Origin of the sequence: Moraxella cuniculi DSM 21768 (assembly GCF_900156515.1) — a bacterium.
GTDB lineage: Bacteria > Pseudomonadota > Gammaproteobacteria > Pseudomonadales > Moraxellaceae > Moraxella > Moraxella cuniculi.
The window spans coordinates 57,672-114,273 of the sequence record NZ_FTNU01000001.1; the positions used below are offsets into that span (position 1 = coordinate 57,672).

At 44.7% G+C, this 56,602-nt stretch carries 60 protein-coding genes (2 of these 60 only partly in view); 35 read left to right on the forward strand and 25 right to left on the reverse strand.

Annotated elements, in window-relative coordinates:
- On the forward strand, positions 1-292 hold the 3' end of the coding sequence (gene ftsH / locus BW928_RS00260) for an ATP-dependent zinc metalloprotease FtsH (protein WP_076554178.1). Its footprint begins 1,595 nt before the window's first position; 292 of the gene's 1,887 nt are visible here — the last part of the coding sequence; its start codon lies off the left edge, out of view; its stop codon occupies positions 290-292.
- Between the two features lie 147 nt (positions 293-439).
- Here ftsH and BW928_RS00265 read toward each other — a convergent pair whose 3' ends face one another.
- The gene (locus BW928_RS00265) at positions 440-1,060 is read right to left on the reverse strand and encodes a M15 family metallopeptidase (protein WP_076554179.1); all 621 of its coding nucleotides are present in this window, start codon (positions 1,058-1,060) and stop codon (positions 440-442) included.
- Complete coding sequence (locus BW928_RS11560; RefSeq protein WP_158078419.1) at positions 1,018-1,212, reverse strand: hypothetical protein; 195 nt, start codon at positions 1,210-1,212, stop codon at positions 1,018-1,020. The genes BW928_RS00265 and BW928_RS11560 overlap by 43 nt, the downstream gene beginning before the upstream one ends.
- Before the next feature lie 183 nt (positions 1,213-1,395).
- On the opposite strand from BW928_RS11560, the gene BW928_RS00270 reads away from it, so the two are divergent.
- Complete coding sequence (locus tag BW928_RS00270) at positions 1,396-2,166, forward strand: lysophospholipid acyltransferase family protein (RefSeq protein WP_076554181.1); 771 nt, start codon at positions 1,396-1,398, stop codon at positions 2,164-2,166.
- Positions 2,167-2,505: 339 nt separating this feature from the next.
- Here BW928_RS00270 and BW928_RS00275 read toward each other — a convergent pair whose 3' ends face one another.
- The 3 genes from BW928_RS00275 to BW928_RS00285 all read right to left on the reverse strand — a co-directional run bounded on the left by BW928_RS00275 (position 2,506) and on the right by BW928_RS00285 (position 5,998).
- A complete protein-coding gene (locus tag BW928_RS00275; RefSeq protein WP_076554184.1) occupies positions 2,506-4,869 on the reverse strand; it encodes a penicillin-binding protein 1A in 2,364 nt (787 codons plus the stop codon).
- A 457-nt stretch (positions 4,870-5,326) separates the two neighbouring features.
- The gene (locus tag BW928_RS00280; RefSeq protein ID WP_076554187.1) at positions 5,327-5,770 is read right to left on the reverse strand and encodes a TM2 domain-containing protein; all 444 of its coding nucleotides are present in this window, start codon (positions 5,768-5,770) and stop codon (positions 5,327-5,329) included.
- Between the two features lie 9 nt (positions 5,771-5,779).
- Positions 5,780-5,998, reverse strand: a complete 219-nt coding sequence (locus BW928_RS00285; protein ID WP_076554189.1) for an EexN family lipoprotein — start codon at positions 5,996-5,998, stop codon at positions 5,780-5,782.
- Between the two features lie 98 nt (positions 5,999-6,096).
- Between BW928_RS00285 and BW928_RS00290 the strand changes: the two genes are divergently transcribed.
- From BW928_RS00290 to BW928_RS00305, 3 genes are all read left to right on the forward strand, one after another.
- Positions 6,097-6,348 (forward strand): helix-turn-helix domain-containing protein, encoded by a 252-nt coding sequence (locus tag BW928_RS00290; RefSeq protein ID WP_076554191.1) that lies wholly within the window; start codon positions 6,097-6,099, stop codon positions 6,346-6,348.
- A 58-nt stretch (positions 6,349-6,406) separates the two neighbouring features.
- Entirely contained in the window at positions 6,407-8,341 is a 1,935-nt protein-coding gene (htpG, locus tag BW928_RS00295; protein ID WP_076554193.1) for a molecular chaperone HtpG, read from the forward strand.
- Between the two features lie 205 nt (positions 8,342-8,546).
- The gene (locus BW928_RS00305; RefSeq protein ID WP_076554197.1) at positions 8,547-8,924 is read left to right on the forward strand and encodes a hypothetical protein; all 378 of its coding nucleotides are present in this window, start codon (positions 8,547-8,549) and stop codon (positions 8,922-8,924) included.
- 6 nt (positions 8,925-8,930) lie between these two features.
- Here the strand turns inward: BW928_RS00305 and BW928_RS12025 are convergent, their stop codons facing one another.
- Positions 8,931-9,062, reverse strand: coding sequence for a hypothetical protein (locus BW928_RS12025; protein WP_259741463.1), 132 nt, complete (start codon positions 9,060-9,062; stop codon positions 8,931-8,933).
- On the opposite strand from BW928_RS12025, the gene BW928_RS00310 reads away from it, so the two are divergent.
- Positions 9,061-10,500 (forward strand): C13 family peptidase, encoded by a 1,440-nt coding sequence (locus BW928_RS00310; RefSeq protein WP_078309901.1) that lies wholly within the window; start codon positions 9,061-9,063, stop codon positions 10,498-10,500. The two genes, BW928_RS12025 and BW928_RS00310, sit on opposite strands and share 2 nt — an antisense overlap.
- Before the next feature lie 219 nt (positions 10,501-10,719).
- Positions 10,720-11,055: a hypothetical protein gene (locus tag BW928_RS00320; RefSeq protein ID WP_076554203.1), complete on the forward strand. Its 336-nt coding sequence runs from the start codon at positions 10,720-10,722 to the stop codon at positions 11,053-11,055.
- 9 nt (positions 11,056-11,064) lie between these two features.
- Here BW928_RS00320 and BW928_RS00325 read toward each other — a convergent pair whose 3' ends face one another.
- Entirely contained in the window at positions 11,065-11,274 is a 210-nt protein-coding gene (locus tag BW928_RS00325) for a hypothetical protein (RefSeq protein WP_076554205.1), read from the reverse strand.
- Positions 11,275-11,320: 46 nt separating this feature from the next.
- Between BW928_RS00325 and gdhA the strand changes: the two genes are divergently transcribed.
- Entirely contained in the window at positions 11,321-12,661 is a 1,341-nt protein-coding gene (gdhA, locus tag BW928_RS00330) for an NADP-specific glutamate dehydrogenase (protein ID WP_076554207.1), read from the forward strand.
- 53 nt (positions 12,662-12,714) lie between these two features.
- Here the strand turns inward: gdhA and BW928_RS00335 are convergent, their stop codons facing one another.
- From BW928_RS00335 to BW928_RS00350, 4 genes are all read right to left on the reverse strand, one after another.
- Positions 12,715-13,494, reverse strand: a complete 780-nt coding sequence (locus BW928_RS00335; protein ID WP_078309854.1) for a sulfite exporter TauE/SafE family protein — start codon at positions 13,492-13,494, stop codon at positions 12,715-12,717.
- Entirely contained in the window at positions 13,491-13,667 is a 177-nt protein-coding gene (ccoS, locus tag BW928_RS00340; protein ID WP_076554209.1) for a cbb3-type cytochrome oxidase assembly protein CcoS, read from the reverse strand. Before ccoS ends, BW928_RS00335 begins: the two co-directional genes overlap by 4 nt.
- A gap of 126 nt (positions 13,668-13,793) precedes the next feature.
- Positions 13,794-15,281 carry a protein adenylyltransferase SelO family protein gene (locus BW928_RS00345; RefSeq protein WP_076554211.1) on the reverse strand — a complete coding sequence of 496 codons (1,488 nt, stop codon included), beginning with the start codon at positions 15,279-15,281 and terminating at the stop codon, positions 13,794-13,796.
- Positions 15,282-15,492: 211 nt separating this feature from the next.
- The gene (locus BW928_RS00350; RefSeq protein ID WP_076554213.1) at positions 15,493-16,674 is read right to left on the reverse strand and encodes an acyl-CoA desaturase; all 1,182 of its coding nucleotides are present in this window, start codon (positions 16,672-16,674) and stop codon (positions 15,493-15,495) included.
- A 449-nt stretch (positions 16,675-17,123) separates the two neighbouring features.
- Here BW928_RS00350 and BW928_RS00355 point away from each other — a divergent pair, with 449 nt between their 5' ends.
- On the forward strand, positions 17,124-17,849 hold the full coding sequence (locus BW928_RS00355; RefSeq protein ID WP_076554215.1) for a TetR/AcrR family transcriptional regulator: 726 nt from the start codon (positions 17,124-17,126) through the stop codon (positions 17,847-17,849).
- A gap of 54 nt (positions 17,850-17,903) precedes the next feature.
- On the opposite strand, the gene BW928_RS00360 is transcribed toward BW928_RS00355, so the two are convergent.
- The 3 genes from BW928_RS00360 to BW928_RS00370 form a co-directional block, all read right to left on the reverse strand.
- Complete coding sequence (locus BW928_RS00360; protein WP_076554217.1) at positions 17,904-19,289, reverse strand: APC family permease; 1,386 nt, start codon at positions 19,287-19,289, stop codon at positions 17,904-17,906.
- A gap of 278 nt (positions 19,290-19,567) precedes the next feature.
- Positions 19,568-20,344, reverse strand: a complete 777-nt coding sequence (locus tag BW928_RS00365) for a pteridine reductase (protein WP_076554219.1) — start codon at positions 20,342-20,344, stop codon at positions 19,568-19,570.
- Positions 20,341-21,534: a tRNA nucleotidyltransferase/poly(A) polymerase-related protein gene (locus tag BW928_RS00370; protein WP_076554221.1), complete on the reverse strand. Its 1,194-nt coding sequence runs from the start codon at positions 21,532-21,534 to the stop codon at positions 20,341-20,343. The genes BW928_RS00365 and BW928_RS00370 overlap by 4 nt, the downstream gene beginning before the upstream one ends.
- Before the next feature lie 181 nt (positions 21,535-21,715).
- On the opposite strand from BW928_RS00370, the gene BW928_RS00375 reads away from it, so the two are divergent.
- On the forward strand, positions 21,716-23,227 hold the full coding sequence (locus BW928_RS00375; RefSeq protein ID WP_076554223.1) for a helicase HerA-like domain-containing protein: 1,512 nt from the start codon (positions 21,716-21,718) through the stop codon (positions 23,225-23,227).
- Positions 23,228-23,271: 44 nt separating this feature from the next.
- On the opposite strand, the gene BW928_RS00380 is transcribed toward BW928_RS00375, so the two are convergent.
- A complete protein-coding gene (locus BW928_RS00380; RefSeq protein ID WP_076554225.1) occupies positions 23,272-23,940 on the reverse strand; it encodes a TerD family protein in 669 nt (222 codons plus the stop codon).
- A gap of 262 nt (positions 23,941-24,202) precedes the next feature.
- Positions 24,203-25,597 (reverse strand): D-2-hydroxyglutarate dehydrogenase, encoded by a 1,395-nt coding sequence (locus BW928_RS00385; protein WP_076554227.1) that lies wholly within the window; start codon positions 25,595-25,597, stop codon positions 24,203-24,205.
- 258 nt (positions 25,598-25,855) lie between these two features.
- On the opposite strand from BW928_RS00385, the gene trhP reads away from it, so the two are divergent.
- The 4 genes from trhP to BW928_RS00415 are packed head-to-tail and all read left to right on the forward strand — an operon-like array spanning position 25,856 to position 30,135.
- Complete coding sequence (gene trhP, locus BW928_RS00395; protein ID WP_076554231.1) at positions 25,856-27,292, forward strand: prephenate-dependent tRNA uridine(34) hydroxylase TrhP; 1,437 nt, start codon at positions 25,856-25,858, stop codon at positions 27,290-27,292.
- Positions 27,292-29,025: a DpnII family type II restriction endonuclease gene (locus tag BW928_RS12030; RefSeq protein WP_078309856.1), complete on the forward strand. Its 1,734-nt coding sequence runs from the start codon at positions 27,292-27,294 to the stop codon at positions 29,023-29,025. Before trhP ends, BW928_RS12030 begins: the two co-directional genes overlap by 1 nt.
- Entirely contained in the window at positions 29,015-29,851 is an 837-nt protein-coding gene (locus tag BW928_RS00410; RefSeq protein ID WP_227516513.1) for a DNA-methyltransferase, read from the forward strand. Before BW928_RS12030 ends, BW928_RS00410 begins: the two co-directional genes overlap by 11 nt.
- Before the next feature lie 26 nt (positions 29,852-29,877).
- The gene (locus tag BW928_RS00415) at positions 29,878-30,135 is read left to right on the forward strand and encodes a YfhL family 4Fe-4S dicluster ferredoxin (protein WP_076554233.1); all 258 of its coding nucleotides are present in this window, start codon (positions 29,878-29,880) and stop codon (positions 30,133-30,135) included.
- A 29-nt stretch (positions 30,136-30,164) separates the two neighbouring features.
- Here BW928_RS00415 and BW928_RS00420 read toward each other — a convergent pair whose 3' ends face one another.
- Genes BW928_RS00420 through yihA form a run of 3 tightly spaced genes read right to left on the reverse strand, consistent with a single transcriptional unit; the run spans position 30,165 to position 32,129 of the window.
- Positions 30,165-30,611 (reverse strand): GatB/YqeY domain-containing protein, encoded by a 447-nt coding sequence (locus tag BW928_RS00420; RefSeq protein ID WP_078309859.1) that lies wholly within the window; start codon positions 30,609-30,611, stop codon positions 30,165-30,167.
- The gene (gene rsmI, locus BW928_RS00425) at positions 30,608-31,468 is read right to left on the reverse strand and encodes a 16S rRNA (cytidine(1402)-2'-O)-methyltransferase (protein WP_076554237.1); all 861 of its coding nucleotides are present in this window, start codon (positions 31,466-31,468) and stop codon (positions 30,608-30,610) included. Before rsmI ends, BW928_RS00420 begins: the two co-directional genes overlap by 4 nt.
- A gap of 1 nt (position 31,469) precedes the next feature.
- On the reverse strand, positions 31,470-32,129 hold the full coding sequence (yihA, locus tag BW928_RS00430) for a ribosome biogenesis GTP-binding protein YihA/YsxC (protein ID WP_076554239.1): 660 nt from the start codon (positions 32,127-32,129) through the stop codon (positions 31,470-31,472).
- 386 nt (positions 32,130-32,515) lie between these two features.
- Between yihA and BW928_RS00435 the strand changes: the two genes are divergently transcribed.
- The 3 genes from BW928_RS00435 to BW928_RS00445 all read left to right on the forward strand — a co-directional run bounded on the left by BW928_RS00435 (position 32,516) and on the right by BW928_RS00445 (position 34,753).
- Positions 32,516-33,211: a c-type cytochrome gene (locus BW928_RS00435; RefSeq protein ID WP_076554241.1), complete on the forward strand. Its 696-nt coding sequence runs from the start codon at positions 32,516-32,518 to the stop codon at positions 33,209-33,211.
- Between the two features lie 130 nt (positions 33,212-33,341).
- Positions 33,342-34,424, forward strand: a complete 1,083-nt coding sequence (locus BW928_RS00440; protein WP_076554247.1) for a hypothetical protein — start codon at positions 33,342-33,344, stop codon at positions 34,422-34,424.
- Positions 34,424-34,753, forward strand: coding sequence for an RnfH family protein (locus BW928_RS00445; protein ID WP_076554249.1), 330 nt, complete (start codon positions 34,424-34,426; stop codon positions 34,751-34,753). Before BW928_RS00440 ends, BW928_RS00445 begins: the two co-directional genes overlap by 1 nt.
- 190 nt (positions 34,754-34,943) lie before the next feature.
- Here the strand turns inward: BW928_RS00445 and prmC are convergent, their stop codons facing one another.
- Together prmC and BW928_RS00455 are read right to left on the reverse strand one after the other, a co-directional pair.
- A complete protein-coding gene (gene prmC / locus BW928_RS00450; protein ID WP_076554251.1) occupies positions 34,944-36,212 on the reverse strand; it encodes a peptide chain release factor N(5)-glutamine methyltransferase in 1,269 nt (422 codons plus the stop codon).
- A 24-nt stretch (positions 36,213-36,236) separates the two neighbouring features.
- Entirely contained in the window at positions 36,237-36,668 is a 432-nt protein-coding gene (locus tag BW928_RS00455) for an MliC family protein (protein ID WP_076554253.1), read from the reverse strand.
- 208 nt (positions 36,669-36,876) lie between these two features.
- Between BW928_RS00455 and BW928_RS00460 the strand changes: the two genes are divergently transcribed.
- Complete coding sequence (locus BW928_RS00460) at positions 36,877-37,929, forward strand: NAD(P)H-dependent flavin oxidoreductase (RefSeq protein WP_076554481.1); 1,053 nt, start codon at positions 36,877-36,879, stop codon at positions 37,927-37,929.
- A gap of 305 nt (positions 37,930-38,234) precedes the next feature.
- On the opposite strand, the gene BW928_RS11565 is transcribed toward BW928_RS00460, so the two are convergent.
- Both BW928_RS11565 and nhaA read right to left on the reverse strand, forming a co-directional pair.
- Entirely contained in the window at positions 38,235-38,378 is a 144-nt protein-coding gene (locus BW928_RS11565) for a hypothetical protein (RefSeq protein ID WP_158078421.1), read from the reverse strand.
- 33 nt (positions 38,379-38,411) lie between these two features.
- Positions 38,412-39,629, reverse strand: coding sequence for a Na+/H+ antiporter NhaA (gene nhaA, locus BW928_RS00465; protein ID WP_076554255.1), 1,218 nt, complete (start codon positions 39,627-39,629; stop codon positions 38,412-38,414).
- A gap of 404 nt (positions 39,630-40,033) precedes the next feature.
- Between nhaA and BW928_RS12035 the strand changes: the two genes are divergently transcribed.
- The 9 genes from BW928_RS12035 to BW928_RS00495 all read left to right on the forward strand — a co-directional run bounded on the left by BW928_RS12035 (position 40,034) and on the right by BW928_RS00495 (position 44,260).
- Positions 40,034-40,381: an oxidoreductase gene (locus BW928_RS12035; RefSeq protein WP_200800811.1), complete on the forward strand. Its 348-nt coding sequence runs from the start codon at positions 40,034-40,036 to the stop codon at positions 40,379-40,381.
- Between the two features lie 56 nt (positions 40,382-40,437).
- Positions 40,438-40,884, forward strand: coding sequence for an oxidoreductase (locus tag BW928_RS12040; protein WP_200800812.1), 447 nt, complete (start codon positions 40,438-40,440; stop codon positions 40,882-40,884).
- Positions 40,859-41,179: a beta/alpha barrel domain-containing protein gene (locus BW928_RS12045; RefSeq protein WP_200800813.1), complete on the forward strand. Its 321-nt coding sequence runs from the start codon at positions 40,859-40,861 to the stop codon at positions 41,177-41,179. The genes BW928_RS12040 and BW928_RS12045 overlap by 26 nt, the downstream gene beginning before the upstream one ends.
- Positions 41,180-41,194: 15 nt before the next feature.
- Positions 41,195-41,485 carry a hypothetical protein gene (locus BW928_RS12050; protein WP_200800814.1) on the forward strand — a complete coding sequence of 97 codons (291 nt, stop codon included), beginning with the start codon at positions 41,195-41,197 and terminating at the stop codon, positions 41,483-41,485.
- Positions 41,482-42,048 (forward strand): alpha/beta hydrolase family protein, encoded by a 567-nt coding sequence (locus tag BW928_RS00480; protein WP_200800815.1) that lies wholly within the window; start codon positions 41,482-41,484, stop codon positions 42,046-42,048. The genes BW928_RS12050 and BW928_RS00480 overlap by 4 nt, the downstream gene beginning before the upstream one ends.
- A gap of 68 nt (positions 42,049-42,116) precedes the next feature.
- Positions 42,117-42,467: a phenylpyruvate tautomerase MIF-related protein gene (locus tag BW928_RS00485; protein ID WP_076554257.1), complete on the forward strand. Its 351-nt coding sequence runs from the start codon at positions 42,117-42,119 to the stop codon at positions 42,465-42,467.
- A gap of 10 nt (positions 42,468-42,477) precedes the next feature.
- Entirely contained in the window at positions 42,478-42,636 is a 159-nt protein-coding gene (locus BW928_RS11805; RefSeq protein WP_200800816.1) for a hypothetical protein, read from the forward strand.
- Complete coding sequence (locus BW928_RS00490; RefSeq protein WP_200800817.1) at positions 42,621-43,346, forward strand: DsbA family protein; 726 nt, start codon at positions 42,621-42,623, stop codon at positions 43,344-43,346. The genes BW928_RS11805 and BW928_RS00490 overlap by 16 nt, the downstream gene beginning before the upstream one ends.
- An 11-nt stretch (positions 43,347-43,357) precedes the next feature.
- Positions 43,358-44,260 (forward strand): LysR family transcriptional regulator, encoded by a 903-nt coding sequence (locus tag BW928_RS00495; RefSeq protein WP_076554482.1) that lies wholly within the window; start codon positions 43,358-43,360, stop codon positions 44,258-44,260.
- 247 nt (positions 44,261-44,507) lie between these two features.
- Here BW928_RS00495 and BW928_RS00505 read toward each other — a convergent pair whose 3' ends face one another.
- Complete coding sequence (locus tag BW928_RS00505) at positions 44,508-45,788, reverse strand: dicarboxylate/amino acid:cation symporter (RefSeq protein ID WP_076554263.1); 1,281 nt, start codon at positions 45,786-45,788, stop codon at positions 44,508-44,510.
- A gap of 321 nt (positions 45,789-46,109) precedes the next feature.
- Between BW928_RS00505 and BW928_RS00510 the strand changes: the two genes are divergently transcribed.
- The 7 genes from BW928_RS00510 (at position 46,110) to BW928_RS00540 (ending at position 54,537) form a co-directional block, all read left to right on the forward strand.
- Positions 46,110-46,859, forward strand: coding sequence for a TSUP family transporter (locus BW928_RS00510; protein ID WP_076554264.1), 750 nt, complete (start codon positions 46,110-46,112; stop codon positions 46,857-46,859).
- A gap of 300 nt (positions 46,860-47,159) precedes the next feature.
- On the forward strand, positions 47,160-48,407 hold the full coding sequence (gene coaBC / locus BW928_RS00515) for a bifunctional phosphopantothenoylcysteine decarboxylase/phosphopantothenate--cysteine ligase CoaBC (protein ID WP_076554266.1): 1,248 nt from the start codon (positions 47,160-47,162) through the stop codon (positions 48,405-48,407).
- 11 nt (positions 48,408-48,418) lie between these two features.
- Positions 48,419-49,495, forward strand: coding sequence for a metallophosphoesterase (locus tag BW928_RS00520; RefSeq protein ID WP_076554268.1), 1,077 nt, complete (start codon positions 48,419-48,421; stop codon positions 49,493-49,495).
- Between the two features lie 149 nt (positions 49,496-49,644).
- Positions 49,645-51,333 (forward strand): AMP-binding protein, encoded by a 1,689-nt coding sequence (locus BW928_RS00525; RefSeq protein ID WP_076554270.1) that lies wholly within the window; start codon positions 49,645-49,647, stop codon positions 51,331-51,333.
- A gap of 196 nt (positions 51,334-51,529) precedes the next feature.
- Entirely contained in the window at positions 51,530-53,233 is a 1,704-nt protein-coding gene (locus BW928_RS00530) for an AMP-binding protein (protein WP_076554272.1), read from the forward strand.
- Between the two features lie 130 nt (positions 53,234-53,363).
- Complete coding sequence (rph, locus tag BW928_RS00535; RefSeq protein ID WP_076554274.1) at positions 53,364-54,080, forward strand: ribonuclease PH; 717 nt, start codon at positions 53,364-53,366, stop codon at positions 54,078-54,080.
- A 1-nt stretch (position 54,081) separates the two neighbouring features.
- On the forward strand, positions 54,082-54,537 hold the full coding sequence (locus BW928_RS00540) for a hypothetical protein (RefSeq protein WP_076554276.1): 456 nt from the start codon (positions 54,082-54,084) through the stop codon (positions 54,535-54,537).
- A gap of 6 nt (positions 54,538-54,543) precedes the next feature.
- Here the strand turns inward: BW928_RS00540 and BW928_RS00545 are convergent, their stop codons facing one another.
- Positions 54,544-55,206: a hypothetical protein gene (locus BW928_RS00545; RefSeq protein ID WP_143821434.1), complete on the reverse strand. Its 663-nt coding sequence runs from the start codon at positions 55,204-55,206 to the stop codon at positions 54,544-54,546.
- Between the two features lie 410 nt (positions 55,207-55,616).
- Here BW928_RS00545 and BW928_RS00550 point away from each other — a divergent pair, with 410 nt between their 5' ends.
- Positions 55,617-56,602: the 5' portion of a TolC family protein gene (locus BW928_RS00550; RefSeq protein ID WP_078309862.1), read on the forward strand. 703 nt of this gene lie beyond the right edge of the window; only the first 986 of its 1,689 coding nucleotides appear in the window; it begins with the start codon at positions 55,617-55,619; its stop codon lies off the right edge, out of view.

Genomic DNA, 56,602 nt, shown 5'->3' on the forward strand with positions numbered 1-56,602 from the left:
TGGTGGCAGCACTCGCACGATTTCTGAAGCAACACAACAAAAGGTTGATGATGAGATTCGTAGCATTTTGGAGGCACAATACCAAGTGGCTTATCGCTTGATTGATGACAATCATGACAAAATGCACGCCATGGTGGACGCACTCATGAAATGGGAAACCATTGACAGAGAGCAATTTTTGCAAATCATGGCAGGCGAAGAACCTCGTGAACCCAAAGAATATCAGCACGAGGTGCCAACGGTGAATATTGTCAAAAATGATGAACTGCCACCGCCATTGCCAAGTGCCTAATTGATGTACAAAAAACAGCATTTAAAATAAATGCTGTTTTTTTATTGATGGTTATTAGCGAGCATTAATATGAACGCAAGTGGCATTGGTAAATAACAGTGTGCCTGCGAGCAAAGTTTTGATTTTCATAAGAAATTCTTAGGAAAATTAACGGCACTCTTTGATTAAAAGTTCAGGGCGGTATTCAAAATGTGGGCTGTCATAACTTGCCCATTTGCCACCCCAAATAAAACCATGTTTTTCAAAAATTTTCACCACTTGATTTAATTTGGGATCCTGTAGGAGTGCCTTGGGATAAAGGCAGGGTTTATCTTCACTGGTGCAGCCGTCCCAACGCCAGTATTTATGTAGGTGTTTGGGCAGGTGAAAATCAACGGCCACGCCAAAACTATGGCTGCTCAGACGATTGGTGCCAGCAATCATTCGCCAATTAAGCGTACCAAGTGACTTGGCAACATAAGCAGACAGGGCTTTGTCTTTGGCAATCTCATCACCAACTTTTTGTAGTTGGATACTGGCATTATTGCGTTTATTAAACTGCAAAGTTTTGCCCGATGGTCGCCATTGTACGGTTGTCATGTTCGCCTGTACTTCTTTGGCGGTATTGCCATATAACACCTTAAAAAAAGCATCATTTCTTAGTCGTCCTGCGTCTTTATATTGTTTGGGAATGGCAAAATCTAAGGGGTAGGTTTGTGATAGTTGGTCAGCGATACTGGCATTTTTCAGGCGAGTGGTGAAAGCGGCATTAGAATCCACCCCCCCCATGGCAGTGTTTTGCCATTTTTAAAAAGCACTTGACCGCCGTCCACTGATTTAATGTCAGGATAAGCGGTGGTTAGGCATTTGTGTGGATTTATATTGGCAAAACTTGAGATGCTGACTGCCAATAAAGCGGTTGGTAGGATTCGTTTCATCACTATTTTAACCTGTTTTATGAGTGTAAGCATTATTAATATAATAAAATATTTACAAAATCTAAACCTTTGCACATAATGATGCATTTTATAACAAAAAGATAGGCAAAACAACCATTCACCAAAAACGCTTGCAATTTTCTTAGAAGTCTTATAGGATAGACTTTTTAGCCGATTAGACAGATTATGACAAATTTTTTTAATAAGCAATTAAGACGCACCAAAATTATCGCAGGTATAGGCAATTCTTTGGTGGGGGGCTTTCGTGCCGCCTATAAAATTGGAGCGTTCAAAGAGCCTCCCAGAGATGTTTTGCCAAAATATATCCAAACCTTTTGCCGCAAAATGGTTAATTCTTTTGGCGTGGAAGTGGTGCAAGTTGAGCCTGTGCCACAAACTCACGGTCTGTGGGTAAGCAATCATGTTTCATGGTTGGATATTCCTGTGGTTGGCTCAGTCGCCCCTGTGTTTTTTTTGTCAAAGGCGGAGATTAGCCAATGGCCGATTTTTGGACGCTTGGCAAAGGCAGGTGGCACACTCTTTATTCAGCGTGGTTCGGGAGATGCGACAACTGTCAGCGACCAGATAGCTCAATTTTTGCACGAAGGTTCATCGGTGGTATTTTTCCCAGAGGCGACCACTACAGATGGCAAGCAAATCAAAAAAATCTATGGCAAGTTATTAAAGGCAGCCATTGATAGCAACTTGCCAATTTGTCCGATGGTGGTGGCTTATGTTAATAAAGATGGCACATTGTCAGATGAGGCAGCGTATTATGGCGATCGCACGATGGCACAGAGTCTAAAGGCAGTTGCTGATCATGACATTACCGCTTATGTATTGCCGCTGGCACCGATTTATCCAGAAAATCGTGATTTGCGTGAATTGACAGCGGTGTTGCAGGCGGCAATGGAGCAAGGTCTGGCACAGCTTCATGCCCGCGTTTTGACAGCGTGATATTTGCTTGTATTTTGCCAAGCTGATGACTTATTTCATAATCTGTAGCCCAAGCAAGCAACTTGTATCAACCAGCCAAACCAACCAAAATGCACCAGATGATTGATGGGGCATTTTGGTTATTTTTATGCCAATTTGCCAGTGTATTGCCAATTTGAGGTATATTTATCAAGGGCTATTGTAGATTATAAATTAATTTATATTAAAAAATAGATAAAAATCTTAGTTGTGGCATGAGTAGTGAAATGGCAGCAATTAACCGATGGGCAGGGCTTGTAGATGAGTTGTGAAGTGTCTGTGCTTTGGGTATAAAAAACCAGCCATTGGGCTGGTTTTTGGTTAATCGGTTAAATTGACGACCTGCTGAGTGGCTTTAATTGCCTTTGAGCGATCCTCTTTGCTTACCCATTGTGATGGCGTGCCTTTTAGCTCTTGACGCATAAAATTCACCCAAATAGGCAAGGCGGCAAAACCACCGTATTCTTTTGCACCCAGTGGCGAAGGTGTGTCAAAGCCGACCCAGACCACGGCGACATTGGTGGGATGAAAGCCTGCAAACCATGCATCTTTGGCAAGGTTGGTTGTTCCTGTTTTGCCCCCAACATCACCACGACCCAAGGCACGAGCACGGCGACCTGTACCACTGGTGACAACCTCACGCATCATGTTTGAGACATTATAAGAGGTCTCTTGTGATAATACACGGGGGGCTTGGGTGGCGGTGCTGTATTGCGGTGCGGTTTTTGGCTGTAGCCTGTCGCCTTGTGGCGTACCTGCCGCTGCAAGGGTTTCTTGCTTGGCTTTATTTGCCTCAAATGTTTCTAGCAATTTGGCATTGGTTGTTTGTAACTGGTCGTTAAAACATACCGCACAAGCCTGCACAGGGTTGGCTTGGTAGATGGTATTGCTATAAAAATCATAAATGCGTTCGATGATATAAGGCTGCACACGATGACCGCCGTTGGCAATGGTAGCAAAGCCTGTCGCCATTTGTAGTGGCGTGGCTTCGGCTGCACCCAGAGCGACCGCCAAAGTCGGTGGCATACGCTCCATCTCAAGTCCACCCATCGCATTCATCAAAGAGCGTGTCTCGTCAATACCTGCCGATCGCATTAGGCGAATGGCTGGCGTATTACGCGATAATGCCAAAGCACGGCGTAGCGTCATGTTGCCTGTGTAACGACCGTCAGCATTTTTTGGTCGCCAGCTGCCAATGCGAATGGCGGCATCAGATACCATGCTGTCAGGCGTGTATTTGCCAGTTTCTAATGCTGCAGCATAAACAAATGGCTTGATGATGGAACCAGGTTGGCGATAGCCTTGAATGGCACGGTTGAATTTGCTTTGGTTAAAATGAAAACCACCAACAACAGCACGCAATGCACCATTTGTAGGGTCAAGCGATACCAATGCCCCTTGTACTTTTGGAATGGATTCCATTTTCCAAGCGGTTTTTGCCTCGTTTAATGGCGAGATACGCACAATGTTGCCGACCTTGACCATTTGATTGGCATTGCTGTAGCCACCACCAACACGGTTGGCACTGTAATAACGCCTTGCCCAGCTCATGCCTGACCAGCCGATGGTAACTGTTTCGCCTGATTGTAGCTGTGCCTCAAAGCTGTTGTTATTAACCTTGGTAACTTTGGCAGGATAAATGTTGTCAAAGTTTTTTCGCCCATCAAGTGAGCCTGATTCTGCTTCCACACCTCGCCAGCCATGACGGCGATCGTAGCTACGCAAGCCGCCAACCAATGCCTGATCGGCGGCAAGTTGTGAGCTGCTGCTGACCGTTGTTTGTACACGCCAGCCAGAATCCATGACCGCCTCACCAAAGCGTTCAACCAATGATGAACGAGCCATTTCTGCGATATAGGGGAGGTTTAAATCAAGTTTTTCTTGATAAAGGTTTAAGCCAATCGGCTCATTAATGGCAGCATCTCGCTCGGCAGCACTGATAAAGCCTTCTTCAAACATACGCCCAATAATCCAGTTGCGGCGTTCCATTGCTCTATCTGGGTTAATCACAGGGTTGTAGGCAGAAGGGGCTTTTGGCAAACCTGCAATCATCGCCATCTGTGCAATGGTTAATTGATCCAAAGTCTTGCTGTAATAACGCCGTGCTGCCGCTTGAATGCCATAAGTACCTTCGCCCAGATAGATTTTATTGACATACAGTGTCAAAATCTCATTTTTGCTCAGTTCAGATTCAATCTTACGAGCGATGAATAATTCGGTCAATTTGCGGCTGATGGTTCGCTCTGAGCTTAAGAAGTAGTTTTTTGCCACCTGCATGGTGATGGTTGAGCCACCTGTTTGTGTGTCATTATCGGTCAATACTTCGGTGATGGCACGCCCCATGCCTTTGACGCTGATACCACTATGTTCAAAAAAAGTATCGTCCTCTGCTGCCAAAAATGCCGAAATCATCGGCTTGGGAATTTCCTCAAAACGCACAGGCATTGAATAGCGATTGCCATACTGACCGATGAGCTTGTTGTCAGCGGTATAAATTTGCAACGGCATCTCAAACTTGGTGTTGTCAATTTTTTTGACATCAGGCAAAGTGGGTTCAAGATACATCGCCATGCCATAAAAACCGATCGGAAAAGCCAATAATAAAATGGCAAGCAGTGCCAATATTGCCAAAATCAGTTTGGCTAAGATGGCAAAAAATGATGCAGAAAAAGACTGGTTTGACATAAGTGATAATACTTCAAGATAGCTTTGCGGTTTATTTTACTAGGTTCGGCAAATAATAGCCAGTATTTCATTGTAACCTGATTAAATTTTGTACTATTTTTGCCATAAGTTTGCTTTTTTGGCGTTGATTGCTGTTGTTATGATACAAAATATCAGCAAAATTGTCCGCAATGACGGCACAAATCATGACAGTCTGCGACTTTTTGGCATTTGGCTTGAAAATTTCTCATACCATCCCTATTTTTTAGCAAGTTTTATCTGAAAGTCAATGGAGAATTTCGCTTTATGTGAAGATAATTGGGTTGTAGTTAATTATTTTTATTTAAAACCAGTGGTACTTGCATAAATAAAACGCACCAAAATCAAGCCTTGATATTATCTATCAGGGCTTGACTTAAGGTATATTTATTAAAAATTTTTAAATTAATTCTTAAAATATATACTATAATCAATTGGGTTAAAACCAAGGGCGTTCGTTGGCAACATAAGTCTCATCAAAAAGTTCCTCGTCTTTAGAAAGATAAAGAATCGCCTCAATAAAGCTAATTATGAAGATTATTAGACTTGGAATGCCAAGAAGAATAAATCCAAATATAAAAGCAACCAGCATGATGATACCTTGCTTGGCGTAACCTAAATAAAATTTATGAGCACCAACAGACCCAAAGAAAAATGCCAGCAAGGTAGCAATCCACTTTTTGTCAAGATTAAATGATGAGCTTTTAATATGATAAATACGCACGGCATAATCGTTCATCAATTCAAAATCAACATTGGCATTAGTCATCGGTTCAGTAGGGCTACACCAATCAGCTTTTGCAAAGTTATAACGCACGCCATTTTCTGCGACAATAATACCCGTTTGGCTTAGTTTGTCATAGCCTAAAATCTTACCTTTCATTTGTATTCCTTAATTGACCGAGTTAATTGAATTAAAAGCGGACTTTAATTCCGCTTCAGCGGCATTTTGGCAGTTTTTTGAGTCAGGCTTATAAGTACCTGTTGAGCATTTTTGAAGCACTTTAGCTCGCTTGCTACGGTCTTTGACCAATTCATCAACTGAGTAAGTTTTGGAGCAGCCTGTTAATAAAACAGCTGCAAGTACACTAATACTGATTATTTTATTCATAGTTTATCCTTATTGGCAGAGAGGTCTGAGATTTGTATTTTGGTTGCAATTTTGCACCTAAAACAGGTTCATTCTATCATACCCCTAAAATAGGTGCAATGAAAAATTTAAGATTATCTATACATTCACCTGAAAATATTTGGTTGCGTCAACTTTTGATTAAAAGAAGGCGGGAGTTGAAGCTGTCTCAGCGAGAGTTAGCTGAGCGACTGGATGTTGTGTACTCTTTTGTTGGTAAGGTTGAGACAGGGGATAGAAGGCTAGATTTTCTGGAATTTATTGCTTATTGCCATTCGCTTGAGATCGATCCATGTCAGGTTGTGATGCAATTCAATCGTCAATTCTCTTGAAAATTTGCTAAGCGTCCTTAATTATTGCAAGTTAAATTTTAATTTCAAGGAGTGTTTTATGACCACAACCAATCATCATTTTGAAGCCGAAGTTGCCCAGCTTTTGCATTTGGTAACGCATTCTTTGTATTCTAATGCGGATATTTTTGTGCGTGAGCTGGTGTCCAATGCCTCTGACGCTTGTGATAAACTGCGTTTTTTGGCAACTGCTGATGACAGCTTGTACGAAAATGATGGCGAGCTTGCGATCAAGATTGATTTTGACCAAGAGGCAAAAACACTCACCATTAGCGATAACGGTATCGGCATGAATGAAGCTGATGCCATTGAGCATTTGGGAACGATTGCCAAGTCAGGCACAAAGGCGTTTTTGGACAAATTATCCGACAGCGACAAAAAAGATGGCAATCTTATCGGTCAATTTGGTGTGGGTTTTTATTCAGGGTTTATTGTTGCTGACAAAATCACTGTTGAGAGCCGTAAAGCTGGCGAGCCTGCCGAGCAGGGCGTGCGTTGGGTATCAGATGGCACAGGGTCATTTAGCACCGAGACCATTACCAAAGACAGTCGTGGCACGAGCATTACTCTGCACCTAAAAGACATTTATGCAGGTGAGGGCGAAGGCGAGAGCAATTATCTGGATCGCCATACCGTGCGTCAGTTGGTGAATAAATACTCTGACCATATCAGTCTGCCAATTCAGATGCGTAAGCAAGAATGGCAAGATGAGCTGGACGATGACGGCAAAGTGGTCGCAGGCAAAGGCGAGTATGTCTTGACGGACGAGTACGAAACCATCAACCAAGCCACCGCCTTGTGGACAAAATCGCCAGCGGATATCAGCGATGATGAGTATAATGAGTTTTATAAAAACCTAAGCTATGATTATACCGATCCGCTTGCTTATACGCACAATCGTGTCGAGGGGCGCGTGCAGTATACCCAGTTGCTCTACATTCCCAAAAAAGCACCGTTTGACTTATACGCACGAGAGCAGCAGCGTGGGCTGAAGCTGTATGTGAAGCGAGTGTTTATCATGGAAGATGCCGAGCAGCTATTGCCGATGTATTTGCGTTTTGTCAAAGGGGTGATTGATACAGCTGATTTACCACTCAATGTCAGCCGCGAGATTTTGCAAGAAAGCCGTGATGTCAAGGCAATCCGTGATGGCAATGCTCGCCGTGTGCTGACCTTGCTTGGCAGCCTTGCAGGTAGCGAAGATGCGGACAAACAGGCGAAGTTTGCCGAGTTTTATCAAGAATTTGGCGATGTGCTAAAAGAGGGCTTGGGCGAAGATCAATCCAACCAAGAACGCATTGCCAAATTGTTGCGTTATGCTACCAGCACCGATGATGCGACAAAGACCAGCTTTGCCGATTATAAAGCTCGCATGAAAGAGGGTCAAAAAGCCATCTATTATCTGACAGCGGATAATCTGGCTGCTGCCAAAAACAGCCCACAGCTTGAGCTGTTTAACAAAAAAGGCATCGAGGTTATCTTGATGACAGCACGAGTTGATGAATGGGCGATGAATTTCTTGCACGAGTTTGACGGCACGCCACTAAAAAATATTGCCAAAGGGGCGGTGGATTTGGGCGAGCTGACGGACGAGAGCGAAAAACAACAAACCAAACAAGCCGAAGAAAATCTCAAGCCCATCGTTGATAAGCTAAAAACCGCACTGGACGGTCGTGCCAAAGATGTACGAGTCTCTAGCCGTCTGGTGGACAGTGCTGCGTGCTTGGTGGTGGGTGAGGGTGAACTTAGCCCGCAGATGGCACAGATGCTAAAAGCGATGGGACAAAGCGTGCCTGATGTCAAGCCTGTGCTTGAGATTAACCCAAACCACCCATTGATTAACAAGCTTGAGCAAGATGGTGAGTTTGACACACTGGCACAGGTTATCTTTGATCAGGCGGTGCTGGCTGATGGCGGACAGCTTGATGACCCTGCAGCATACCTGAAGCGTATCAATGCACTGCTTATGAAGTAATTAACTAATAATAAAAACTGTCTGTAGATACAGGCAGTTTTTTTGTGCCTGCGGTATGATTTTTGGCAAAAAATGTAACAAGATGTAAAAATAAATAAAAATCGTTTTTTTTTTTTTTTTTTTGGATATGGTATCTTGAGCAAAACTTAAGCAAATTGTTTGGGTTTGATTGTTCATTTGATTTAATTTTTATTAAGGAGTTATGATGAAAATCTACCATCTAATCACCGCCACAGCCACGGCGTTGTTATTGCTTACCACAGCCCCCGCCCAAGCCAACCAAGCAAAGTTTAAAAAGATTGAACGAGAGCTTAAGCAGTGTTCCAAAGATGCCAGAGGTTCGTATGTATATGGAAGTTGTGTGATAGGTGCTGTAGATGATTACAGAAAATTGATGAATGCAAGCAAAAGATCCAAGCTAAAGCAAGCAGAACGAGCTTGTGCAATTAAGGCGGCAAGAGAAGAGTCAAATTTTGATTATGATCATGACACATATGGCTTAGAATCACTCAGTAATGCAGGTAGAATTGGAGCTGCTGAATGTCAATTAAAGGCAGCCAGACGCATCGCCAAACAACGCTGATTTTTATTATGCCCAAAAAGATCGTCCTTTGGCGGTCTTTTTGTTATTTGGCTTGACAAGAAATTTCCCCCACTTTGGCATGGCTTGTGGTACAATGATCTCACCTTTTTTGCCTTGTTGCATGGTTGAGTATTGCATGAGTTTTTTCTCAAATTTTTTCTCAAATCTGGGTGCGTCGTTGTGGATGCTGATCGGTAGCGAACGAGCATTTACGCGTGCCAAGCCGACTTTTGGGCAATTTGTGCTGTTGATGGTGGTGGCACTGTCATCAAATATTTTATTTGCTTGGCTGGTTGCGACTGATGACAGTTATTTTAATGAACAGGGGCTGATCAGTTATCTGGTGTGGCCTGTGATTATTGTGGCGGCTGGGATTATCATCGCCCAGCGGTCGGTGAATTATTCGCTGTTGTTCGTGCCTGCGATTTTGTGGCTGGCGGCGGATACTTTGCTGGTGCTGTTCCAAAGCGGCATTCAGTTTCTTGAAAATCAGGGGCTGTTGCCATATTGGCTGGGCAGTATTTTGCCGAGCTTGTTTTTGCTGTTGTTCGTCTGGCAGACGACAGCGTTGCTGCTGATTTTTGCCAAACGCTTTGGCTGGCCGTGGTGGGAGCGGTGCCTGATGTTGATTGCAACCATCGCACTGCTGGTTGTTTGGCAAAAAAACACCATCAGCCAACCGATTTTTAAGACAGATGCCACACAGACTTTGCTGGACGAGGCGGCATTTTATGAACAGCCTGCGGTATTTTCACGCACGCTTGATAGCATCGCCGAACATAAGCAAGGTCGTGCCGAATGGTATTTTTTGGGCGTGGCTCCCTATGCTGAACAAAATGTATTTGCCAATGAGATTTTGCAAGCCAAGCAGATTTTTGATGGGCGTTTTGACTCGGCAAAACGCTCGCTGGCTTTGATTAACAATCCTAACACTTGGGGTGAATATCCACTGGCGACACGCACCAGCATTGAGCGGAGTTTGGTACGCATTGGCGAGCGTATGGACAGTGATGAAGATGTGCTGTTTATGGCATTAAGCTCGCATGGTTCGGTTGATGAGCATGGCGAGCCAATCGGTGAGCTTGCGGTGAGCAACCCGCCGCTGGATTTGCGACAGATTGATCCGTTTTGGCTAAAATCAGCACTGGACAAATCAGGCATTCGCTGGCGGGTGATTGTGATTTCGGCGTGTTATTCAGGCACTTTTATTAATGCTTTAAAAGACCCTTATACGCTTATCATCACAGCATCAAAAGAGGACAAAGCCTCGTTTGGCTGTACCGATGATGCTGAGCTGACTTATTTTGGCAGGGCATTTTTTGCAGAAAGTATGCTACAGACCGATGGGATTATCGAGGCGTTTTATGCCGCTGTGCCAAAGATTAAAGAGCGAGAGATTCTGATGGGATTTGAGCCGTCTGAACCACAACTGGTGGTCGGTGAGCTGATACAGCTTGCTTTGCCAGAGCTGCAAAAATCACTGTACAACCCTAGCGAAAATTCGCCACTGCAACTGCCAGAGGGTGTGATTGATACCAAAAATTCGACCCAAACATTGACAGCTCCACCGCAATAATCAAATTTGCCAAAACCGCCTGTGTGATACGGGCGGTTTTTTGATGTGAGAAAAATGATAAAAATCTGTGCCAAAGCAGATAATCATCGCCAAATTTTGCTTATTTACAAAAAAAATTGCCAAAAAAATAAAAAACCGTTTTTTTTTTTTTTTTTTTTTGAATGTGCTATCGTAGGCGGTATCGGAAATTTTCCGCTTTTTAACCAACAGGAGAATATGATGAAAATCACCAAAACACTAAGCCTAACCGCACTGTGTGCTTTGGCTGCATTATCCAGCCCAAGTTATGCCAACCAAGCTAAGTTTAATAAGATTGAACGAGAGCTTAAGCAGTGTCATAACAACTTGGAAGTGGGAGGTATTGCTATGTATAATGCTTGTACTATGGACGCAACCGATAGTTATAAGCGAACATTTACCAAAGCTCAAAAAGCCAAGCTAAGATCGGCAAAAAAATCATGCGAAACAAAATATGACAGAGATAGCAGTCTGGGGAACTCGGCTGCTTACGTCTGCGAGTTAGATGCAGCCAGACGCATCGCCAAACAACGCTGATTTTGTTATTTAAGACTGCCGATAGGCGGTCTTTTTGATGGGCGATTGGTGATGGGTTTTGAGATTGGTTTGGGTATTTTTTAGAAAAATAATCATTATTTCGCCAAAGATGGCTTGTAATTTATCAAAAATATCGGTATATTGTAGCGGTATATCATATTTACTTATGATATTACAAGTTTTTGTGATATGTTGTAATGCACCGTGCATGACCAGCACAACACTTGTCCATCATACAGATGTTTTTTAGTTTGAGGATTTAACCATGAGTATCCAATCTGTTGTCAAAAAAATCGAGCAAACCTATGCCCACCAGCCTGAATTTATTCAGGCGGTACAAGAAGTGGCGATGACGGTTGAGCAAGTGTATGCTGACAATCCAAAATTTGCCGAATTGAAGGTTTTTGAACGCTTGTGCGAGCCTGACCGTATCATCAGTTTCCGCGTGAACTGGGAAAATGACAAGGGCGAAGTGCAGGTCAATCGTGGCTGGCGTGTGCAGTTTAGCAATGCCATCGGCCCTTATAAAGGCGGTTTGCGATTCCATCCGACGGTCAATGAGGGCGTGCTGAAGTTCTTGGGCTTTGAGCAGATTTTCAAAAATGCACTGACAGGCTTGCCGATGGGTGGCGGTAAAGGGGGTTCGGATTTTGACCCCAAAGGGAAATCTGATGCCGAAATTCGCCGTTTTTGCTATGCGTTTATGCGTGAATTGCACAAAAATATCGGCAAAGATATGGATGTGCCAGCAGGTGATATCGGAGTTGGTGGTCGTGAGGTGAACTATATGTTCGCCATGTACAAAAATTTGACCCGCGAATATGAAGGCGTGCTGACAGGCAAGGGTGTAGGTTTTGGTGGTAGCTTGATTCGTACCGAGGCGACAGGTTATGGCTTGGTGTATTTTTTGGATAATATGCTAAAAGCCAATGATGACACGCTGGCTGGCAAGACGGTGCTGGTCTCTGGTGCTGGTAATGTTGCTCAATACGCCGCCGAAAAAGTGGTGCAGTTGGGCGGCAAGGTTATTACTTTCTCTGATTCTACTGGCACGCTGTATGACAAAGATGGCTTTGACCAAGAAAAAATTGACTGGGTAAAAGCACAAAAACAAGAACGCAAACCGCTGTCTGACTATGTGGAGCAATTTGGTGGTCAGTGGCTGGCTGGTGAGAAGCCTTGGCAGTTTGCTGCCGATATTGCTCTGCCTTGTGCAACCCAAAATGAGGTCAATGAAAGCGAAGCTAAGACCTTGGTGGCAAATGGTGTCAAATACATTGCCGAAGGGGCAAATATGCCACTAGATGCTAAGGCAATCGATGTGGTGCGTGAGCATGGCGTTGCCTATGCACCGGGCAAAGCAGCCAATGCTGGCGGTGTGGCAGTTTCGGGTCTTGAGATGAGCCAAAACTCGGTGCGTCAATACAAGAGTTTTGAGGAGCTTGATAAGCAGCTACAAAACATCATGAAAACCATTCATGACAATGCCTGTGCTGCCGCCGAAAAATACGGCACAACCAAAGGGGCGATTGATTACATGACTGGGGCAAATGTCGCAGGTTTTGTACAAGTTGCCAATGCTCTGGTGGCTTACGGTATTTTATAAGTTTGCCAAAAAACAATACCCCAAAAGTCGGCTTTTGGGGTATTTTTTGTGGATTAATGAGCGGAATGGTTATTGCTTGATTGATTGGTGTCCATTTGGCTCATATTTGTGCCATTCATATTACTCATGTCGTGTCCAGATTTTGACATCATCATCTGCATAATGGGCGAGCTAAAGGCAATGGCAAGCCCCGAAATCAGCATGATAGCACCGCTGAATTTGCGTAATTGCAGATGGTGGATTTTTGATTTTAGCCATGTGATGACAGTGCCTGTGGTTAGTAGCATGGGCAAAGTTCCCAGCCAAAAAAACGCCATAAATGCCGTGGCGGTCAAGCCAAATTGCCCATCGGCAGCCAGACCCAGTGCAACACCCAAAGCCCCATAAACCAAACCGCATGGCAAAAATCCCCACAACAAGCCTGCCGCCAGTGCCTTTGGTAGGCTATCCATGGGCAACACTTTGCTACGCAAGGGGGCAAGTGCATTCCACAATTTTAAGCCTGCTTTTTCTAGTTGGTTTAAGATGGGCAGACCGAGCATTAACAGGGCAGCAAAAATCAATGCCCCGCCCAATAGGTATTTTGGTATGGAGCTGTTTGCCATCAAAGGAGCAAGAATGCTGTTGCCAAATATCGCCACCAGCAAGCCCAAAATCATATAGCTGCCGAGCCTGCCTACATGATAAGCAATCATCAGCATGGCTTTTTTGGCAGGTGAGGCTTCTTTCATCGCAACACCAAAAGCTGCTACGATACCGCCACACATACCCAAGCAATGTGGCGATCCTAATAGCCCCATGCTAAAGGCGGCAAAAATCAGGGCGATGGTCATTGGTGATCCTTAGTGGTGATATTGCGGCGTGCTTGGCGATCATCAAGAATAATCTGCTCTGGTGCGTTGTCCAGATCTTCAAACTGATTGGATTTGACGGCATAATAAATTGCCCAAATTGCCACCACAAACAGCATAAGACTTAAGGGGATTAATAAATAAATACTCAGCATAAACCACACCTACTAAGCCGATTGATTACAATATTTTATCAAAAACATAACCAGATGACAATATTTGCTCAAATTTCATTCATATACAGCACAGTATGACAGTGATACAGACTTTATCAGATAGGCTTAGGACATACAGCTGATTGCCTTGATTTCGTCATGCCGTGCAGGGCGAGTGTCATCGGCGGTTGCGATGGCATTTGGCTGATAAGGATTGGACAGCAGGGCAAATAATCGCTGGACTTCGGCAAAATCCCCTTGATAAGCCTGCATGATGGCACGATCCGCCATGTGATTGCGTAGCACGTAGATGGGATTGTGCTGCTGCAATGTGCTGATGATGTCGGATTTGCTAGTATGGCGAAGCTCGTGCAGGTATTCTGTCGCCCATTGTTGCCAGTGGGCTTGGGCGTGTTGTGGCAGTTGTGCAAGTCCATGATGCAATAGCTGCTTTTCATAAGGGTGATTTTGACCATCAACAAGGGCAATTAGGCTGCGAAAAGTATTGGTAAAATCAAGTCGATGCGTCTGCATAAAATCAAGCAGACGATTGCCAAGCTGTATGATGGCAGGATGCTGGGTATGGTTGTTGATGCCAAGTTTTTGGCACAGTTTGTCATGATAACTATGCTGTAGCGTATTGTCATAAGATATCAGCACTTGCTCCATGTCATCTTGGCTGATAAATTGTCCAAAACTTTGTAAAAATTTTGCCAAATTCCAGCGTCCGATGGCAGGCTGATTATGATAACTGTACCGTCCCATGTGATCGGACTGGTTATTGATCCAATGAGGATTAAAACGCTCCATAAAACCAAAAGGCCCAAAATCCAGCGTGCTGCCTGTAATGTTCAAATTATCCGTATTCATTACACCATGGCAAAAACCAACCAGCTGCCAGTTGGCAATCATCAAGGCTGTGCGATTGGCAATGGTACAAACTAGGGCAGGTATGTCCACAGTTTTTGTGCCGCTGTGATATAAAGCAGGATAATAACTTTGGGCAATCTTGCCAACAAAATCACCAAAATTATCAGGCGTATACATTGACACCCACTGAAAATGCCCCAGTCGCACATGGCAATCACTGACACGCAATAATGCAGCGGCTTTTTCTGGGTATTGACGGCGAATCGTGGTATCGCTTATCACCAATCCAATGGCATCTGATGAGTCAATCCCCAGTTGGTTCATGGCATGACCGCACAGATATTCACGAATGGTGCTGGCAAGCATTGCACGACCATCACCATGACGAGAGTAGGGAGTACGCCCTGCACCTTTTAAGTGCAAGTCGGTCAGTCTGCCTTGATTATCCTTTAGCTGTGCTATCAGCAGTCCACGACCATCGCCCAGCTGACCTGCCCATTGCCCAAACTGATGACCAGCGTATGCCATGGCAATCGGCTGCATATCAGTTGGCATGATATTTGCCAAATCAGTAAGCCGACCGCTGATGATATTGCACCACTGATTATCGTTTAGATTATTCAGCCCAAGCCTGTCAATCAATGGGCGATTAAGAGCGATCAATGTGGGGTTGTCAAGCGGTGTTGGTAGAATATGGCGATACAGTCTGTCGTCATGCTTTAGGTAATCGTGGATAAATTTCATGCACTGTATGATTGATTATTGGGCTTTTGTTTTATGGTGGCGTGTCTTAAATATGAATGCAGCTTATCCATAATAGCACCAGTTGGGGCGTTTGACAAGGTTGCCATCATGCGATGTGCCATTATGATTGTGAGGCTTATAAATATTAAGCAAAAGAAACCCTTTGTTCAGAACAAGTGAACAAAGGGTGGAGAAAAGCCATCTGGTCTGATTAAGCGGCGGTTTTGCCTTTGAGTTGTAGGAATGCTTGCTCAATCCGCTTGCTGTGCTCAAAGATTTTTACCTCAATTTGGGCGAATTGTGCTTTGAGCTTTTCGTCAGCTTCGTGTAAGCGGTCGGCGAATTCAGCACGCTTTAGCTCGATGGCTTTGGCTTTTAGGGCGTGCCATTCTTCGACAGTTTTGGTAAATTCTTCATACTCTTGGCTGATGCGATCTTTGAACATTACCAAGCGTTCATCTAGGCTTGGTTCGCCACCTTTGGCAATGCGTTCGGCAGCTCGCTTAAACTGCATGGTAACTTCTGCGTGCTTGATGGTAAGGTCGTCAACGCGTTTTAGGTTCTGTGCCAAGCCAATTTTTGACAAGATGCTGATGAACCATTTGGTTGGGTCGTATTGCCACCACTTAACACCATTGCGATAGTCGTATTGGAAATAGTGATGATAATTATGATAGCCCTCACCCCATGTTACAATCGCAAGCAGTGGGTTGTCTCGAGCGGTGTTTTCGTCAGTATAAGGGCGTGTGCCAAACATATGGCAGAGCGAGTTGATAAAAAAGGTAAAATGATGGGTCAAAACCAGACGCAACAAGCCTGCAATCAAGAAAGTGCCAAGCATATCACCTGTGATTAGTCCTGCAATGCCCACAACCACAAGATTGGTTGCAACCACCCAAAAGCCATAATATTTGTGTTGCAAGGTCAGCAGTTTGTCTTTTTTTAGGTCGGGGATATTTTTGTAATCATATTGACCGCTTGGATATTTGTGCAGCATCCAGTCCATGTGGCTGAACCAAAAACCACGGCGAGCCGAATACGGATCATCGTATTCATCATCAACATGGCGATGGTGCGTGCGATGCCCAGAACACCAGTCAAATGCCGAACTCTGGACTGCTAAAGTTGCCCCAAGTAGCAAGAAGTATTTGACAATCGGATGGGCTTCGTATGATTTGTGAGCCCAAAGACGGTGATAGCCTGCAGTGATGGAAAGACCCGTCCATGCCATAAACAACGCAAAGGCGGTCCAGACAGCGGGATTGACACCGTGTGTCCACAGATACCAAGGCACCAAAATAATGGCAAGTAGCGGTGTTGATAGCAACACAATGGCAGGAACCCAGTTGATTGGTGCGTTTTTAAAGGCTTCAGGATTGCGTTCGATGCTCATAAGCGATAAATATCCTCAAAGATGGTCAGGCAAACAGTGCGTTTGCACACAGCAACAATATTACAAAATTTTGCCAACGCCTGTTGTTGCTAGGCGAGCCATCGTCTGATAAACAAATGGCTTGGTTGTATTAAAAATTTTGGAATACTGACTGTCTGTATCCATACTATCACAGATTGTCAAGAAAGTGAACAATTATTCACGCAATTTTTGCATATTTTTTTGATAAAATTGTAACAGCAAACTGGCGATGATGATTTGGAATAATTGCCGTGATGTTTGGTTGTTTTGTGAATATTTTTATCATTTATTGATAAATATTATTAAATAAATAAGATGATGAGCAAGGGTACTAAAAATAACCATATATAAATAAAGGAAATAAAAAAATGCACCAAGAGTGCTTGCTTTTGTTATAATCTAGCAAAATCTGGAGTGGAGCAGGCAACATGAACAATCGCAAGCAACAGTTTGAGCTGCGTCAGTTGCGTATTTTGCAGACTGCTGAACAATTGCTGCTAGAATCTGGCGAAGGGGATTTGACTTTGGACAATCTGGCGTTGCAGCTGGATTTGGCAAAAGGGACGCTGTATAAGCACTTTAGTAGCAAAGATGAGCTTTTGTTGCGTATTTTGATTCGTTATGAAGAGCGAAAATTACAAATCATCAGCGTTGATGACGGTGCAGGGGCGGGTGTGGCAAGGTTGGTGCTGCAGCTGCTGAATTTGCCACACCGTGCGATATTGTTTAACCATATCGAGGAGCGGTTATCATCGACCACTTCGGGGCTAAATCAGTGGTTTGCACAGTTGTACCGTGTGCGTCGTGAACGCATGGTGCGTATGTCAAAAATTGTACACACTTATCTTGATGAGCAAAATAGCGACATGAATATCCGTGATTATATGGCGACACTGTACGCGGTTGGGCAGGGGGGTGCAAGCCTGCTTAATTCAAGTTTTTATCAGATGTATCTGGGTAGGCGAGATACGCTAAAGATAGCACTGGTAAGACAGATGTTGGATTTGCCAAAGTTGTACCCCAGACTGACACCGACCACTGACGAAGAATACAGGCAGCAACTGGCGATGCTTGATGGTATTAATGAAGAGCAAATCCAAGAGCTTGCCGAGTTGATTGGACAAAATATCATACCCACGCCCAGCAAGCAGTAGTTTTATTCGCATAAAAAAATACCCCAAGCGAGCTTGAGGTATTTTTTGTGATGTTTAGACATCGCTTTCTTTGTACTGCGGTACAGGTTTTTTAAAGCCTGCGGTTTTGATGCCTAGCCAAACAAAGCCAAGTGCTGCCCAGAATAGACCAACGCTGAAGGTTGTGCCGTCTACTTTTAGCCACATCAAGAAAATCGCAATAAAGCCAAGCACTGGCACGATGACATAGTTGAATATTTCTTTGGCACTTGTTACCATCTTATCACGAATGGCATAGCGGAAAATCACTGACAAATTCACAAAGCTAAATGCCGTCAATGCACCAAAGCTAATCAAGTCCACCACAGTTTCTAGTTTAATAAAGCCTGCGGTTAAAGCCACAGCACCTGCGATGAGAATGTTGTTTACTGGGGTGAGTAGCTTGGGGTGGATTTTTCCAAAGATTTTGTTGCTGATAACGCCATCACGACCCATCACATACATCAGACGAGAAACGCCAGCATGTGCCGAGATGCCTGATGCCATCACAGTTACAATGGCAAAGCCCAGTACGATGGCTTGAAATGCCGAGCCACCAACCAGCAGTAGGATTTCGGCTTGGGTTTCGTCCACTGCCTTAAAGTAAATCGTAGGGTCGCTTGGCAAGAAAGTCTGCATAAAATAAGCACTGATGATAAACACAATACCTGCAATCAGAGTGGTCAATATCATGGCTTTTGGCAGCGTGTTTTTGACATCTTTGGTTTCTTCGGCAAGGCTTGAGATTGAGTCAAAGCCTGTAAATGAGAAACACAAAATGGTCGCACCAGTAATCAATGCACCAACAGAGGTCATCTCGTCCCAAAATGGCTTAAGGCTCCATAGCTGATAAGCATCTTCTTTGAGCGTGCCATCTGCGTACAATCCCATGCCTAGCTTGGTGTAGATCAAATAGGTAAATACAGCGATAACAATCAGCTGCACAAAGACAATCCAGCTGTTAAAATACGCCACTACTTTTGAGCCAAATAGGTTTACCCCTGTCATCAATGCTGTCAGTCCAATGACCCAGACCCAGTGATTGACACTTGGGAACAGAGCCTCTAGATACAGCACTGCCAGAATGATATTAACCATTGGCGAGAGCAGGTAGTCAAGCCAGCTTGACCAGCCCACCATAAAGCCCATGCTTGGGTTGATGGCTTTTTGGGTATAGGTATAGGCAGAGCCTGATGATGGATAGGCACGAATCATATGACCATAGCTGATGGAGGTTAGCAAAATCGCCACCAAAGCAAACAGATAAGACATGGGAACATGGCCGCCGCTATCACGAGAAACCATACCAAAGGTATCAAACAAGGTCATGGGCTGAATGTAGGCAAGACCAATGATAATAACATGCCATAGGCCAAGATTTCGCTTTAGACGAGCGACATTAGAGGTGGGTAAAGTATTCAACGATGGTATTCCTTTTAAGTGTGCAAAATGCAGCCAACACAAAAGGGAGTACAGCTTCATCGTATCAAACGCAAGGTTTGATGCTTGGTCGATTAGGCTATCTGCTCCAGTTTTTTAATGAAAGAAAAATAATCAAACAGTGGTTGCTGTTTAATTTTGGGAAATTTGGGCAATTTTAGCCCAAAAATAACCATTTGTCAGCTGTTTTTTGCTAAATTGTTAAAATTTTTGCTACAAGGTTTTTATAAATTGACAAAATTGCTACCATCGCTGCCATATCAACCGCCTTTTAGCGTCAGACTGCGGCCGCCATCAACGGCGAGAATCTGCCCTGTGATATAGCGACTGCTTACCAAGAATAGCACCGCTTCGGCGATGTCGTTTGGTGTGCCAATGCAGGATAGAGGAACTGAGTTGATAAGCTCTGCTGCGGTTTGGCTATTTAGCTGGAGGTTTTGGTCATTTTCGGGAAGGATATTAACACCCGGGGCAACGCCATTGATACGCACCAGTGGAGCGATTTCTAGGGCGAGGCTTTGTACCATGGCACGGTGGGCGGCTTTTGCCATGTTGTAGATGGGATAGCCAACAAAAGGCTTGCCATCTGCATGAATGTCAAGCAGGCTGATGATACTGCCTTTGTTGGCTTGCAAAATTGGCAAAAAGGCTTGGCTTATCATAAAGGGGGCTTTGGCATTGGTTAAGAACAAATCTTGCCAGTGCGATAGCAGATTTTGGTGATTATCGTGTAGATTTGTTGCATAAAAACTTGAAGCATTATGAACCAAAACATCAATACCGCCAAAAAATTCGCAGCAATTCTGGACAAATTGTGCAAGTAAGACTCTATCATTAACGATTTGTAAATCCGCCTGAATCATGGCGGCGGAATTTGGGCGAGCGGTATTGAGTGTCAAGACCAGATTTGTCGCCTCAAGGCTGCTGTGATGATAATGAATGATGATGCGGTAGCCGTGCTGGTGCAAAAGCCTGCTAATGGCGGCTCCGATACGCTTTGCTCCGCCTGTAACAAGGGCAACTTTGGACGATTTCATGATGGTTGTATGCCTTGGTTGGGTGCGATATGTGTGTGCTTTGATGATTGTAAAAATTTTGTCAATTGCAACAAGCGTAACCGTGTCAGCTCATCGCCAATTGCTTTGCCAGTGAGCGTTGGATTAATATTCGCCATACTAACAGATTGATAGCGAGTGATGGCATCATTCAGCCATGATTTTTTATAAGCAATTGATTTATCTTGATAAATCTGACAAGCATCATACAACAGCATCAACAGTGCATCATCTTTGTGGGCTTTGGTATGCTCAATCATAGTAAGCAATTGTTCAGCATTTATATTTTCTAAATTAAGTAAAATTTTATGATAATTGGCAAAAGCGTGGACAAACTGGCTGATGGCTTTTGGGGCATTGAGCCGTGTTAAGCAATCGTTTAGATTATCTTTATTGTCATATAAGTTAGAAAACAGCATGGCAAAACGCACATCAAGCGGAGCATTTTGTTTGCAGGCGTGTTGTAGCCGTGCCAAAACCGCTGCATAGCTGTTGTTATCGGTGAATGTCTGTGCCAGCGTTGGCAAAATATGCAGCAAAATCTCATTATCCTGCAAACAGCTGATGAATTGATGACCGTGCGGCTGCATTAAGGCACGAGCAAACTCTGCCCAAATGCGTTCGCGGCTAAGCGTGGCAAGCTCACCACGGCTGGCAATGTCGGTCATCAAAGTGCAGGTTGTGTCATCAATCACGAAACCAAGCGGTGATAACCGTGCATAAAATCGTGCAACTCGCAGCACTCGCAAGGGATCTTCGCTAAAAGCTGGGCTGACATGGCGGAGGATTTTATTGTGCAAATCAGCCAAGCCGCCATAAAAATCAACCACCGTGCCATCGATGGGCGTGTCATCATTGAGACCTTGCACCTGTATGGCTAGGGCGTTAATTGTCAAATCTCGCCGCAATAAATCATCTTGCAGGCGGACGCTTTCATTGGCATCGATACAAAACGCCCGATGACCTGTGCCTGATTTTCGCTCAAGCCTTGCCAGTGCGTATTCGTTATGCGTATCAGGGTGTAAAAATACAGGAAAATCCGCCCCCACTTGGCGAAAGCCGTGTGATAGCATGGTGTTCTGATTGCCACCGACCACCACAAAATCTTTGTCAGTAACAGGCAGACCAAGCAGCATATCACGCACCGCTCCGCCGACTAAATATATTTGCATGGATTTGTTGTTTATTGTGCCAGTATGCCATTCACTATAGCAAGTTTTTGTCAATTTGGCAAAATGTTCTATTGAAATTAAGGCTGGCTTGATAAAAAATACAAAAATTTGTGCATTGTTTTCACCGCTTGGCTAAAGTAAGCGGTATAATATTAATTTTGGCAACCATCAAGGAATATTTATGCTAAGCATTGCAAAAACCACCGACACGCAGGATAATTTGGGTATCATACCAAAAATGGCAAACCGACACGGACTTATTGCAGGAGCGACAGGCACGGGCAAGACCATCAGTTTGCGTAAAATGGCAGAGGCTTTTAGTCAGGCAGGCGTGCCTGTATTTTTGGCCGATGTAAAAGGTGATTTGTCAGGCATGGTGCAGGCAGGCACCGCCACAGGCAAAGTTGGTGAGCGTATGGCACAATTTGGGCTGTCTGATGAGTATCTGTCAGGCTTTCCTGTGCGGTTTTGGGATGTGTATGCAGAGACTGGGATTGCGGTGCGAGTTACCATATCGCAGCTTGGCAGTGCGTTACTATCTCGCTTGATGGGGCTAAATGACACTCAAGAAGGCTTGCTAAATCTTGTCTTTAAGGTTGCTGATGACAGAGGTTGGCATTTGCTTGACTTAAAAGATTTGCGTGCCATGCTTGGCTTTGTGGCGGAGAATGCTGCCGAATTTCGCACGCAATATGGCAATATCTCAGCAGCCAGCATTGGTGCAATCCAGCGGCAGTTATTGCAGCTTGAGAGCGAGGGGGCGGATAAGTTTTTTGGTGAGCCATCATTAAATCTGCAAGACTGGCTACAAACTGATGGCGGCAAGGGGGTAATCAATATCCTAAACAGCGATAAACTCATGCGTTCGCCTCGTTTGTATGCGGCATTTTTGCTGTGGTTTTTGGCAGAGATTTTTGAGACTTTTCCTGAAGTGGGCGATTTGGATAAGCCAAAATTTGTGCTGTTTTTTGACGAGGCACATTTGTTGTTTGATGAGATGCCACAAGCACTGACCAAGCAGATTGAGCAAGTGGTGCGGTTGATTCGCTCAAAGGGCGTGGGTGTGTATTTTGTTACCCAAAATCCACTGGATTTGCCAGATACAATCTTAGGACAGCTTGGCAATCGCATTCAGCATGCCTTGCGTGCATTTACGCCTAGGGATCAAAAGGCAGTCAAAGCTGCCGCAGAGACTTTTCGCAGTACTGAGAAATTTTCTGTTGCGACCGCCATCAGTGAGCTTGGCGTTGGCGAGGCTTTGGTGTCATTTTTGGACGCAGATGGTATGCCAAGTGTGGTTGAGCGAGCGTATATTTTGCCGCCGTCATCACAGCTGGCTCCGCTTAGTGCAGCCGAGCAGCAGGCGAGTTATCAGCAGGATATTTTATACCCTCATTATAAAGATATGCTGGATAATTATTCAGCGTTTGAGGCGTTGGCTGATGAGCGTGCCGCCAGCGAGGAACGCACAGCACAGCCATCTGATGACACCAATACCAAAGAAAAAGCAGCCGAAAAGTCTGAAGCGGGCGTGCTTGAGGGATTTTTGGGCGGCTTGACAGGTGGACGCAAAAAATCAGGGCAGGGCGTGGCGTATAATGTCGCTGATCAGCTGGGCAGTCAGTTGAATAAGCAGGCGAGCCGTGCCATCAGCCGTGGTCTGATGGGCGTGATTAAAAATTTGCTAAAATAACTGTCAGAACAATAAGATTACGGCAAGTCAATGGCTTGCCGTTTTTACCAACGGTTGTTATTGCTGTTTTGCAAAAAATCACTGGCCGCTTTGCTGATGCCATCAATTGACTGACTGGCAAGTTTGCCAAGTTTTAACGCCTGCATTGGCGTATGCAGTTGCCAGCCGTTGTCTTCATAAGACAGCTGCCAAGCGATTAAGGTTTTGCAATCAGGTTCAATCTGCGAAAAGCTGATACTGTGTGCTTTGGGATTGTCTTTATCGCCCAGATGTATCATGCCTTTGTCGGCGGCACGCAATGGTTGATTGTGATAACTGTTTAGTACAACTAACAAATGTTTGGCGGTATTGGGTAGTTCATTGAGGCGTAATTGCATTTGCTCTTGGGCAATCAAACTTTCCTCAAAACTTTTGGCACCGACCAGTGCATCGCCTTGGTGGCGAATGGATTCATTGGCATTACGCAAATTGCCATACCAGATTTTTTCGACAACTTGCATTGATTTGTCAAGCACGATGCAGGATAAATCAATATCCATCGCAATTGGTGCATCGCTGACAAGTGGCAATTTGGCAAGCATGGCTGCCAGCCCTGTTTTTTCTAGGCTGGTAAAATGATAGCTTAAGCCAATCAATAAAGTGTCGCCAAGCGTGCCATCACTTAGCGATATGAGTTCATAATGTTGCTTTAAGACATGAGTATTGTTTGACATGATAAATTTTGGTTTGGCTGATAGTTATTATGGCGGTTTTGGCAATGGCTCAAAAGCACAAAAATCCCAAGGCGTACTTTGGTATTCAAAAGTGGCAGAAATCCAAAACCAGCGATTGGCTACCATCATACCCTATCTGGGCGGAATTTTCGAGCATGGCAACAAAATTATGACAAAAATGCAACTTGTAACAAACTGGCACAAATGCCACACAAGATTGTCAGTCGCCATTGTGTTTTGTTGCCCTGCCAAAGCAGTGCAGTCAGTCAAAAATCTTGCCCGAATTGATGATGCCATTTGGGTCAAATGCTGCCTTGATGGCTTTCATGTAGGCGATTTCTTCGGGACTGCGGCTGTAGTGCAGATAGGGTTTTTTGGTCATGCCAACGCCATGTTCGGCAGAGATTGAGCCGTGGTATTTTTTGACAGTCTCAAAGACAAAAGCATTGACCGTTTGGCATTTTGCAAAAAACTCTTCTTTGCTAAGTGTTGCAGGTTTTAGGATATTTAGGTGCAGGTTGCCATCACCGATATGCCCAAACCAGCAGATTTCAAAATCAGGATAATTTTCCTTGACCACAGCTTCGATATCGGCAATGAAATCGCCCAGATGGCTGATAAGTACCGAGATGTCATTTTTATAAGGAGTGAAAACTGAGATGGTTTCAGAAATGCACTCACGCAGTTTCCACAACTCTTGGAGCTGGGCGATGCTTTGGCTCATCACGCCATCAACAATCAAGCCAGCTTCGGCAGCAGACTCAAACACTGCCATCGCAGTCTCTAGCACCTCATCGCTTACCGCCTCAAACTCAAGCAAAACATAAAACGGCGTTTGGCTGTCAAAAGGTGCTTTGGTATGACCTGCGTCGATGACTTTATCAACAGCAATTTGGTCAAAAAATTCAAAAGCGGTCAGTGTCAATGCCTTGCCAAATTTATCAAGCAGTGCCACAATGCTGTCAAAATCAGGCACGCCAAGCACCATGGCTGTCAGATTGACAGGGGGTTTTTCAAGTTTAATCAGGGCTTTGGTAACAAACCCCAGCGTCCCTTCGGCACCGATAAACAGATGACGCAAATCATAACCTGTGGCGTTTTTTAGCATACCGCCATTGAGATTTAGCACATCGCCTTTGCCAGTAACAACAGTCAGACCCAAAATCTGGTTGCGTGTCATGCCGTAGCGAATCACCTTGATGCCGCCTGCATTTGTGCCGATATTGCCACCGATTTGACTTGAACCAGAGGAGGCAAAATCCACCGCATAGTACAAATCTTGACTTTCGGCAAACTCTTGCAAGGCTTTGGTAACAACACCTGCCTCAACTTCTACTATGCGGTCAGCCGCATAAAACTTGCCAATGTTGTTCATTTTATCAAAACTGACCACCACCTCGCCTTGTGCTGCCACAGCTGCTGCTGACAGTCCTGTGCGACCACCGCTTGGCACCAGTGGCGTGCGATGCTCATTTGCCAAACGCACAATGGTTGCAACTTCTTCGGTGGTTTTTGGGAAAAGTACCGCTTGGCAGTTGCTCTGAAAATGCACCGTCCAATCACGACCCCAGTGCGTGCAAGACTCACTGTCGGTTTTGACGCTAAGTTCAGGCAGGGTGATGGCGATGGCGTCCAAAAAGGCTTGATGTGTATTCATAGTTTACTCGATTGCTGGTTTGGAATGTTCATCAAACAACACTTGACAAAAATAATCGCTATCATAGCAGATTATCGATAATTTTTTAATGATTTTTTCAAGACACTGGCTGTGAATTGTTGAATAAACGGGCAAATTTAGCATCGCCCATGCCAAAAAGCAGTCTGGGGTGGGCAGTAGCAACAAATGTGCGTGTTGATTTTTATCTTTGGCAAAATTTGTTATAATAAGCAACCCAAGATTAATTAGGCAATGACAATGACAACCCAAACCACCAAAAAAGCCGAACTGCTCTGTCCCGCTGGCACTTTTAAAAATATGCAATATGCCTTTGCTTATGGGGCGGATGCTGTCTATGCAGGGCAGGCACGCTACAGCTTGCGTGTGCGTAATAATGATTTTGATGAAGAGAATTTGGCAAAAGGCATTGCTTATGCACATTCGCTTGGCAAAAAGTTTTATGTGGTGGTCAATATCCAAGCACACAACGCCAAGCTCAAGACCTTTATCGAAGACATTCGCCCTGTGATTGAGATGAATCCTGATGCACTGATTATGTCGGATGCTGGCATGATTATGATGGTGCGAGAGCATTTTCCCCATCAACAAATTCATTTGTCAGTGCAAGCCAATGCGGTCAATTGGGCAACGGTAAAATTTTGGCAACAGATGGGCGTAAGTCGTGTCATTGTTAGTCGTGAATTATCCTTAAAAGAGATTGAACAAATCATTGCCGAAGTGCCTGATATGGAGATTGAGGTATTTGTTCATGGGGCGTTGTGCATGGCGTACTCGGGTCGTTGTTTATTATCAGGCTATATCAACAAACGAGATGCCAACCAAGGCACTTGCACCAATGCTTGCCGTTGGTCTTATAATACTTATAAAGCCACAGAAAATGAAACGGGCGACATCGTACCAGTTACCCAAAGCACGAACACCGCTCAAGTCTTTGTGCCAAATCAAGCCACTGACAGCAACGCCATTGGCAACATCAATCTAAACGGCGATGTGGTGATGGGCGATGATTATGTAGAAAAACCGTCCGATGAAGTAGTGCTGATCGAAGAACAAGGCCGCAAGGGTGAGTTAATGGCAATGTATGAGGACGAGCATGGTACTTATATCATGAATTCCAAGGACTTGCGTGCGGTGGAGTTGGTGCCTGATTTGGTCAATATGGGCGTGCATTCTTTGAAGATTGAGGGGCGTACCAAGTCGCATTATTATGTTGCTCGCACTGCCCAAGTTTATCGCCGTGCCATTGATGATGCGGTTGCAGGAAAACCGTTTGACACAAGTCTCATCACCGCTCTTGATGGGCTTGCCAATCGTGGCTATACTGAGGGTTTTTTACGCCGCCATGTACATGCTGATTATCAAAATTATGAATATGGTTCATCAAAAACTGACCATCAGCAATTTGTGGCGGAAGTTGTGGATATCTGTGCGGAGTTTTTGACCTTAGAAATAAAAAACAAACTCATGGTGGGTGATGAGATCGAAATCATGACCCCAAAAGGCAATTTGACCTACACGCTTACCAAGATGTGGGACAAAAAAGGCAATGAAATAGATGGTGCGTTGGGTTCTGGCTGGACTGCCAAAATCGCCAATCCATTTAGCGATATATCGCATGAAGATTTGCAATTTGCTCTTGTGATGAAAAGCGTGAGTGAGGCGATTTATACTTGATGAAACCTATTTTGAAATGGGCTGGTGGCAAATCATCCCTGATTAATGAAATAACCAAACATTTTCCTGCTTATGTGTATGAGCGTGATTTTTGCTTGATAGAGCCGTTTGTTGGAGGTGGGGCAGTGTCTTTTTGGGCATTGTCGAATTTACCACATCTCAAAAAACTTATCATTAATGATTATAATACCGATTTAATTAACTTGTACTCTGTTATCCGTGAGCAGTCTCATCAATTTATAGATGAAGTGCAAAACTTGCAACGGATGTACGATCAATTGCAGACTATAGAAGATAAAAAGCCTATTTACTACCAACTGCGTGACCTGTTTAATGAGCGTTCACAGTCTAATATTATCCAAGCCAGTTTATTTGTTTTTTTAAATAAAGCAGGATTTAATGGTTTGTATCGTGTTAATAAAAACAATCAATTCAATGTCCCGATAGGCAGTTATAAAAAACCACAATTAATCAACAGTCATAATGTTTTAAAATTATCTGAAAAATTAAAAAATGTTGAAATTTTGGCAGGGGATTTTGAACAGACCCTTGAATTTATTCCACAAAATATGCCTTGCTTATTTTATATCGATCCCCCTTATCGCCCAATTAGTGATACGGCCAGTTTTACCGCCTATGCCAACAATTCATTTGATGATGATGAACAAAAACGCTTGGCACAATTTTGTAGAAAAATTCATAAATTGGGTCATGATTTTATACTAAGTAATTCTGACCCTAAAAACCATAATATTAATGATGATTTCTTTGATGAGCTGTATAGTGGATTTAATATTCAGCGTATCCAAGCCAACCGAGCAATCAGTGCCAAAGGATCGGGGCGTGCAAGTATTAATGAATTGCTTATTATTAATAAGAGAAATTTAAATATGAAAATTGATTTTGATGAGTTTTTTGAAGGTTTATCAGAAACCAACGCTACCCTAGATTATTTTACAGATTTTACAAAGGTAAAAGCTAATGTCAATCTTATAGAACTAAAATTAAATCAACTTAATTATTTAATTGGTAAAGATGATTTAAAAACAGCTGTTACTACACTATATCAAGAATGCCCTAGTGTATTTTCAGTATTGGAAATTTTAATTGCAGTAAGACAAAAAGAGAAAAAGAAAACCTTAAATACTCAAGGGCAAGTGGTTACATTGCAAAGTTATTTAACATCAGTGGATAAAATTGTTGAGTTTATCGAAGATACAGGATTGGCAGATATTTTTAGAGATAGAAATATCAAAAATCTAGTAGATTATGTTTTTGGTATAGAAGTTGGTTTGGATACCAATGCTAGAAAAAATCGCGGTGGAGATAATATGTCTAAAGCGGTCTCTTTGCTATTTGACAATGCAAATATTTATTATAAAACAGAAGTTAAAAATACTATTTTCCCAGAAATTGAAAGTTTAGGTGATGATGTTAAGCGATTTGATTTTGTAATCAAAACCAAAGTAAAAACTTATGTGATTGAAACTAATTATTATAACGGAGGTGGCTCAAAACTAAATGAAGTAGCACGAGCTTATACTGATGTAGCACCTAAAATCAATCAATATGCTCAATATGAATTTGTCTGGATTACCGATGGTCAGGGTTGGAAAACAGCCAAAAATAAATTACAAGAGGCTTATCGCCATATTCCTTCGGTCTATAATTTACTAACATTAAAGGATTTTATTGCTCGGGTGCAGCAAGAAGGTATCTTAAGTGATTGGTAATCAAAAATTTCTATTGGAGCCTTATTTTGAAAATAAAGATAAAGCTTTTACACTTTTTCATGGAAATTCACTAGATATTTTATCCAGAGTAAATCATAAATTTAATATGATTTTTGCCGATCCTCCCTATTTTTTATCTAATAATGGTTTAACGGTTAAAAATGGAGTGATTCAGTCTGTTAATAAAGGTGAATGGGATAGCAACTTATCTGTGGATGATGTTGATAAATTTACCCATGATTGGTTATTGATGACACGAGAAGTGTTGGTGGATAATGGTACTATTTGGATTAGTGGTACGCACCATAATATTTTTACTTTGGGCAAAACGCTTGAGCAATTGGGATTTAAAATACTGAATATGATTACATGGGAAAAACCCAATCCACCACCTAATTTTTCTTGTCGCTATTTTACCTATTCTACCGAATGGATTATTTGGGCAAGAAAATATGCCAAAATTCCCCATTATTTTGATTATCAGCTGATGAAAAAATTAAACTCTAATAAGCAAATGAAAGATGTGTGGAGATTGCCTGCCGTTCAATCATGGGAGAAATATCAAGGCAAACACCCAACCCAAAAGCCTCTGGGTTTATTATCTAGGATTATTTTGGCTTCAACCCAAAAAGGTGATTTGATTTTAGATCCTTTTGCAGGATCTGCCACCACAGGCATTGCAGCCTATTTATTAGACAGAAAGTTTATCGGCATCGACCAAGAGCGACAATATTTACAAATTGCCAAAAATCGCTATCTTGCCATCAATGATGATACAAAAATATTCCTAAAACAAAAAATTCGTGAACAAATAAGTTTGATATAATAGCATTTATTTATCATTTTATCCCAATGGCACTAAAAATCACCACTGACTGCATTAACTGCGACATTTGCGAGCCAGAATGCCCCAATGATGCGATAAGCTACGATCAAAAAGGTCAAAAAACCTATGTCATCAACCCCGACCTATGCACCGAGTGCGTGGGTTTTTATGATGAACCGACCTGTGATAAGGTCTGCCCGATTGATTGTATCATCAAAGATCCCAATTATCCTGAGGATAATGATGAATTGTTGGCAAAATACAAGCGAATTTGGCAAAAATAAACCTGCCCAAAGGCAGGCTTAGGCTTGATTTAGGCGGTGAGTGCTTGTTTTACCAATCCTGAAATCACGGCAGGATCAGCAAGACCCACCGTTTGTTCTTTGACGGCATTCATCACTTTGCCCATATCCTTCATGCCTTGAGCTTCGGTTGCCAAGATGGTGGCTTTGATGATGGCAACAAGCTCTGCCTCGTCAAGCTGGGCTGGCAAAAACTGACTGATGGTATCAATCTCAAACTGCTCTTTATTTGCCAAATCCTCACGGCCATTGGCTGTATAAATCTCCAAAGATTCTTGGCGTTGTTTGATTTGTTTTTGTAGCAATTCCAAGATGGCGGTATCGCCAAGCTCAGTTTGGCTATCAATTTCTACCTTTTTGATGGCAGCTTGGACATTGCGAAGGACTTTGACGGTGTCCATTTCTCGTGCTTTCATTGCGGATTTGATGGTGTCATTTAGCGTGTCTTTTAGACTCATGATGGCTCCTGTGTGGTTATGGTCTGTTCGTTGTTTTGTAGCGTTAGCAATCTGTCATAAACAGTGGATTTTTTTAGCTGCAGCACATCAGCAACGATGGCGGCGGCTTTTTTTGGGGGTAGCTCTTGGGCGATGCGTAATAGCCATTCGTCATATTCGGTAGTGCTATGCGTCTTGGTGTTGCCTGCAACAACCAGTACGATTTCGCCCTTTTGTTGATTGCTGTCTTGTTTGACAAATTCCAGCAGCTGTGCCAGTGGCAGTTTTTTTATGGTTTCAAAAGTTTTGGTAAGTTCGCGGCACAAAGTGGCTTCTCGCTCACCGCCAAATACGGCAATCATATCCGTCAAGCAGTCAATAATGCGGTGCGGTGCTTCATAAAAAATCAAAGTTTCGCTGCATTTTTGCCAACTGTTCAAGGCGGCGATGCGTCCATGGGATTTTGCAGGTAAAAATCCCAAAAAGCTAAACTTATCTGATGCCAATCCAGCGACAGACAGGGCGGCAATCATCGCACAAGCCCCAACAATAGGCACAACGCCAATGCCTTGCTCGTGGGCGGCACGCACCAAGCGAAAGCCTGGGTCTGAGATAAGTGGCGTGCCAGCATCGCTGATAAGTGCAATCGATTGTCCTGATTGTAGCTTATCGATGAGTTTGGGCGTTTGGCTGTCGGCGTTATGCTCATGATAGGCAAGCGTTGGGGTGTTGATGTTAAAAAATTTTAACAAAACTGCCGAAGTGCGAGTATCCTCACAGGCGATAATATCAGCTGACTTTAGTGTGTCAATGGCACGCTGACTGATATCGGATAAGTTACCGATGGGCGTAGCAACGATATATAGCAGACCTGTCATATCATGCACCTGTGTGATTGTCTGATGACTCGGCAACGGGCAGTTGTAGCCATTCGCCCAGCACCAAAGCAAGCTCTTGCAGTCCTTGTTTTTTTAGTGCTGAAAACAACTGAATGCTAAAGGGCAACTCCAAAGATTGCAATTGTTGTTTGGTGGCAAGCAGAGCTGATTTTTGGGCACCGTGCTTTAGTTTGTCGGCTTTGGTAAGTAGCACATGCACAGGCAGTCCGCCGTCTTTTGCCCAATGCAGCATCTGCTCATCAAAGTATTTTAAGGGGTGGCGTATGTCAGTCATCAGCACCAGCCCCACCAGTGATTTGCGTGAAACGAGATATTCCTCAAGCTCTTTTTGCCATTTGATTTTCATTGCCTCAGGCACGGCAGCATAGCCATAACCGGGCAAATCAACAATGCGAGAATTCTCACTGCCAACGCCAAAAAAGTTAATCATCTGCGTGCGACCGGGGGTTTTTGAGGAGCGAGCCAGCTGTTTTTGTTGGGTGATGGTATTAATGGCAGAGGACTTGCCTGCATTAGAACGCCCAGCAAAAGCCACCTCAAAACCTACATCATCAGGGCAGAGCTTAAAGGTGGGAGCAGACAACAAAAATTCCGTCTGATGGATTTTTTTTAAATAATCGTTGGCGTGATGATTTGACATGGTTTGATAAATTTAACAAAATAAGTTGTAGTATATCATTAAACACGCTAAAATCACCAATTTTAATCATTGATTTGGTTTGGGCTTGGAGATTGGTGATATTTTGGGCAGTTTGTGCTGGCTTTGCCATGATTTATGATATTGTGTGGATTGTTTTGATGAAATTTTGCCAAAAAATCATACTTTTTTGAAAAAATGTTGCCAAAGCCACAATTTTTGTAGGAAAATTGAGCCAATTCTTGCTATAATATAGCCATTGTTCATGATATTTTGGTTTTGGTCGCCAAGCAATGCACGCCAATTGGCAAGTTGTTCAGCTTATCAAGACCGAGCCGCAACCAATTACAACATCACCCAAGACTTAGCCAAGTTAGTAGGAAATTGTTATGAAACCTGCAAAAAAAGCAACTTTAGCCAAATTCGCACTTGCAAGCTCAATTGGCATCGCCAGCCTGTCAGCTTATGCTGCTTCTTATCCCGTGCCTGCTTATAATATTGAGGCAGGTAAAGCCATTGTTGAGAATAACTGTGCCGCCTGTCATGGTGCCAATGGCGTGAGCGTTGCTCCATTACAGCCAAACCTTGGCGGACAAAATATCAAATACCTATACAAGCAGCTGGTGGATTTTAAGACCAAGGCTCGCCGCAATGGTGTGATGGAGGCTCAATTGGTGGGCTTGACCCAGCAGGATTTGGCAGATGTTGCAGGATATTATGCCAGTCAAGCACCATGGACACCGGGCTACGGCAATAAGGCAACTGCCGCCGAAGCGACCAAGTTGTACCTAGGTGGTGATAAGACCCGTGGCGTTATCCCTTGTGCAGGTTGCCATGATCCAAAAGGCTCAGGCAATGCCTTTGCCGCATTCCCTCGTTTGGGTGGTCAGCACGCCTCTTATCTGGCATTGCAACTAAAACTATTCCGTGCTGCAGGTCGTGAAGATGAGGTGGCAACTGACATGGAAGTGCGTACCAATGATGCTGCCAAAAAAGGCGAAAAAGGCATGATGCAAATGGTTGCAGCACGCCTATCTGACCGTGATATTAAGATTTTGTCTGAATATCTGTCAGCGGTGCATTGATTGATAGTTTTGCTGTATGTCAAAATTTGCCAAAAGCCTCCGTTGTGGGGCTTTTGTTGTTTTGGTTCGGCTTATGGGCTTGTATTGGGTTTTGTGCTAAAATAGTGCAAATTTTATCATGGTAGAAAATATGCTGCATCGATATACGGTATTTTTTGTTGCTTGTGCTTTGCCTTTATTGATCACAGGGCAGATTGCACCAAATATGGCTTATCAGCTGGATTTTTGGCTGATGTGGTTGCTTGCGATGGTGCTGGTTGGCTTGCCAGTGTTGTTTGCTGAGTTGGCATTGTCGGCACGGTCGGCAGCTTTGCCATGGCAGGGCATTCAAAAACTCACTCGTGAAGCTGATGCTGGCATGATTTGGCGTGCGTTTGCAGCATTGTCAGTGCTGGTGGCGGTATTATTGGCAGCTGGGATTGCCTCGCGGATTGCGGTTGGCGTTGCGGCACAGTTCGGTGAGTTGGTGCGACAAGCAGGCGTGCCGATGATGGCGATGTCAGCGGTGGTGATGGCGGTGGCATTAATCTTAAGTTTATTAAGAGTGCGTTTGTTATTTGTTGGCACGCTACTTGTTATCTTTGGGGCGATGTTGTCGCTGTTTGACAGTGCGGTGAGCGTGCCACTGCTTACTGAGCCAAGCCTTGGTGAGTGGTCTCAGGCAGTGTTGTTGGCATTATTAAGCGTCGGGGCGGGCAGTGGTTTGTATTGGTTTGGTTCAGCAACCATTGCCAATAATGTCATGCAAGCCAAAAAACCTTTGGCGGGCTATATTTTGCCAATTTGGCTGACGCAGTTAATTTTTGGGGCATTGGCAATTTTGGCAGGCAGTGCAATGATTGGCGTGCCGTCTTTTTTGGTGAGTAGTGTGGGCATGCTGTTGATTGCGGCATTTTTGCTACACTATGCAGGCGTGCAACTGGTGCTGCGTTTTGGGCTATTGACAGGGGTGCTTGTGCTTGTGCTTTTGGTATTTGCACTTAGCGTTGTGCCGATGCAGTTTTTGGTGATTGTGGTAATTTTTATCAGTTTGCTGGCGGTGTTGTGCTTGGCGATATTTTCAGGTTTTGTGATGAAAATCAGTCATTTACGCAAAACTTTTAACATGAAAACTGAACTGCGTTACAACATTTGGCGTGTGCTGGTGCGTATCATTGTTCCGCTTGCGGTTGTGGCGGCATTGGCAGGCGTGGTGCTGGAGCTGGTTGCCTGATGCGTATATCGGTGGCTTGTGTAACGGCGGATTTGCAGCAGTATTATACAGAGCTGGATTTGGCGGTAGGGGCAACGATTTATGAAGCACTGCTAGCAACAGGGTGGCTTGATGATGCCAAATTTGCCGACTTTGCCACTTGGTGCGTCCAAAATCGCACCAATGAGCCAAATCATAAAGCATGGCGTGTCGGTATTTTTAGCCAAAAAAAACGCTTGGACACGCCTCTGGCAGAGGGTGATCGTGTGGAGATTTATCGTCCACTTAACATTGAGCCGATGGCAAAACGCAAAGCCTTGTCAAAAAAATCACGCAGCGAGCGTTCTTAACAAAAGCCTGTGCAGATGGTCAAGCTCAAAACCAGACAGCTTGGGCTTTTTAGATTATTATGCTGATAATTGGGCAGTCTTTCTGTAATTTGGCGTGTATTTTGTTGTCATAAATCCGCCTTTATTTGACAAATTTACCACTGACGACAGCAATCCATCGACAATTGCCATCAATGGGCTGAATAATTTTTTAAAAAGTCTTCGATGATTTTGTCCATACTGCTTTGGTTACTCTGTCGTTGCCGCCATAATCTTGGACGGTTTCAATTTCAACCCATTGATTTTGCTTGAAAATTTGTTGAACTTGGGGGGCTTGTTGCCAACCGTGTTCTAACATCAACGCCCCGTTTGGGTGCAAATAAAGCGGTGCGTTTTCGATAATTTTTTGCAAATCCGCCAGCCCATTTTGCCCAGCGACCAACGCCGAACGAGGCTCAAACCGCACATCGCCTTGGGTGAGGTTTTCATCATTTTGATCGATATAGGGCGGATTGCTCACGATCAAATGGAATTTCTGCGAGATTTGGGTAAACCAGTCGCTTTGCTGAATTTTAACATTATTTAGCCCTAAGGCTTGGCGATTTTGTTCGGCAAGTTCAACCGCTTGTGGCTCTCTATCGACCGCCACAATCTGCACCTTGTCGCCCAATTCCTGTGCCAACGCCAAGGCAATCGCCCCCGTCCCTGTGCCGAGATCGAGGATTTGCAAAATTTCCTCACAATCCGACCGCTTGTTCGCCCAATCGAGTGCCAATTCGACCAGCCGTTCCGTATCAGGGCGAGGAATGAGGGTGGCAGGGGAGACTTTGAGCGGTAGCGACCAAAACTCTTTTTCGCCCAAAATATACGCCATCGGTTCGCCTTTGGCACGCCGTGCCAGCAAAGTGGCTAACTGCTTTAATTCAGCCTCGCTCAACACCGTTTCCGCAAAGGCAAAAATGGCAGATTTTGAGCGTTTTGTCACCGCTTGCAACAGCAAATTTGCATCGGTTTTTGGATTTAAAAAGGGATCATTCCCCTGATTTTCCGCCAAGGTGGCAGTGGCGAAAGTGAGCCATTGCTGATAGGTTTTGGGGAAAAGTTGCACAACCGAAAACTTTTCATAAACGACCTCAAAATCCCCCGCAATTCCCGTTGGCAAGTTGTATGCTTGGCACTGCTCTTGGAAAAATGCGAGGTGGGCTGATTGCCAGTCTGCCAAGTTCCCTTCACCCTCTGCTTGTGCCTTTTCTTCGGTGATTTGTGCAAATGCAATGACCTCAACCGATTGCAATTCGATTTTGGCGACAGGCTGGTCGGCACTATCCAAAATAATGTGCTGATTGCCTACTTTGGGTAACGGCTCATCGGCTAAGGTGTAAAAACATTTGCCCGATGAAGTGGCTGTTTTTAAGCCAGCTGCGACCAGTGTTGCCAGATAATCAGGCTTTACGCCAAATTGCCATTGAGGAAGATCCATTTGCTGTCTCTATTTGCTTTTTAATTAGGCAATCTTGTTGCAGTTTAGCGTATATTCTTTATCGCCGATAATCACTGACAGCAGTCCAATCTCGCCTTTGGTGTGCCATTGGTATTGGCTGTTTGGGTTGGTGCGATTCACAAAATTCATGCCAGAGGCTGTTTTTTCAGCTTTTAGGGTTAGCTGTTGATTGTTTAGTTTCCAGCTGGGGGCATTGATATTTAGCACCGCCAAATCTCGGTGTGGTTGATAGCTGGCAACCACTTTGGCATCTTGTTCACATTGATAGCTGGTGGTAAGGGCGGGTTTGGTTGCTTTGTCGCTGGCTTTGCCCTGATGATGGACAGCTTTGTTGGGCTTGTGGGTGGGTTTTACTTGAACTTGTTGCTTGGGAGCGGTGGCACAGCCTGCAATAGCAAAAGCAGCCAAACTGGCGATGATTAGTGATTTTTTCATAAATATCCTCAAAAGTTACACAAAATCAGCAACGATGCTGACAAATCGGTATATTATAATAAAAAAATAGCCAATTATCAGCCATAATGTGCAAAAATATGTAGTCAAATGGTGAATCATATTGTGCGATTGTGCAAAATTTTATAAACTGATTGCTGTGGCAAAGTTGAAGCGATTGCCAAATTTGACAAATGACCAGAGGGTGATGATGACAACATTCTTACAACGCTTGGGGCTTACGATACCGATTATCCAAGCACCGATGGCAGGGGCGAGTAATGCTGGTTTTGTTGTTGCAGCTTGTCAGGCAGGAATAATGGGGTCGCTCGGGGCTGGCATGATGAAACCTGAGCAAATCAACGATGAGATTAACGCAATCAAGGCATTGGTTCAAGGCTGCTTTGCGGTTAATTTGATGATTTTGCCCAAACGGCTGACGGACAGAGTGATTGAGCCGATGCCTGCATGGCTGGTGCAGTGCTATAAATCCATCAATCAGCCAGCCGATATTGAGATGCCACCCGCTCCTGATTTTGCCGAGCAATTGGCGGTGCTGCTTGACAATCCTGTACCTGTGGCAAGCTTTACTTTTGGGATTTTGCAAGCTTCACAAGTGGACGCATTGCACGCTGTTGGCACGCAAGTCATTGGCACGGCAAATCACCCTGATGAGGTGTTGGCATGGATAGAGGCGGGTGCTGATGCGGTGGTGCTACAAGGTGCCGAGGCGGGCGGACATCGTGGTGGCTGGCTGTACGAACAAAGTAAGCCGTTAATGCTCGATGAGCTGTGGGCAGCAACCAAGCAGGCTTTGGCGACTGCGGATAAATCGATACCACTGATTGTTGCAGGTGGAATCGCAACCAGACAACAAGTGCAAAAATATCTAAGCATGGGTGCCGAAGCTGTTTCGGTGGGTACGGCATTTTTGACCACGCATGAGGCGGTGATTCACAAGGCGTATCAAGCACGCCTATTGTCCGCCAAAGCCTGCGATACTGCCTTGACCAGACTGTACTCGGGCAAGCTGGCAAGAGGGATTATTACCGAATATATGCGGCAATTTGCCCAATTTGATGGTTTGCAACAGCATGCACAAATTCCTGAATATCCAATGTTAAACGCCATGACCAAAAAACTGCGAGCCGTTAGCACGCAAATGCACAACACCGAGATGATGTCATTGTGGGCAGGCATGGGGGTGGAGCATTGCCGTGATGAGACCATATCACAACTGGTGGCAAGGCTTGGCTGCGATTAAGTCTTGTCATTAAGATTGCTACAACAAGCATTGGCTGCTGATAACTTTGGTGCAATGATGGCTGATTAAGTTTGATTTTGGCAAAATAAAGCCAATAAAGTTGAGTGAGTTTGTGGCAAATGAATTAATTTAATATAAATTAAGTATCTTATAATTTAATTAAAATTACTGTATTTGCCAAGATGGCAAGCAGGCGTTGTGTTTGTGGTTTTGTATAGCTTACTGATGACAAATATAATCAAAAGCACGGTGCTTGTGCTTGATATATTATATATTTAATAAAATATTATTTTATTTTTCATAATTTAAAATTTCTGTGCAATCAGTAAAATGATAACAAGGCGGATTGCTTGGGTTGGCGGTGGGGTTTTCTTTTTGCTATGATTTAGCAATCTGTCTGGCGATGCCTGATGAATGCTTTGGCTGATTGCTGGCTTATCTGTGGGCATAAAAATCCCCAAGCGGTGGGCTTGGGGTCAGGATTAGTTGTGCGTTGTGGGAATAAAACCATCGCCAGTATCTTTGGCAAGTGTGGGGTTGTCGGCATTGGGAATGGTGCGGCGAAGCAAAAGATAGCCTGCAATGCCTGAAATGAGCGAGCCAATAATAATGCCAAGTCGCGGATCGAACTCTGCTGGAATGCCACCAAAAGCCAGCCCTGAAATAAACAAACTCATGGTAAAGCCAATACCGCACAGCAGCGAAACACCGTATAACTGCGTCAGATTTGTGCCTTTTGGTAGGTTTGCCAGATTAAGTTTTAGGCAAATCAGCACCGCTGCCATAACGCCAAACTGCTTGCCCAAAACCAAACCTGCGGCAATGCCGAGCGGCACTGGGTGCAGCAGCGTGTCAAGATTGGTACCGATGAGCGAAATACCAGCATTGGCAAAGGCAAATAAAGGCAATACACCAAAGGCAACGGTATTGTGCAAATCATGCTCCAGCTCTTCTAGTGGTGAATGCTCTGGATCTTTTTTGTTGCGAAGTGGGATAAAAAACGCCAGCAAAACCCCAGCGAGCGTTGCGTGCACGCCTGATTTTAATAACGCCGCCCACAGAATAAGTCCGATGAGCAGATAGGGTGTAATGCGTACTACATTGATTTTGTTCAAAAAATACAAAAATGGAAAACAGACAGCCGCCACCGCCAATGAAAATAATGACAGCTCGCTGGTATAAAACAGGGCAATGATAATGATTGCACCCAAGTCATCAAAGATAGCAATGGATACCAAAAATACCTTTAGGGCGTTTGGCACGCGGTTGCCCAAAAGGCTAATCACCCCCAGTGCAAAAGCGATATCCGTGGCAGCGGGGATTGCCCAACCAGCCAATTGCTCAGGATTTTGGTAATTAAATGCTGCATAAATCAGTGCAGGAGCAATCATGCCACCGACCGCTGCCAGTGCAGGCATGAGAATCTGTTTGATGTCAGACAGCTCGCCAATCAGTGCCTCTCGCTTGAGTTCAAGACCAACCAAAAAGAAAAAAATAGCCATCAGCCCATCATTGATCCAGTGCTGGGCATCTTTGGCAATCTCAAAACTGCCAATTTGCACGACCACAGGAGCATGAATAAAGGCGTTATAAAATTCCTGCAATGGCGAATTAGCAACGATCATGGCAAGCACCGCTGCCAAAGCAAGCACGATACCGCCAGCGGCTTCTAGTTGAAAAAAGGCTTTGATTTTTTCCATAGCTTCCTCATATTGGCTGAAGCTTAATAATCTTATGAGTATTAATAAATTAACGCAATCAGCCAATCAAAATGGTGGCAAGTTGATTTTATGCAGGCAATTCATACATAAAAAATCGCTATCAATCCATCACTTTATCATAAAATTTTGTTAGGCGATAAGTTTTTTTTGTAAATTTATCAAAAAATTCATCGCACAGTGCAGTCATTGGGCGAAGTTTGTAATTATGAGCGTGTGTTTTTATTGGCTTTGGCGGCTGTGTAGCTGTGCAGTGCCGATAAGGGGTTGTGATTTGTTATTGTATTTTTGCCCAAAAATCAAAAGTCATTTGATTTATTGTTGCTTTTTTAAGAAAAATAAAACCACTAAAATGGCGGCATTCGTTAGGCTTCTAGGAATAAAAAATGATGAATCCAAAATATGCCCCACTGTTTGAACCCTACACTTTGAACAACGGGGTGGAAATTAAAAACCGTTTAACCGTTGCACCGCTGACCATTTACGACTCAGGGGCGGACGGCGAGATGACCGAGGCAGGTCGCCACTTTTGGCGAGATCGTTTTAACGGTTTTGGGCTTTATATTATGCCGTTTACCAATGTTCACCCGAGCGGTATCGGCTTTGAGTCGCCCAATGCCTTTGACGAACGCCACCTGCCGACTTTGCGAGAATATGCCGAGCTTGCCCACGCACAAGGGGCAAAAGCGGTGGTGCAAATCGCCCATTCGGGCTTGCAGCCGATCCTGCGATGACGCAAGGACACGATGTAATCGCCCCAACAGGCGATATGTAAGGCCGTTTTCGTGCGATGAGCGATGACGAAGTAGAGCAAATGGTGGCAAGTTTCGCCAGAGCCGCCGAGCTTGTGATGCAAGCTGGCTTTGACGGGGTGGAAATTCACGGGGCAAATGGCTGGCTGATTCAACAATTTGTCTCCGCCGCCACCAATTTTCGCCAAGATCGATGGGGCGGTAGCCTTGAAAATCGCTTGCGTTTTCCGCTGGCGATTGTCGATGCGATTGACCAAATGCGACAAAAACACCACCGCCCAGATTTTATCATCGGCTACCGTTTTTCGCCCGAAGAACCAGGCGAGCGAGGCATTACGATGAAAGAAACGCTCACGCTTGTTGATCGCTTACTCGAAAAAACCGCTTCAATATCTGCACATTTCGCTGTGGGATTTTTACAAAAAAGTTCGCCGTGGGGCGGATGCGAACCTGACCCGAATGCAGGTAGTACACGACCGCATTAACGGACGCTTGCCGTTTTTTGGCTCTGGCAATCTTTACACGGTGGACGATATGCTAAAAGCCTACCAAACAGGCTGGGTGGAATCGGTTTCCATCGGCAAAAGCATTATGCTGAACCCAAATTTAGTGAAACTGATCAAAACAGGGCGTGAAGAGGAAATCCAAACCACTTTTGATTGGGAAAAAGCCGACAGTTACCGCTACACCCCAGCAATGCTACAAGGCACAATGGCTGGCACGGATTTTTATCCGCCCTCAAAACAGCGTGGCGTGCGTTACAAAACCGAACATTTCTAACAAGCGGTGAGAAAAATGCAAAAACTTAACATATCAACCGAGCAAGGCACGGCGTTGCAGGGCGTGCTGTTTTCCGCCCAAAAAACGGATACGGTGATGATTGCCATCACGGGCATTCACGGCAATTTTTATTCCAATCCCTTTTATTACAACATTGGTAAGACCCTGCCCGTAGGCGAGATTGATTTTATCCATGCCCAAACTCGCAACGCCTTCGGGCAAATTGACACCGTCAATCATCTCACGGGCAAGCCTGAGCTTATCGGCTCTTTTAAGAGGATTTTCACTTTGCCGAGCAAGATGTGAAAGCCTATGTGGATTATGCTGCCGCGGCTGGCTATCGCCATATCATTTTGGCAGGGCATTCGCTGGGGGTGAACAAGGTGATTTATTATCTGGCGAAAACCCAAGATCCGCGTGTGCAGAAATTTATTTTGCTCAGCCCTGCCAATATCGCCCATCTGATTTCGGTGGTAACGCCCGAGCAAAAAGCGATAATTGCCGATTATCTCGCCCACGGACGAGGGCAGGAACTGTTGCCTTTTGAGCTACTCGGCTGGCTACCCTGCGTGGCGGATACGGCAGATCAATGGCTGCACAGCTTGATTTTGGATAATGTCCATTTGGAGGATGACAAAGATTTCTCGCAAATCGAGCAAATCTCGCACACAGGGGCGTTATTGATTGGCACTTTTGACCGCTTTACCTATGGCGATCCGAGCCAGTTTTTACGCACCATCAACCGCCATTTTCCCAAGCATCAGCAAAACGAGCTGATTTTTATCGAAAACACAGGGCATACCTACCAGCGAAAAGAGCAAGAAGTTGCCGACCGCCTGTTAGCCCTGATTCAACATTGGCGAGCCTAACGAACCAAGCAAGCGGTGGGATTTTTTGAAATTTCGTAAAATCTCACCGCTTGTAACAAGGATTTTCTATGCCATTTATGACCTTAAAAACCAACCTATCGCTAAATTCCACCCAAGCGACCGCCTTAAAAACCGCGTTGGGCAAAGCGATTGAACTCATCCCTTATAAATCTGAGGCAAATTTATTGCTGGAACTACAAGATCAATGCCGTTTTTACCTTGCTGGCGAAAACCAGCACCCTGTCGCCTATGTCAAAATCAGCCTGTTTGCCAACGAACAGCACTGGGGCTACCCTGAATTGACGGTGGCGATCACGGAAGCCCTTGCCGACATTTTACAGATTGCCCCACACCGCATTTATCTGCATTTTGAGGATATTGGTGCGTGGGGCGTGGCAGGGCAATATCTTGAACGCTAGGGCAAAATGTATGCAAAACCCACTGATTATTTACCAATTTACCGACCCAATGATGGGACTGTCGTATGAGAGTGAGCCGTTTTTCCGCCAAGTGGAAAGCCATTTTGGTGAGCAGATTCGTTTTCAGCCAATAAGAGCTACTTGGTGCGAAATGTGGCGGATTTTATGATCCCAGATGATTTTAAAGAGGGGGCGGAAAAGGCGTTTATCCGTTATAATAAGAGGCTCGCCCAAATTTATCAAAGCGAGCAAAGCATTAGCGGAATGCCGATCAAAATGGATCATCTTGAGCTGTTTTCGCCCGAACGCCGCTCATCGCTACCGCTCAATCTGGCGTATAAAGCGGTTGAACTTGCCTGTGCGGACAAAGCCGAGCCGTTTTTGTACCGCTTACGCTTTGCGACCGTGGCGGAATGTCGCCCTACCACCAAATTTGATGAAATCGTGCGAGTCGTCAAACAGTGCAACATTGATTTCACGGAGTTTTTACAGCATTATCAACACAGTTCGGCACAATTCGCCCTTGAACGCGATTTTGCCTTTTTAAATGAGGTGGGCGTGCGAGGTTTGCCTGCTTATCTGTTTGAATATCAAGGCAAACGCCTATTGCGTTCGGGCGTGCTGACTTATGCGGATTTTGCGATGGCGATTCGGCAGGTGTCTGGTGGGCAAATTGTGCCATCTGTGCCCACTTTTTCGCCCCAAGCCTTAGACAGACTTTTGCAAAAACATCCGCTGATCTCACCGCTTGAAATTCAAGCCGCTTTCGGCTTAACCGCAAGCGAAGTGTGGCAACAGGTTCGCCCCTTGATTGAAAACGGCTCGCTACAAGTGATTGATGCAGTTGGCGGAAAGTTTATGATGAGGCGAGCATTTTAACGAGAATGGCAATGGACAGAATACAATCCCTACAAATTTATGTGCTGGTGGTCGAGACGGGCAGTTTTACCAAATGTGCCGAGCAGTTAAATCTGCATGTGTCGGTGGTTTCCAAAGCGATCAAATACCTTGGACATCAGCTTGGCACACGCCTGCTCAACCGCACTACACGCAAAATTTCGCTGACGGCAGAGGGTGAGGCGTTTTATGAAAAAAGCCAAAGCCTGCTGGCGGAATTGGCGGATACTTTTCACGATTTGTCCTCCGCCAGCCGTCAAGCCGAGGGCAAATTACGCATTGAACTGCCCTCTGCCCTTGCCCCTTTTGTGATCGCCCATTTGCCGCAATTTTACCAAAAATATCCGCAAATTCAGTTAATTTTGTCGGTGTCGGATCATCTGAGCAATTTGATTGATGGGGGCTTAGATTGCTCGTTGCGACTGAGCGAATTAAGCGACAGCAGTTATATCGCTCGCCCCCTTGCCCCGATTGCGATGACGACTTGTGCCACAAGCCACTATTTACAGCAAAACGGCTTGCCCACCGAGCTTGACGATTTGCAGCAGCATAGGGCAGTGCATTATTTTTCGGGCAAGCAACGCAAAATAATGAGCTGGCATTTTTTGCAACAAGGCGAAAATATTCGTCTCAAATTACCGAATAAAACACTGGTGAATGATTCCAATGCGTTATTGCATTGTGCGTTGGCAGGGCTTGGGATTGTGCAAATGCCTACTCTGCTCGTTGCCCCTTATTTAGCCAGCGGACAACTCCAAACCGTCCTCCCCCATCTTGCCCCACCAGCCAAAACCGCGTGGATTGTCTATCCCCAACGCAAACACCTCCCCAAACGGCTAGAACATTTTATTGAATGGGTTGGGGATATTTTTGATATTGACAAAAAAGTTGGCTAAAGGCTGTGGTGATTATTAGCAATGGGTAAATTGACTTGGTAAAGGTCTTGAGTTTGTATTAATCAATGATTTGGCTGATTGGGCAATGGATAGGGGGCTGGGTAAAATGCCAGCTTGGCATAAGGCTTGCTGGCATTGTGATAAATATCAGTTGTGCTACAGAGTGCTTGGCAATCGTGCGTTAAATTAAAAAGCAACGATGGGCGGTCAATCTGTTGGCGGTTTAACCAACAGATTGCAAGATGGGTCATGCACGCCATGTGGCTTCGTCAAGTGATTTTTCATGCTTGGCAACGATGGCAACGCCTGCGATATCACCAACCACATTCATCGCAGTTCGCCCCATGTCAAGCAGTGCCTCAATGCCCAAAATCATGCCATAGGCAATGGCAACTGCCGAACCTGTTTCAACAGGCAGCCCAATGGATTCTAGCACCATCAGCAGCATAATCGCCCCTGCACCTGGCACGCCAGCTGTACCGACTGCAGCCAGCACGGTGGTCAGCGTAACGGTCATCATCTGCTCAGGCGTGAGTGGCATACCGACAGCATTGGCGATAAATATCGCACACACGCCAAGATAAACCGTTGTGCCGTCCATGTTCATGGTTGAGCCAACAGGCAGCCCAAAGCTATAAATATGCTTTGGCACGCCCATGCTCTCGGCACTTTGTACGGACACAGGCAAAGTTGCTCCAGATGAGCGAGTAACAAAGGCGGTAATCATCGCAGGACGCACTTTTTTTAAGAAAATCCATGGAGAAAGCCGAAAAATCGCACAGCTTATGCAATATACCAAGGCAACTTGCAGCAGTAGCCCAAGATAAACCGAAGCAGTTACGCCAGCCAAGGAACCAAAGGCGGCAGTGCCATTTTTGGCAAAAACAACAAAAATCAAAGCAAAAACGCCAATCGGTGCGTATTGCATTACCCAGCCGACGATTCGAAACATCGCTTGGCTGACACCATCAACAAAAGCATAGACGGTATCGGAGCTTTTTTGGATTTGTGCATCGCTGCTGTCTCGCCCAAACGCCAAGGCGATACCAAACATCAAGCAGAAAAAAATCATCGGCAACACTTGTCCATCAGCAATCACGCCGATTGGATTGGTTGGCACAATCTCTAGCAGTACATTGAGCATGCTTGGAGCTTCGGCAGCCTTGCCATCAACGGCAGATTGTGCGGTCAATTGCAGACCCAAGCCGGGCTTTAGCAATGCACCAACGCCCAAGCCGATTAAAATGGCAAAAATAGAAGTGATGATGTAGTACAGCATGGTTTTTAGTCCAATGCGACCCAGCTGTGATGGCGTAATGCTGCTTGCACCGACAATCAAGGTGGCAGCAATAACAGGCACGACAATCATCTTTAATAAACGAACAAACAGCTCGCCAAAAGGGCTTAAAATTGCCAAAACGGTTGGCGAATCCTGAAAAATCAAACCAAAAACCGCCCCCAAAACCAAAGCGAGCAAAATACGAATGAGTAGGTTTGATTGAAAATATAGTTTAAAAATAGACAACATAAAGTTTGTCCTTAAGTGAAATGCTTATGATTAATTTATTAAAATTATTTATTATAAAAATAATATTATATTATAAATCAACAATAAGGCTACTGTGTTAAAGATAAATCCGCCAAAGAATCAACAATTGATGTGCAGAATTATCTGGAGGATAAACTATCATAAACCATAATGATACAAACCGCCACATATTTAATAAGATTATTTAACAAATCGTCAAATCACAAAATCACTTGAGAATCTCGGCGTGCTTTTGTATGATAACAAGCCAAAGGCGGCGATAGCTCGCCAAATTATAATGCTGGCAAGTGAGTTTGGTTAATGACATTTGGCGTAGATATATTGGCGGTGCTGTTTTTTGCGGCGATGATTGCAGGTTTTGTTGATGCGATGGCAGGGGGTGGTGGTCTTTTAACCATTCCTGCACTGCTTTTAACGGGTATCAATCCTGTAGCGGCATTGGCAACCAATAAGCTACAAGCAGCCGCAGGGTCGTTTTCGGCATCATTAACCATGATAAAAAAGCGGCTCATCAGCCCACGCCAGATTAAGACGGCTCTGATAATGGCGTTTGTGGGCTCAGCGATTGGTACGATTTTGGTGCAATTATCACCACCTGAGGCACTAAGAGTTATCATTCCTTTTTTGGTGGCGGCAGTGGGACTGTATACGCTGATCGCCCCCAATCTTGGCGAGCTTGAGCGTCGTCCAAAAATCAGCCAGCAAACTTGGCAAAAAACCATCGTGCCACTCATTGGTCTGTATGATGGCTATCTGGGGCCAGCAACAGGAACTTTTTTTGCTCTATCAAATGTCAGCTTGCGTGGCATGGAGCTAATCCGTGCTACTGCCACCGCCAAATTGCTGAATTTTGCTACCAATATTGCCAGCTTGATTTTCTTTATTTTAGGCGGTCAGGTGCTGTGGCAGATTGGACTGATAATGATGGCAGGGCAGGTGATTGGGGCGTTTTTTGGTTCGCAGTTGGTGGTAAAAGGTGGGGCAAAATTTATTCGCCCTGTGATTGTGCTGATGTGCTTTGCGATGGTCGTGCGGTATGTGTTTTGGTGAATGTGCGAGCATATCGTTATTGTGCAAAATTTCTTCTTTGTAAATATCAGCCATAAAAATGGCACTGTTATCAAATTGACATTGGGCATTTTGACGATTTGGGCATTATAAATTTACCGCAAAGAGATATGAATACAACTATTGCCCAAGATTTATCAGCTTAATTTTAAAATAATATTTATTTATAAAAATTAAATAATAAATCACCGATTTTATTTGCTTTACCAGATAACATACATTCACTTTCCCTGCCTGCTCAATATACGCTATAATATACCATTTTTATTTTGGGCGTTTGCCATGACTGATTTGACCAATCCAAAAATCCTCCTTGCCATCACAGGCGGCATCGCTGCTTATAAATCAGCAGTGCTGGCTCGCCTGCTTATCAAGGCAGGCTGTAGCGTGCGTGTGATGATGACACAAGCGGCGTGTGAGTTTGTTACACCGCTGACCTTTCAGGCATTGACAGGGCAGGCGGTACATACCGAGCTGCTTGATGAGACTGCCGAGCTTGGCATGGGGCATATTGAGCTTGCCAAGTGGGCGGATGTGGTGGTGATTGCCCCAGCGTCTGCCAATACCATCGGTAAGCTGGCTGCTGGCTTGGCGGATAATCTGCTGACAACGGTATGTTTGGCGACTAATGCACCGATTTTGCTTGCTCCTGCGATGAACCAGCAGATGTGGTCAAATGCCATCGTGCAGGATAATTTGGCAAAATTACAAAAATTTGGCTACCATATCATCAGCCCTGACAGTGGTGAGCAGGCGTGTGGTGATGTCGGAGCAGGGCGATTGCCTGAGCCTGAGCAGTTGTGCGAGCAAATCCTTCACTTTTTAACCACCCAAAACACCGCCCAGACCTTGGCGGGCAAAACCGTCATCATCACCGCAGGGGCGACACTTGAGCCGATTGACCCTGTGCGATTTTTGTCCAATCATTCATCTGGCAAAATGGGCTTTGCACTTGCCAAAGCCTGCCATGATGCTGGTGCAACAGTTAGCCTGATAGCAGGTCGCCGCGTGGCATTGCAGACACCGTTTGGGGTGGAGCGGATTGATGTTGGCACAGCTGACGAGATGCTTGCAGCCTGCCAAGCCAAAATGCGTGATGATGAGCAGATGATTTTTATCGCGACAGCGGCGGTGGCTGATTTTAAGATGGCAAATATCGCCAGTCAAAAAATCAAAAAAACCGCTGGCAGTGATGGCTTGACCTTAGAATTAATAAAAAACCCTGATATTTTGGCGACAATTTCAGAACAATTCCCCAATGCTTTTATGATAGGTTTTGCTGCCGAAACCCAAGACGGCGAAACTTATGCCCAAAACAAACTTGACGCCAAAAATCTAGACATGATAGCGGTCAATGATGTCTCAGACAGCAGCATTGGCTTTGGCAGTGATGACAATGCCATGACGGTGTTTTTTGCAAAAAAATACGCACGCAGCAAGGTGCAATTACCAAAAGCCCCAAAAGCAACCATCGCCAAGCAGTTGGTATCATGCATTGCCATGCTGACAACTAAACTTAATCTAATTTAGGAAAATCAGTGATGCCACTTCGTTATTATGTTACTTTTTTGGCGGCGATTATTCTGCTACAGCTGCTGACTTATGGTTTTGTCAAGACTGTGATTTGGCTTGCCAATCTACAATCGCATGGCAGGCGGTGGCTGACTGTGCTGGCATTTGTTGCAATTAACTCATTGATTGGCTTGGCATTTTTACACAAGTTTGGGGTGGATTTTAAATTTATTGCACTGGTGATGACTTTGTTGTTGTTTTCCTTTTTTGCCAGTGCGGTGGTTTTTTGCTTGCAAAAGATTATTGGCAGTGGCAGCAATCACTGGCCAAAAGCCACCTATCTGCTGATTTTTGCTGGTTTGTTGGGACTTGGCTGGTACAATGCTCATACGCCCAAGCTGGTTTCGTACGATGTGAAAATTAACAAGCCACTTGTGCGTCCGATTCGTGTTGGCTTGGTGAGTGATTTGCACTTGGGTCGCTTGGTGGGTGCGACCGCCATTGATAAGCTGGTGCAGATTTTCCAAGAACAACAAGTTGATGTGATTGTGCTGGCTGGTGATATTATTGATGATACGCTTGAGGGCTATGAATCGGCAAATTTACAACAAAACTTGCGGCAATTACAAGCACCGCTTGGCGTTTATGCTGCTTTGGGCAATCATGATTATATGGTCGAGTCTGATAGGATTCGCCAAGCCCTAAGCCAAGCTGGGCTTAAGGTTCTAGAAGACGAATCTGCGTATCTGGACAGTGGGTTTTATCTGATTGGTCGCAAAGACGATGTCATTACAAATCGCAAAAGTGCCGAGCAGTTATTACAAGAGATTGACAGCAGTAAGCCTGTGTTTATGCTACAGCATCGCCCCAGTGAGTTTGAGCATCAAGGGCAGCTGCCGATAGATTTGCAATTGGCAGGTCATACGCACAAGGGGCAGATTTTTCCAGCGAACTTAATTACCAAAATTGTGCATTTTATGGACTACGGCATACAAAAAATCGGACAGGGGAATTATATTGTTACCTCAGGATTTGGTTTTTGGGCGGTGCCATTTCGCTTGGGGTCGCAATCAGAGGTGGTGATTATTAATGTGCAGGGCAGTTAAGCAGCCACCCCTTGCTTAGCAAATTTGCCCAAAACATTTGCCAAAACTGCCACAATGCGATATGGTATAAGATAATCGTGCTGAATGTATTTTTGCACCACAAATAATCGCCGTGCGGCTACTGATTTATAAATATGTAAGGATTTATCATGACTGATTATGCTGGATTTGTTACCCCTGATAACCGTGCTTGGCAGGCGACCTATCGCCAGCATGGCTTGGATATTCAGCTGAATATGCCCAAAGGGATAAATTCGCTGCTTGATTTTTTTGATGAAAATTTTCGTGCCAATCGTGGGCAGCGTGCCATCACTTTTATGGGGCAGCACATCAGCTATGATGAGCTTGATAAACTTAGCCTAAAAATCGCCGCCTATTTGCAATCGCTTGGGCTTGAGCAGGGCGACAAAGTGGCGGTGATGATGCCAAACACGCCACAATATTTGACAGTGATGATGGGGATTGTGCGAGCAGGATTTGTGCTGGTGAATATCAATCCACTCTATACCGCAAGCGAGCTTGAGCATCAGCTGGCAGATAGCGATGCCAAAGTGTTATTTATTGTTGAGAATTTTGCCCATACGCTTGAACAGGTCAAGAACAAAGCCAAACTTCAACACACGATTATTACAGGTGTTGGTGATATGCTGGGACTAAAAGGCTTGCTGATTAATGCTGTGGTGCGATATGTCAAAAAAATGGTGCCGAATTTTTGCATTCCTAATAAAGTAAATTTTAAGGAAATTTTAAAATCATCGCACCCTTATACCAAGCCTGTGGTGAATCTTGATGATGTGGTGATATTGCAATACACAGGCGGTACGACAGGCGTGGCAAAAGGAGCGATGCTTACTCATGGCAATTTGATTGCCAATGTTTATCAGTGCATGACTTATGTCAAAACAGGCTTTAATAACCCTTATCAGCATGGCGAATATATGGCGGTTGCCTTGCCGCTTTATCATATTTTTTCGTTCATGGTGGCGATGCTTGGCATGAAAATGGGTTTTGCGTTGTTATTGATTCCCAATGCACGAGACTTGGACGATTTGACCAAGCAGTTTGGCAAATTCCGTCCGCAATTTTTCCCAGCGGTGAATACGCTGTTTAATGCCTTGACGCATCACAAGGGTTTTGTGGAGCTTGACCATAGCAACCTAAAAGTATCCTTAGGCGGTGGCATGAGCGTTCTGCCCAGCACGGCTGCCAATTGGGAGAAAATTACTGGCAATTATATCATTGAAGGCTATGGCTTGTCAGAGACCTCGCCTGTGCTGACCTTTAATCCGTTGGGCAGTTATACAGGCAAAATTGGCATTCCGTTTCCCTCAACTGATATTATTTTGCTTGATGATGAAGGCAATGAAGTGGCAGAAGGTGAGGCTGGTGAGATTTGTGCCAAAGGCCCGCAAGTGATGAAGGGCTACTGGAAGCACGATGACGAAACAGCCAAGGCGATGACTGCTGATGGTTATTTTCGCACAGGGGATATTGGCGTGATGGACGAGCAGGGGTATTTTAAGATTGTCGATCGCAAAAAAGACATGATTTTGGTGTCTGGCTTTAATGTCTATCCCAATGAAGTTGAGGCGGTGATAGCAGCGTGTGCAGGCGTGCTGGAATGCGGGGTAGTAGGCGTGCCTGATGAGCATAGCGGCGAGGCAATCAAGGCGTTTATTGTCAAGCAAGACGCTGCCTTGACAGCCGATGCCATCAAGCAGTGGTGCAAACAAAACCTCACAGGTTACAAACGCCCCAAGCATATTGTTTTTGTTGAGCAATTGCCAAAATCCAATGTGGGCAAAATCCTAAGAAAAGAGCTGCGAGCATTGGCATAAACGGCACTGGACTGATAAGGTTGGTTGTTTGTGGCGTTTTGTGGTTTTTGTGGATAAAAGGCTTGTTTAATTTGCCATCTTATGTTAGATTGACAGTAATGACATTGCTTAGATGTCATTGAAACACAATGAAACCATTCATACGCAATCATCACCTTGATGATGGATTTTACAAAAGCAAACTTAAGGAAAGACAATGACTGAGCAACTATTCACCGTATCAAAAGATGTTCCGTGGTATAAGACTTATCAAGAGCATGGCATTGAGTTTGATTTTAGCCTGCCGAATAATATCAATTCGTTGGTGGATATTTTTGAGCAAGCCTTTGCTCGTTTTGGTGAGCGTGTGGCATTCACCTGCATGGACAAATCCATCACTTATCGCGAGCTGGACAATTACAGTCGCCAAATTGCCGCCTATTTGCAGTCTTTGGGGCTGACCAAGGGCGACAAAGTGGCGGTGATGATGCCGAACATTTTGCAATATCCGATTGCGATGATTGGTATTGTGCGAGCAGGTCTTACGCTTGTCAATGTCAATCCGCTCTACACCTCTCATGAGCTTGAGCATCAATTAAACGATTCTGAAGCAAAGGCGTTGTTTATCGTTGAGAATTTTGCCCATACTTTTGAGAAGGTTGCCAACAAAGGTCAGGTTAAGCATGTGATTGTCGCCTCGCTTGGTGATATGCTGGGGCTAAAGGGCTTGCTGGTCAATGCCGTGGTGCGTCATGTCAAAAAAATGGTGCCTGATTGGAATATTCCGGGTCATATCAGTTTTAAAGACGCACTTAATGCCGTGCCAGCTGCCAATTATACCCGCCCAGAGTTGCAGCTTGATGAGATTGCTGCTTTGCAATACACGGGCGGTACGACAGGCGTGGCAAAAGGAGCGATGCTTAGCCATCGTAATTTGGCCTCAAATGTTGAGCAGTGCGTACCTTTTGTAAGCAAGGTATTTCCAGAAAAAGACCTATCGGGCAAATACATTGCGGTTGCCTTGCCACTTTATCATATTTTCTCATTTACCGCCTGTGGTCTGCTTGGCATGAAATTGGGCTTTAGTATGCTACTTATCACCAATCCGCGTGATTTTGCCGCAGTGTGCAAGGATTTTGCCAAATATAAGCCCGTATTTTTCCCAGCGGTGAATACGCTATTTAATGGCTTGGTGAATCATGATGGCTTTAGAGCCTTGGATCATAGCAACCTGCGTTTGTCCCTAGGTGGTGGTATGTCGGTGCTGTCAGACACCGCCAAGTCATGGGAGCGTTTGACAGGTAACTACATCGTTGAAGGCTATGGCTTGTCAGAGACTTCGCCTGTCTTGACGCTAAATCCACCGGGTGGCTATACGGGCAAAATTGGCATTCCATTCCCTGCAACAGACATTAAGCTGTTTGATGACGAGGGCAATGAAGTTGCCTTGGGCGAGGCAGGAGAAATTTGTGCCAAAGGCCCACAGGTTATGCAAGGCTACTGGAAACGCGATGACGAAACCGCCAAAGTTACCACCAAAGATGGTTATTTCCGCACTGGAGATATCGGCATCATGGACGAAAAAGGCTTTGTAAAAATTGTCGATCGCAAAAAAGACATGATTTTGGTATCGGGCTTTAATGTTTATCCAAACGAAGTTGAGGAAGTGATGGCATCACACCCAAAAATCCTTGAATGTGGAGTGATTGGGGTGGTAGATTCACACAGTGGCGAAGTGCCAAAAATCTTTGTGGTAAAAAAAGACGCTTCTTTGACCACCGAAGAGGTGCGTGAATGGGCAAAAGAAAACCTAACAGGTTACAAACGCCCCAAATATATTGAGTTTGTCTCAGAGCTGCCAAAGTCCAATGTTGGCAAGATTTTACGCAAAGAGCTGCGTAAACTTGAAGAGAGCAAATAATCAGCATCGGCCATTTGACCGATGATGCCAAGAATACAAACCTGCCATGAAAAATTGGCAGGTTTGTTTTGTATTCTGATACCAAACTTGGTAAAATGATTGCCATACAAACAACTTAACGAGAATCATTATGCGTATTGACGGCCGTACCAACAATCAACTTCGCCCCATTCAATTTATCCGCCATTATACCAAGCACGCCGAAGGTTCGGTGCTTGTTTGCTTTGGTGATACCAAGGTGCTATGCACAGCCAGTATTGAAGCTGGCGTACCACGCTGGTTAAAGGGGCAGGGCAAGGGCTGGCTGACTGCCGAATATGGTATGCTGCCTCGTGCCACAGGCACACGCACACAGCGTGAAGCTGCTCGTGGCAAGCAATCAGGACGCACCCAAGAGATTCAGCGGTTAATCGGTCGCTCGTTGCGTGCCATGCTGGATTTGTCAAAATTGGGCGAAAACACCATTTATATTGACTGTGATGTCATTCAGGCCGATGGCGGCACACGCACTGCCAGCATTAGCGGTGCAGCTGTGGCGTTGATTGATGCCTTGGAGTGCTTGCAGCGGGATAAAAAACTTAGCCAAGATCCGCTGACAGGCTTGGTGGCTGCTGTGTCGGTTGGTATCAAAAATTCTGAAGCATTGTTGGATTTGAACTATGCTGAGGATTCAACTTGTGATACGGATTTGAATGTGGTGATGACGCAGGCGGGCGGTTTTATCGAAATTCAAGGAACGGCAGAGGATAAGTCATTCTCTCGGCAGCAGGCAGATGCCATGCTAAGCCTAGCCGAAGCTGGTATTGCCGAAATTATCACTGCTCAAAAACAAGCATTGGGCTGGTAATATGCTAAAAGTCTGCGATGATGGTGTGATTATTCGGCTTGATGGTCGGGCAGATAACCGACTGTTTTGGTGGTCGTTGTCGCTGGTGCTGGTTGGTATTGTTGTCGCCATAGCGTGCATGGCATTGCCTGTGGCGTACGCCATCGGCAGTCTATTTGTTTTTGCAGTGATGATGTTTGGGTTTAATATCCAAAAACATAGGGCAAAATCTCAGCATTGCTTCACGCAAGGTGAGCTGATACTGACACCCAAGCGATTTAGTATTAATCAGATTGCACTGACTTTGGCTGATGATGCCAAGATTGAACAGGTGGGCAACTGGCTGATTGTCAAGGATCGTGGGCTTGAGTATCGCTTTTCAGGCTTTGCTGATGAAAGACAAATGCAGGTGGCTCGCTCGGTGCTGGCTGGGGCAACGGTGCAAGCTAATCAGGTGGCGATTCGCATCAATCAATGAGATTGATTAGGGATTATCGGTACTGACTTCTTCAACTGGTGGCGTTTGACTTTGTGGTTGCGATTCTAGGGCTTTGGCGAGCTTTTCTTCATTCAGGCGGCGAACTTGATTGATGGCGATGGATAGCTGTTCATCAATCGCATCTGCTTGCTGTGCTGCCTGAGTGTCATAAATTTCAGTGTTGGCGGCTGTAGTAGTGTTTTGGCGAGATGGCAGGTACAGATCATCAGCACTGACAGGGGTGCTGGTGGCTGCTTTGTTGGTGGACTGCTTTTGAGCAGGCTTGGCAGCAGTTTCAGCTTGTGCAGGGGTGGCTGCTTGGGCGGTAGTCTCTGCGGAGCCATCACTTGGGCGATCTTGCACTGTCAGCGGCTTGTCGCTTTGATTGTCGGCATCGGTCGGCGGTTCGTCTGTTTGTGCGTCTGGGTTTGCGACATTATCATCATTGAGCGTCTCAAGCGAAACAGGCTCTAGTGGCTGAACTTGCAGATTGCTGCTAACTGGCTTTGGTTCATCGGCAGGTTTTGGCTTGTACTGAGACAGCAAATAAACAATGCTAATCACCAATAGACTTAGCATAACCAAAAGTAGCAATGCACTCATCAGTGGCGAGCGTTTAAAAAAATTGCCTTGATTGGCACGAGGTTTGGTTGGTGGTGTGGTACTCATGAGCAAAATAAAATCGCAAGGCCACATTGCCCAAAGAAATATAGGCAGTCGCATGGCGTTATGTTATTGATTGTTGATATAGTATAGCATAATTGGCTGGGCTGATAAAGTTTGCATTGTCTTGATAAAGGACAGTTTGCCGATGGCAAATCCGATATATGCCAGCCATGCTTGCACAGAATCAGTAACCTGTTATCTGTTTTTGCTTGTGCTATTGTATATAATTTGTGAAACCATCAATAAAACCCAAAAAAAATTGTAGAATTTGGTATAATAGTCAGTTGGAATGTAATCAGAACAATCACTGACAATCACTTCAAAAACGGTTGCACTGCTTGTTGGCGGTGTGATTTTAAGTAATTTTATACAAGCAATTTGACGGATTTTGCCAAATTGTGTGAGTATGGATAATGACCGTATCTGTTTATAAATGCTCGATGACTTCGGCAACGAAAAAATTGCGACTTGGTAGCTTGGTGGCGGCACTTATTGGTGCGGCTTGTTTGTCTGCGTCCGCCAATGTTAATCCTTTGCAAATCAATGATTTAATCACTTTGGCGGTGCAGACTCACCCATTGGTTGGTTCGGCCGTTGCCGACCAGCAGGCGACCAAAGAGGGCGTAACTGCAGCCAAATTGGGTTATTTGCCCACACCGACCATCTCATCGCAATACGATGGCGATGACGGCACGGTTACTCGCTTTGCTGTCAGCCAGCCGATTTGGTCGGGCGGTAAGCTCAAAGCCGATGTCAATCGTGCCATCAATGATGATAAGGCGGCAACTGCCAAAATCATGGAGCGACAAAATGAAGTTGCCAAAAACACCATTGATATTTGGCAAAGCTATATTTATGCCTTGTCGCTACAAGAATTGTATGTCAATAACCTAAAACAGCTGGCAGAATTTGAGGCGATGATGCAGCGTCGTGTCAGCCAAGGCGTGTCGGCAAAAATTGAATTGGATTTGGTAACAAACCGTATCTTGCAAGACCAAAATTCCCTACAAGGGGCAATCGAGCAGCAAAAAATCGCTGAGGCACGCTTGCAGCAAATCATCGGCGTGCCAGTTGGTTCACCAAATGGTGCCACCATCGCCCAGTTGGCACAATATGCCAAAGATCAATCACAGAACTATGGTCAGCTTGCCTTTTCGCAAGTGAGCGAAAATCACCCAACGGTCATTCGCCAACGCTTCGAGATTGATTCGGCACGCTATGCGGTTAAATCACAAAAAGCCCAACAAATGCCAACGGTCTATGTGCAGTACCAGACCGATTATAATCATCGCAACAATCGCTTTGAGGATAAGGTTGCACTGGGGCTGAACTATTCACCCGGTGCGGGTTTTTCGAATGTGGCACTGTCCAGAGCCTCTGAGGCACGCGTGCAAAGTTT

What these genes read in the sequence shown, in the direction of transcription:
- BW928_RS00265 (WP_076554179.1), bottom strand. Translation starts at nt 1,060, where the DNA reads ATGGGGGGGGTGGATTCTAATGCCGCTTTCACCACTCGCCTGAAAAAT.
- BW928_RS00270 (WP_076554181.1), top strand. Translation starts at nt 1,396, where the DNA reads ATGACAAATTTTTTTAATAAGCAATTAAGACGCACCAAAATTATCGCA.
- BW928_RS00275 (WP_076554184.1), bottom strand. Translation starts at nt 4,869, where the DNA reads ATGTCAAACCAGTCTTTTTCTGCATCATTTTTTGCCATCTTAGCCAAA.
- BW928_RS00280 (WP_076554187.1), bottom strand. Translation starts at nt 5,770, where the DNA reads ATGAAAGGTAAGATTTTAGGCTATGACAAACTAAGCCAAACGGGTATT.
- BW928_RS00285 (WP_076554189.1), bottom strand. Translation starts at nt 5,998, where the DNA reads ATGAATAAAATAATCAGTATTAGTGTACTTGCAGCTGTTTTATTAACA.
- BW928_RS00290 (WP_076554191.1), top strand. Translation starts at nt 6,097, where the DNA reads ATGAAAAATTTAAGATTATCTATACATTCACCTGAAAATATTTGGTTG.
- htpG (WP_076554193.1), top strand. Translation starts at nt 6,407, where the DNA reads ATGACCACAACCAATCATCATTTTGAAGCCGAAGTTGCCCAGCTTTTG.
- BW928_RS00305 (WP_076554197.1), top strand. Translation starts at nt 8,547, where the DNA reads ATGAAAATCTACCATCTAATCACCGCCACAGCCACGGCGTTGTTATTG.
- BW928_RS00310 (WP_078309901.1), top strand. Translation starts at nt 9,061, where the DNA reads ATGAGTTTTTTCTCAAATTTTTTCTCAAATCTGGGTGCGTCGTTGTGG.
- BW928_RS12025 (WP_259741463.1), bottom strand. Translation starts at nt 9,062, where the DNA reads ATGCAATACTCAACCATGCAACAAGGCAAAAAAGGTGAGATCATTGTA.
- BW928_RS00320 (WP_076554203.1), top strand. Translation starts at nt 10,720, where the DNA reads ATGAAAATCACCAAAACACTAAGCCTAACCGCACTGTGTGCTTTGGCT.
- gdhA (WP_076554207.1), top strand. Translation starts at nt 11,321, where the DNA reads ATGAGTATCCAATCTGTTGTCAAAAAAATCGAGCAAACCTATGCCCAC.
- BW928_RS00335 (WP_078309854.1), bottom strand. Translation starts at nt 13,494, where the DNA reads ATGACCATCGCCCTGATTTTTGCCGCCTTTAGCATGGGGCTATTAGGA.
- ccoS (WP_076554209.1), bottom strand. Translation starts at nt 13,667, where the DNA reads ATGCTGAGTATTTATTTATTAATCCCCTTAAGTCTTATGCTGTTTGTG.
- BW928_RS00345 (WP_076554211.1), bottom strand. Translation starts at nt 15,281, where the DNA reads ATGAAATTTATCCACGATTACCTAAAGCATGACGACAGACTGTATCGC.
- BW928_RS00350 (WP_076554213.1), bottom strand. Translation starts at nt 16,674, where the DNA reads ATGAGCATCGAACGCAATCCTGAAGCCTTTAAAAACGCACCAATCAAC.
- BW928_RS00355 (WP_076554215.1), top strand. Translation starts at nt 17,124, where the DNA reads ATGAACAATCGCAAGCAACAGTTTGAGCTGCGTCAGTTGCGTATTTTG.
- BW928_RS00365 (WP_076554219.1), bottom strand. Translation starts at nt 20,344, where the DNA reads ATGAAATCGTCCAAAGTTGCCCTTGTTACAGGCGGAGCAAAGCGTATC.
- BW928_RS00370 (WP_076554221.1), bottom strand. Translation starts at nt 21,534, where the DNA reads ATGCAAATATATTTAGTCGGCGGAGCGGTGCGTGATATGCTGCTTGGT.
- BW928_RS00375 (WP_076554223.1), top strand. Translation starts at nt 21,716, where the DNA reads ATGCTAAGCATTGCAAAAACCACCGACACGCAGGATAATTTGGGTATC.
- BW928_RS00380 (WP_076554225.1), bottom strand. Translation starts at nt 23,940, where the DNA reads ATGTCAAACAATACTCATGTCTTAAAGCAACATTATGAACTCATATCG.
- BW928_RS00385 (WP_076554227.1), bottom strand. Translation starts at nt 25,597, where the DNA reads ATGAATACACATCAAGCCTTTTTGGACGCCATCGCCATCACCCTGCCT.
- trhP (WP_076554231.1), top strand. Translation starts at nt 25,856, where the DNA reads ATGACAACCCAAACCACCAAAAAAGCCGAACTGCTCTGTCCCGCTGGC.
- BW928_RS12030 (WP_078309856.1), top strand. Translation starts at nt 27,292, where the DNA reads ATGAAACCTATTTTGAAATGGGCTGGTGGCAAATCATCCCTGATTAAT.
- BW928_RS00415 (WP_076554233.1), top strand. Translation starts at nt 29,878, where the DNA reads ATGGCACTAAAAATCACCACTGACTGCATTAACTGCGACATTTGCGAG.
- BW928_RS00420 (WP_078309859.1), bottom strand. Translation starts at nt 30,611, where the DNA reads ATGAGTCTAAAAGACACGCTAAATGACACCATCAAATCCGCAATGAAA.
- rsmI (WP_076554237.1), bottom strand. Translation starts at nt 31,468, where the DNA reads ATGACAGGTCTGCTATATATCGTTGCTACGCCCATCGGTAACTTATCC.
- yihA (WP_076554239.1), bottom strand. Translation starts at nt 32,129, where the DNA reads ATGTCAAATCATCACGCCAACGATTATTTAAAAAAAATCCATCAGACG.
- BW928_RS00435 (WP_076554241.1), top strand. Translation starts at nt 32,516, where the DNA reads ATGAAACCTGCAAAAAAAGCAACTTTAGCCAAATTCGCACTTGCAAGC.
- BW928_RS00440 (WP_076554247.1), top strand. Translation starts at nt 33,342, where the DNA reads ATGCTGCATCGATATACGGTATTTTTTGTTGCTTGTGCTTTGCCTTTA.
- BW928_RS00445 (WP_076554249.1), top strand. Translation starts at nt 34,424, where the DNA reads ATGCGTATATCGGTGGCTTGTGTAACGGCGGATTTGCAGCAGTATTAT.
- prmC (WP_076554251.1), bottom strand. Translation starts at nt 36,212, where the DNA reads ATGGATCTTCCTCAATGGCAATTTGGCGTAAAGCCTGATTATCTGGCA.
- BW928_RS00455 (WP_076554253.1), bottom strand. Translation starts at nt 36,668, where the DNA reads ATGAAAAAATCACTAATCATCGCCAGTTTGGCTGCTTTTGCTATTGCA.
- BW928_RS00460 (WP_076554481.1), top strand. Translation starts at nt 36,877, where the DNA reads ATGACAACATTCTTACAACGCTTGGGGCTTACGATACCGATTATCCAA.
- BW928_RS11565 (WP_158078421.1), bottom strand. Translation starts at nt 38,378, where the DNA reads ATGCCCACAGATAAGCCAGCAATCAGCCAAAGCATTCATCAGGCATCG.
- nhaA (WP_076554255.1), bottom strand. Translation starts at nt 39,629, where the DNA reads ATGGAAAAAATCAAAGCCTTTTTTCAACTAGAAGCCGCTGGCGGTATC.
- BW928_RS12035 (WP_200800811.1), top strand. Translation starts at nt 40,034, where the DNA reads ATGATGAATCCAAAATATGCCCCACTGTTTGAACCCTACACTTTGAAC.
- BW928_RS12040 (WP_200800812.1), top strand. Translation starts at nt 40,438, where the DNA reads ATGAGCGATGACGAAGTAGAGCAAATGGTGGCAAGTTTCGCCAGAGCC.
- BW928_RS12045 (WP_200800813.1), top strand. Translation starts at nt 40,859, where the DNA reads ATGCAGGTAGTACACGACCGCATTAACGGACGCTTGCCGTTTTTTGGC.
- BW928_RS12050 (WP_200800814.1), top strand. Translation starts at nt 41,195, where the DNA reads ATGCAAAAACTTAACATATCAACCGAGCAAGGCACGGCGTTGCAGGGC.
- BW928_RS00485 (WP_076554257.1), top strand. Translation starts at nt 42,117, where the DNA reads ATGCCATTTATGACCTTAAAAACCAACCTATCGCTAAATTCCACCCAA.
- BW928_RS11805 (WP_200800816.1), top strand. Translation starts at nt 42,478, where the DNA reads ATGCAAAACCCACTGATTATTTACCAATTTACCGACCCAATGATGGGA.
- BW928_RS00495 (WP_076554482.1), top strand. Translation starts at nt 43,358, where the DNA reads ATGGACAGAATACAATCCCTACAAATTTATGTGCTGGTGGTCGAGACG.
- BW928_RS00505 (WP_076554263.1), bottom strand. Translation starts at nt 45,788, where the DNA reads ATGTTGTCTATTTTTAAACTATATTTTCAATCAAACCTACTCATTCGT.
- BW928_RS00510 (WP_076554264.1), top strand. Translation starts at nt 46,110, where the DNA reads ATGACATTTGGCGTAGATATATTGGCGGTGCTGTTTTTTGCGGCGATG.
- coaBC (WP_076554266.1), top strand. Translation starts at nt 47,160, where the DNA reads ATGACTGATTTGACCAATCCAAAAATCCTCCTTGCCATCACAGGCGGC.
- BW928_RS00520 (WP_076554268.1), top strand. Translation starts at nt 48,419, where the DNA reads ATGCCACTTCGTTATTATGTTACTTTTTTGGCGGCGATTATTCTGCTA.
- BW928_RS00525 (WP_076554270.1), top strand. Translation starts at nt 49,645, where the DNA reads ATGACTGATTATGCTGGATTTGTTACCCCTGATAACCGTGCTTGGCAG.
- BW928_RS00530 (WP_076554272.1), top strand. Translation starts at nt 51,530, where the DNA reads ATGACTGAGCAACTATTCACCGTATCAAAAGATGTTCCGTGGTATAAG.
- rph (WP_076554274.1), top strand. Translation starts at nt 53,364, where the DNA reads ATGCGTATTGACGGCCGTACCAACAATCAACTTCGCCCCATTCAATTT.
- BW928_RS00540 (WP_076554276.1), top strand. Translation starts at nt 54,082, where the DNA reads ATGCTAAAAGTCTGCGATGATGGTGTGATTATTCGGCTTGATGGTCGG.
- BW928_RS00545 (WP_143821434.1), bottom strand. Translation starts at nt 55,206, where the DNA reads ATGAGTACCACACCACCAACCAAACCTCGTGCCAATCAAGGCAATTTT.